This window comes from Brachybacterium phenoliresistens (genome assembly GCF_039530785.1).
GTDB lineage: Bacteria > Actinomycetota > Actinomycetes > Actinomycetales > Dermabacteraceae > Brachybacterium > Brachybacterium phenoliresistens.
Map to the genome: position 1 here is coordinate 1 of NZ_BAAAOW010000014.1, position 56167 is coordinate 56167.

General features: G+C 72.6%; 53 protein-coding genes (1 of these 53 cut by a window edge). 29 read left to right on the forward strand and 24 right to left on the reverse strand.

Annotation, left to right across the window (positions count from 1 at the left end; genetic code table 11):
• The 7 genes from ABD234_RS18330 to ABD234_RS18360 all read right to left on the reverse strand — a co-directional run.
• Positions 1-343, reverse strand: a 343-nt coding sequence (locus ABD234_RS18330) for a hypothetical protein (protein ID WP_344359323.1), incomplete at its 3' end; no start/stop codon positions are given.
• Positions 344-636: 293 nt separating this feature from the next.
• Entirely contained in the window at positions 637-1479 is an 843-nt protein-coding gene (locus tag ABD234_RS18335) for a YwaF family protein (protein WP_344359326.1), read from the reverse strand.
• A 175-nt stretch (positions 1480-1654) separates the two neighbouring features.
• Positions 1655-3787, reverse strand: coding sequence for a PTS fructose transporter subunit IIABC (locus tag ABD234_RS18340; RefSeq protein ID WP_344359330.1), 2133 nt, complete (start codon positions 3785-3787; stop codon positions 1655-1657).
• A 23-nt stretch (positions 3788-3810) separates the two neighbouring features.
• Entirely contained in the window at positions 3811-4782 is a 972-nt protein-coding gene (locus tag ABD234_RS18345; RefSeq protein WP_344359333.1) for a 1-phosphofructokinase family hexose kinase, read from the reverse strand.
• Positions 4779-5540, reverse strand: coding sequence for a DeoR/GlpR family DNA-binding transcription regulator (locus ABD234_RS18350; RefSeq protein ID WP_344359336.1), 762 nt, complete (start codon positions 5538-5540; stop codon positions 4779-4781). The genes ABD234_RS18345 and ABD234_RS18350 overlap by 4 nt, the downstream gene beginning before the upstream one ends.
• A 205-nt stretch (positions 5541-5745) precedes the next feature.
• Complete coding sequence (locus ABD234_RS18355; RefSeq protein ID WP_198025336.1) at positions 5746-5910, reverse strand: hypothetical protein; 165 nt, start codon at positions 5908-5910, stop codon at positions 5746-5748.
• Positions 5911-5985: 75 nt separating this feature from the next.
• On the reverse strand, positions 5986-7548 hold the full coding sequence (locus ABD234_RS18360; protein WP_344359339.1) for a glycoside hydrolase family 10-like protein: 1563 nt from the start codon (positions 7546-7548) through the stop codon (positions 5986-5988).
• Between the two features lie 79 nt (positions 7549-7627).
• Here ABD234_RS18360 and ABD234_RS18365 point away from each other — a divergent pair, with 79 nt between their 5' ends.
• Positions 7628-8278, forward strand: a complete 651-nt coding sequence (locus ABD234_RS18365) for an NAD(P)H-binding protein (RefSeq protein WP_344359342.1) — start codon at positions 7628-7630, stop codon at positions 8276-8278.
• Between the two features lie 13 nt (positions 8279-8291).
• Here ABD234_RS18365 and ABD234_RS18370 read toward each other — a convergent pair whose 3' ends face one another.
• The 3 genes from ABD234_RS18370 to ABD234_RS18380 all read right to left on the reverse strand — a co-directional run bounded on the left by ABD234_RS18370 (position 8292) and on the right by ABD234_RS18380 (position 12088).
• Positions 8292-9260, reverse strand: coding sequence for a DUF808 domain-containing protein (locus ABD234_RS18370; protein WP_344359345.1), 969 nt, complete (start codon positions 9258-9260; stop codon positions 8292-8294).
• A gap of 87 nt (positions 9261-9347) precedes the next feature.
• On the reverse strand, positions 9348-9623 hold the full coding sequence (locus ABD234_RS18375) for an acylphosphatase (protein WP_038370784.1): 276 nt from the start codon (positions 9621-9623) through the stop codon (positions 9348-9350).
• Positions 9620-12088 (reverse strand): phosphoketolase family protein, encoded by a 2469-nt coding sequence (locus ABD234_RS18380; RefSeq protein ID WP_344359348.1) that lies wholly within the window; start codon positions 12086-12088, stop codon positions 9620-9622. The genes ABD234_RS18375 and ABD234_RS18380 overlap by 4 nt, the downstream gene beginning before the upstream one ends.
• Positions 12089-12418: 330 nt before the next feature.
• On the opposite strand from ABD234_RS18380, the gene ABD234_RS18385 reads away from it, so the two are divergent.
• From ABD234_RS18385 to ABD234_RS18420, 8 genes are all read left to right on the forward strand, one after another.
• Complete coding sequence (locus ABD234_RS18385; RefSeq protein WP_344359351.1) at positions 12419-13645, forward strand: MFS transporter; 1227 nt, start codon at positions 12419-12421, stop codon at positions 13643-13645.
• A gap of 29 nt (positions 13646-13674) precedes the next feature.
• Positions 13675-14553: a polyphosphate kinase 2 family protein gene (locus ABD234_RS18390; RefSeq protein WP_344359354.1), complete on the forward strand. Its 879-nt coding sequence runs from the start codon at positions 13675-13677 to the stop codon at positions 14551-14553.
• Positions 14554-14621: 68 nt separating this feature from the next.
• Entirely contained in the window at positions 14622-15119 is a 498-nt protein-coding gene (gene tpx / locus ABD234_RS18395) for a thiol peroxidase (protein ID WP_344359357.1), read from the forward strand.
• Between the two features lie 59 nt (positions 15120-15178).
• Positions 15179-15547: a DUF488 domain-containing protein gene (locus ABD234_RS18400; protein ID WP_344359361.1), complete on the forward strand. Its 369-nt coding sequence runs from the start codon at positions 15179-15181 to the stop codon at positions 15545-15547.
• Positions 15544-16362: a sulfite exporter TauE/SafE family protein gene (locus ABD234_RS18405; RefSeq protein WP_344359364.1), complete on the forward strand. Its 819-nt coding sequence runs from the start codon at positions 15544-15546 to the stop codon at positions 16360-16362. Before ABD234_RS18400 ends, ABD234_RS18405 begins: the two co-directional genes overlap by 4 nt.
• Positions 16363-16495: 133 nt before the next feature.
• Entirely contained in the window at positions 16496-17632 is a 1137-nt protein-coding gene (locus ABD234_RS18410) for an ROK family transcriptional regulator (protein WP_344359367.1), read from the forward strand.
• The gene (locus tag ABD234_RS18415) at positions 17629-18528 is read left to right on the forward strand and encodes a sugar phosphate isomerase/epimerase family protein (protein ID WP_344359369.1); all 900 of its coding nucleotides are present in this window, start codon (positions 17629-17631) and stop codon (positions 18526-18528) included. Before ABD234_RS18410 ends, ABD234_RS18415 begins: the two co-directional genes overlap by 4 nt.
• Before the next feature lie 50 nt (positions 18529-18578).
• The gene (locus tag ABD234_RS18420) at positions 18579-19640 is read left to right on the forward strand and encodes a Gfo/Idh/MocA family protein (RefSeq protein ID WP_344359371.1); all 1062 of its coding nucleotides are present in this window, start codon (positions 18579-18581) and stop codon (positions 19638-19640) included.
• Here the strand turns inward: ABD234_RS18420 and ABD234_RS18425 are convergent.
• Both ABD234_RS18425 and ABD234_RS18430 read right to left on the reverse strand, forming a co-directional pair.
• Positions 19598-20476 carry an alpha/beta fold hydrolase gene (locus tag ABD234_RS18425; protein WP_344359373.1) on the reverse strand — a complete coding sequence of 293 codons (879 nt, stop codon included), beginning with the start codon at positions 20474-20476 and terminating at the stop codon, positions 19598-19600. The two genes, ABD234_RS18420 and ABD234_RS18425, sit on opposite strands and share 43 nt — an antisense overlap.
• A 135-nt stretch (positions 20477-20611) precedes the next feature.
• A complete protein-coding gene (locus ABD234_RS18430; RefSeq protein ID WP_344359376.1) occupies positions 20612-22840 on the reverse strand; it encodes an NADP-dependent isocitrate dehydrogenase in 2229 nt (742 codons plus the stop codon).
• 197 nt (positions 22841-23037) lie between these two features.
• On the opposite strand from ABD234_RS18430, the gene hisD reads away from it, so the two are divergent.
• Complete coding sequence (gene hisD, locus ABD234_RS18435) at positions 23038-24363, forward strand: histidinol dehydrogenase (RefSeq protein WP_344359379.1); 1326 nt, start codon at positions 23038-23040, stop codon at positions 24361-24363.
• A gap of 161 nt (positions 24364-24524) precedes the next feature.
• On the opposite strand, the gene ABD234_RS18440 is transcribed toward hisD, so the two are convergent.
• Complete coding sequence (locus tag ABD234_RS18440; RefSeq protein ID WP_344359381.1) at positions 24525-24956, reverse strand: DUF3054 domain-containing protein; 432 nt, start codon at positions 24954-24956, stop codon at positions 24525-24527.
• Positions 24957-25098: 142 nt separating this feature from the next.
• On the opposite strand from ABD234_RS18440, the gene ABD234_RS18445 reads away from it, so the two are divergent.
• The 7 genes from ABD234_RS18445 to ABD234_RS18475 all read left to right on the forward strand — a co-directional run bounded on the left by ABD234_RS18445 (position 25099) and on the right by ABD234_RS18475 (position 29919).
• On the forward strand, positions 25099-26241 hold the full coding sequence (locus ABD234_RS18445; protein ID WP_038370798.1) for a histidinol-phosphate transaminase: 1143 nt from the start codon (positions 25099-25101) through the stop codon (positions 26239-26241).
• The gene (gene hisB, locus ABD234_RS18450; RefSeq protein ID WP_038370800.1) at positions 26238-26843 is read left to right on the forward strand and encodes an imidazoleglycerol-phosphate dehydratase HisB; all 606 of its coding nucleotides are present in this window, start codon (positions 26238-26240) and stop codon (positions 26841-26843) included. The genes ABD234_RS18445 and hisB overlap by 4 nt, the downstream gene beginning before the upstream one ends.
• Complete coding sequence (locus ABD234_RS18455) at positions 26840-27472, forward strand: hypothetical protein (RefSeq protein ID WP_232226187.1); 633 nt, start codon at positions 26840-26842, stop codon at positions 27470-27472. Before hisB ends, ABD234_RS18455 begins: the two co-directional genes overlap by 4 nt.
• Entirely contained in the window at positions 27469-28131 is a 663-nt protein-coding gene (gene hisH, locus ABD234_RS18460) for an imidazole glycerol phosphate synthase subunit HisH (RefSeq protein ID WP_038370802.1), read from the forward strand. The genes ABD234_RS18455 and hisH overlap by 4 nt, the downstream gene beginning before the upstream one ends.
• Positions 28128-28283 (forward strand): hypothetical protein, encoded by a 156-nt coding sequence (locus tag ABD234_RS18465; RefSeq protein ID WP_198025337.1) that lies wholly within the window; start codon positions 28128-28130, stop codon positions 28281-28283. Before hisH ends, ABD234_RS18465 begins: the two co-directional genes overlap by 4 nt.
• A gap of 74 nt (positions 28284-28357) precedes the next feature.
• The gene (gene priA / locus ABD234_RS18470; protein ID WP_038371075.1) at positions 28358-29092 is read left to right on the forward strand and encodes a bifunctional 1-(5-phosphoribosyl)-5-((5-phosphoribosylamino)methylideneamino)imidazole-4-carboxamide isomerase/phosphoribosylanthranilate isomerase PriA; all 735 of its coding nucleotides are present in this window, start codon (positions 28358-28360) and stop codon (positions 29090-29092) included.
• Positions 29089-29919: an SseB family protein gene (locus ABD234_RS18475; RefSeq protein ID WP_344359386.1), complete on the forward strand. Its 831-nt coding sequence runs from the start codon at positions 29089-29091 to the stop codon at positions 29917-29919. Before priA ends, ABD234_RS18475 begins: the two co-directional genes overlap by 4 nt.
• A gap of 71 nt (positions 29920-29990) precedes the next feature.
• Here the strand turns inward: ABD234_RS18475 and ABD234_RS18480 are convergent, their stop codons facing one another.
• Positions 29991-30365, reverse strand: a complete 375-nt coding sequence (locus ABD234_RS18480) for a DUF1844 domain-containing protein (RefSeq protein ID WP_344359388.1) — start codon at positions 30363-30365, stop codon at positions 29991-29993.
• A 37-nt stretch (positions 30366-30402) separates the two neighbouring features.
• Positions 30403-31203, reverse strand: a complete 801-nt coding sequence (locus tag ABD234_RS18485) for a DUF4352 domain-containing protein (protein ID WP_344359390.1) — start codon at positions 31201-31203, stop codon at positions 30403-30405.
• Positions 31204-31551: 348 nt separating this feature from the next.
• Between ABD234_RS18485 and infC the strand changes: the two genes are divergently transcribed.
• The 5 genes from infC to ABD234_RS18510 are packed head-to-tail and all read left to right on the forward strand — an operon-like array spanning position 31552 to position 35803.
• Entirely contained in the window at positions 31552-32151 is a 600-nt protein-coding gene (gene infC, locus ABD234_RS18490; protein WP_344359392.1) for a translation initiation factor IF-3, read from the forward strand.
• A gap of 24 nt (positions 32152-32175) precedes the next feature.
• Positions 32176-32370, forward strand: coding sequence for a 50S ribosomal protein L35 (gene rpmI, locus ABD234_RS18495; protein WP_038370807.1), 195 nt, complete (start codon positions 32176-32178; stop codon positions 32368-32370).
• A 58-nt stretch (positions 32371-32428) separates the two neighbouring features.
• Positions 32429-32809: a 50S ribosomal protein L20 gene (gene rplT / locus ABD234_RS18500; protein WP_038370808.1), complete on the forward strand. Its 381-nt coding sequence runs from the start codon at positions 32429-32431 to the stop codon at positions 32807-32809.
• Positions 32810-32828: 19 nt separating this feature from the next.
• Complete coding sequence (locus tag ABD234_RS18505; protein WP_344359396.1) at positions 32829-33695, forward strand: TrmH family RNA methyltransferase; 867 nt, start codon at positions 32829-32831, stop codon at positions 33693-33695.
• The gene (locus tag ABD234_RS18510; protein WP_344359399.1) at positions 33692-35803 is read left to right on the forward strand and encodes a bifunctional copper resistance protein CopD/cytochrome c oxidase assembly protein; all 2112 of its coding nucleotides are present in this window, start codon (positions 33692-33694) and stop codon (positions 35801-35803) included. Before ABD234_RS18505 ends, ABD234_RS18510 begins: the two co-directional genes overlap by 4 nt.
• Positions 35804-35833: 30 nt before the next feature.
• On the opposite strand, the gene ABD234_RS18515 is transcribed toward ABD234_RS18510, so the two are convergent.
• The 3 genes from ABD234_RS18515 to ABD234_RS18525 are packed head-to-tail and all read right to left on the reverse strand — an operon-like array spanning position 35834 to position 38108.
• Positions 35834-36376: a hypothetical protein gene (locus tag ABD234_RS18515; RefSeq protein WP_344359402.1), complete on the reverse strand. Its 543-nt coding sequence runs from the start codon at positions 36374-36376 to the stop codon at positions 35834-35836.
• Positions 36373-36996 carry an MBL fold metallo-hydrolase gene (locus tag ABD234_RS18520; protein ID WP_344359405.1) on the reverse strand — a complete coding sequence of 208 codons (624 nt, stop codon included), beginning with the start codon at positions 36994-36996 and terminating at the stop codon, positions 36373-36375. The genes ABD234_RS18515 and ABD234_RS18520 overlap by 4 nt, the downstream gene beginning before the upstream one ends.
• Positions 36993-38108, reverse strand: a complete 1116-nt coding sequence (locus ABD234_RS18525) for an S-(hydroxymethyl)mycothiol dehydrogenase (protein WP_038370813.1) — start codon at positions 38106-38108, stop codon at positions 36993-36995. Before ABD234_RS18525 ends, ABD234_RS18520 begins: the two co-directional genes overlap by 4 nt.
• A 187-nt stretch (positions 38109-38295) precedes the next feature.
• Between ABD234_RS18525 and pheS the strand changes: the two genes are divergently transcribed.
• Positions 38296-39414, forward strand: a complete 1119-nt coding sequence (gene pheS / locus ABD234_RS18530) for a phenylalanine--tRNA ligase subunit alpha (RefSeq protein WP_344359410.1) — start codon at positions 38296-38298, stop codon at positions 39412-39414.
• A 1-nt stretch (position 39415) separates the two neighbouring features.
• Complete coding sequence (gene pheT / locus ABD234_RS18535; protein WP_344359413.1) at positions 39416-42001, forward strand: phenylalanine--tRNA ligase subunit beta; 2586 nt, start codon at positions 39416-39418, stop codon at positions 41999-42001.
• Between the two features lie 318 nt (positions 42002-42319).
• On the opposite strand, the gene ABD234_RS18540 is transcribed toward pheT, so the two are convergent.
• From ABD234_RS18540 to ABD234_RS18565, 6 genes are all read right to left on the reverse strand, one after another.
• Positions 42320-44581: an endo-beta-N-acetylglucosaminidase gene (locus ABD234_RS18540; protein WP_344359416.1), complete on the reverse strand. Its 2262-nt coding sequence runs from the start codon at positions 44579-44581 to the stop codon at positions 42320-42322.
• 234 nt (positions 44582-44815) lie between these two features.
• Positions 44816-46570, reverse strand: a complete 1755-nt coding sequence (locus ABD234_RS18545) for an ABC transporter substrate-binding protein (RefSeq protein WP_344359418.1) — start codon at positions 46568-46570, stop codon at positions 44816-44818.
• A gap of 4 nt (positions 46571-46574) precedes the next feature.
• Positions 46575-47720, reverse strand: a complete 1146-nt coding sequence (locus tag ABD234_RS18550) for an ABC transporter ATP-binding protein (protein ID WP_344359421.1) — start codon at positions 47718-47720, stop codon at positions 46575-46577.
• On the reverse strand, positions 47717-48835 hold the full coding sequence (locus tag ABD234_RS18555; protein WP_344359424.1) for an ABC transporter ATP-binding protein: 1119 nt from the start codon (positions 48833-48835) through the stop codon (positions 47717-47719). The genes ABD234_RS18550 and ABD234_RS18555 overlap by 4 nt, the downstream gene beginning before the upstream one ends.
• Complete coding sequence (locus ABD234_RS18560) at positions 48832-49761, reverse strand: ABC transporter permease (protein WP_038370817.1); 930 nt, start codon at positions 49759-49761, stop codon at positions 48832-48834. The genes ABD234_RS18555 and ABD234_RS18560 overlap by 4 nt, the downstream gene beginning before the upstream one ends.
• Position 49762: 1 nt before the next feature.
• Positions 49763-50887 carry an ABC transporter permease gene (locus ABD234_RS18565; protein WP_344359429.1) on the reverse strand — a complete coding sequence of 375 codons (1125 nt, stop codon included), beginning with the start codon at positions 50885-50887 and terminating at the stop codon, positions 49763-49765.
• Positions 50888-51248: 361 nt separating this feature from the next.
• Between ABD234_RS18565 and ABD234_RS18570 the strand changes: the two genes are divergently transcribed.
• From ABD234_RS18570 to ABD234_RS18590, 5 genes are all read left to right on the forward strand, one after another.
• Positions 51249-52133, forward strand: a complete 885-nt coding sequence (locus tag ABD234_RS18570) for an EndoS/ChiA family endoglycosidase (protein WP_051486503.1) — start codon at positions 51249-51251, stop codon at positions 52131-52133.
• Positions 52134-52199: 66 nt separating this feature from the next.
• Positions 52200-53333 carry an N-acetyl-gamma-glutamyl-phosphate reductase gene (gene argC / locus ABD234_RS18575; protein WP_344359433.1) on the forward strand — a complete coding sequence of 378 codons (1134 nt, stop codon included), beginning with the start codon at positions 52200-52202 and terminating at the stop codon, positions 53331-53333.
• Positions 53334-53384: 51 nt separating this feature from the next.
• The gene (argJ, locus tag ABD234_RS18580; protein ID WP_344359436.1) at positions 53385-54554 is read left to right on the forward strand and encodes a bifunctional glutamate N-acetyltransferase/amino-acid acetyltransferase ArgJ; all 1170 of its coding nucleotides are present in this window, start codon (positions 53385-53387) and stop codon (positions 54552-54554) included.
• A complete protein-coding gene (gene argB / locus ABD234_RS18585) occupies positions 54551-55513 on the forward strand; it encodes an acetylglutamate kinase (RefSeq protein WP_425546810.1) in 963 nt (320 codons plus the stop codon). The genes argJ and argB overlap by 4 nt, the downstream gene beginning before the upstream one ends.
• Positions 55506-56167: the 5' portion of an acetylornithine transaminase gene (locus ABD234_RS18590; RefSeq protein ID WP_425546811.1), read on the forward strand. It continues 628 nt past the right edge of the window; the window shows 662 of its 1290 coding nt (coding positions 1-662); its start codon is at positions 55506-55508; its stop codon lies beyond the right edge, outside the window. Before argB ends, ABD234_RS18590 begins: the two co-directional genes overlap by 8 nt.

Here is a 56167-nt window from a genome sequence, read left to right on the forward strand (position 1 = left end):
GCTGATCGGGAGTCGCCAGGGGCATCACGTGATCCGGGATGTGGTCGATGATGTCGATCTGATCGGCACGATGACCGCCAAGCACCTGATGGACCACTACCAGGACCACCAGGGCGTGCTCTGCGGTCAGGACTGCCGCCACTTCGGCCGACCCATCCCTCCAGACGACGACGATCCCGACGACCCGCCCACTCCCGAAGGTCAAGACCCCGGCGGCGGCGATGACCCCGCAGGCGGCGGAGGTCCCGGAGGCAGGGACCCCGGGGGTAGCGACCCCGGCGGCAAGGACCCCGGCGGCAAGGAGGTCGGGGGTATGGATCCCGGCGGCGGGGGTGGAGGACACGGCGAGTCCGGGCGTGGGGCTGGAGGGCATGACGGTGGCGCCGGCGTGCGCCCCGGAGGCGACAACCTTCTCGCGCGCCCTGGGAGCAACGGTGCCCCTGAGGTCCCGAGGAATGATGCCGACTCCGGCCGCCCCGATCACGCTTCCTCCCGCGGGTCGCGGGCGGTCGTCGACCCGACCGACCCGTGGGGCACACAGCAGCGCCGCAAGCCGACGCACGGTCCCGGCCCGACGGGCGGGACAGCGTTCCCCTTCGGCTCCGACGGACCCCCACCCTTCTGACGGCGGTCCGGTCAGTGCGGCGCCGGGGCCTCGGTGGCGGGGCGATCGGCGCGCACGGTCCGGGCGGTGACACGGGCGGGCAGGCGTCGCAGCAGGCCACGAGCGCCCACAGGGCGATCCAGGCCGCGGCGCGAGAGGCGCACCCACGGCCACGTCATGAGCGCCCAGACGGAGGCGACCAGCACCAGCTCCCACAGCACGTAGACCGGCCAGCCGCCCAGCACGTCCAGCAGCGACGGCCCCTCGGGGGCGCGGCTGAGATAGCCGTAGTTGGTGCCGAGAGCGGCGTTCGCACTCATAGCGATCGCGGCCCAGGCGACCGCCGCGGAGAAGGAGGCGGCATAGCCGCGCCACGTGGGCCGGTACCCGAGGCCCCACACGAGGATCACCGCCACGAGCAGCGCCGAGCCGTGCGCGAACCAGTACTCGAGGAACTCGAGCACGCGGACATGGCGATACACCAGGTCCGGGGTCAGGATCGACTGGCTGTTCAGCGTCAGGCCCCAGAAGTAGCAGATCGCGATCGCCCAGTCCGGGCGGCAGATCAAGGCGATCGCCGTGAGGTACCGCAGCGCGTCCGAGTAGTGCAGCGGCAGCGACTGCTGGACATCCCAGTGCGCCGGCACCAGTCCCCAGAGCGTCCAGGAGGCCGAGATGACCAGCAGCAGCCATCCCGCCGCGCGCGTCACGCGCGTCTCCGTGCCGGTTCCGCGATACCGGCGTGCCAGCGGCACCAGCACGATGCCTGCCAGCACGATCACCGCCACCGCCGCGAGGTGCTGGGCCCCGTAGGCGGGCATGCTGCCCAGGGACGTGCCGGGGTCGGCGAACGTGCTGGGGTCGGCGAGAAGCATGGTTCCTCCTGGATGTGTCCCCCCGGGCCCGTCGCGCGCCCGATCCTGCATCAGCGATTCTGGCAGGGCCGAGGGCGCCGCAGGGCCGAAGGACGCAGATCGGCCGCGCCCTGCACGATGCAGGACACGGCCGATCGATGGGTCCCGGGGGCGCGGGCCGCGCCGGGCGTCATGCTCAGGCGGCGACGGCGGCCTTCCGGGACAGGACCTCCTTGGCGACGGTCACCAGGGCCGCGGCCACGAGCGTTCCCGCGATGATGGCGGCGATGAAGCCCCACAGCGGCGAGATCGCGAAGGCGACGAAGATGCCGCCGTGCGGTGCCTGGGAACCGACGCCGAAGGCCATGACCAGCGCGCCGGTGACGGCGCCGCCCACCATGCACGAGGGGATGACGCGCAGCGGATCGGCCGCGCCGAAGGGGATCGCGCCCTCGGAGATGAACGCCGCGCCCAGCAGCCAGGCGGTGGCGCCGTTCTCCCGCTCGACCGGGGTGTACAGCTTCTTGCGCACCACGGTGGACAGCGCCATCGCCAGCGGCGGGACCATGCCCGCGGCCATCACGGCGGCCATGATCTGGAAGCTGGCCTCGGTGCCCTGCGACAGGCCCGCGGTCGCGAAGAGGTACGCGGCCTTGTTGACGGGACCGCCCAGGTCGAAGCACATCATGAGCCCGAGGATGATCCCCAGCAGGATCGCGGAGGTGCCGGACATGCCCGTCAGCCCGTCCTGCAGCCAGGTCATCAGCGCGGCGAGCGGCCGGCCCAGGAAGAGCAGCATGAGACCGCCGACGACGAGGGTGGTCAGCAGCGGGATGATCACCACGGGCATCAGGCCCGCCAGCCACCGCGGCGGCTTCAGGGTCGTGAACCACAGGGCGACCAGTCCCGCGAGCAGGCCCGTGATGAGGCCGCCGAGGAATCCGGCGCCCACCAGCACGGAGATCGCTCCGCCGATGAAGCCGGGCGCGATGCCGGGCCGACCGGCGAGCCCGAAGGCGATGTAGCCCGAGAGGGCCGCGACGAGGAAGCCCATGCCGGTGCTGCCGAGGGCGAAGAACACCGCGCCGAGGTACAGCGCGAGGCCGGAGCGCTCGGTGAGCAGCATGCCCGTGGTGCTCTCGTACTCGACCTGTCCCGGCAGGGAGGTCAGCGAGCTGCCCACGGCGACGTCGTTCGCGACGAAGGCGACGTCGAACCCGCCGATGAGGAAGCCCAGCGCCATCAGCAGACCACCGGCCGCGACGAACGGGATCATGTAGGACACGCCGGTCATGACGGCGGCCTGGATGCGCCGCGGCCAGGACTGCGACTGCGCGTCGCTCCCGGAGCCGGAGGACTTCGCCTCCCCGCCCGCGGGCACCCGCTTCGCGCCGGGGTCCGAGACGGCCGCGACGGCCTCGTCGATCATCTGGGGGCCGTGGGAGATGGCGCGCTTGACGGGATGCTCGACCAGCGGCAGGCCGGCGAAGCGCTCCCGACCGGAGATGTTCACGTCCGCGGCGACGATCAGCGCGTCGGCGCGGGCGATCTGCTCGTCGGTGAAGGGGGTGATCCCGCCGGAGCCCTGCGTCTCCACGTGCAGCTCGACGCCCTTGTCCTTCGCGGCGTTCTCGAGCGACTCCGCGGCCATGTAGGTGTGGGCGATGCCGGTGGGGCACGAGGTGATGGCCAGCAGCACGGGGCCGCCGGCGGAGTCCGCGTCGCCGGTCGCAGCCGTCGCCGCCCCGGTCGGCGCCGCATCGGACGTCGCCGCCCCGGCCGGCGCCGCCCCGCTGGTCGTCGCAGCGGCGGCCCCGCCATCGGCCGATGCCACGGCGGCCGAGGCCTCCGCAGCGGCCTGCGCGGCCGGCTCGGGGGCCGGCTCGAGGACGCCCATGACCAGCTCGGAGACCTGCTCCGGTGCGGTGGCCCCGCGCAGCTGGGCGAGGAACTCGGGGCGGATCAGGGCCCGCGAGAGCTGCGCCAGCAGCTGCAGGTGCTGGTTGTCGGTGCCTGCGGGAGCGGCGATGCCGATGATGAGATCGGCGGGGCCGTCGGCGGAGCCGAAGTCGACCGGCTCGGTCAGGCGCAGGAAGCCCAGGGCGGCCTCGTGGACCGCCTCGGTGCGGCAGTGGGGGATCGCGAAGCCGCCCGGCATGCCGGTGGCGAAGGACTCCTCGCGCTGGAGGAGACCGGCCTCGAGGCCGTCACGGTCGGCGCGGCCGGTGGCCGCGATGACATCGGCCATCAGGCCGATCACGGCGAGCTTGTCGCCGGGGGGATCGACCTCGAGACGGACGAGGTCCGGGGTCATGAGCTGGCTCGACATGGTGGCTCCTTCGGGGGTGTGCTTCACAGTCGGACGACGCGGTCCGCGGCGATGCTGACCTGGTCGGGACGGGGGATGGTGGTGCCGGGCAGCGTGACGGCGGCGCTGCCGTAGGCGAGGGCGCGGGCCAGGCGGTCGCCGGGCTCCTCGCCGAGGGCGAGACCGATGAGGTAGCCGGCGCTCGCGGAGTCGCCGGCGCCGACGGTGGAGACGACCTCGACCGTCGCCGAGGGGGAGTACCAGACCCCGCCGTCGGTGGCGAGGACCCCGCCGGCGCCGCCGAGGGTCACGAGCACGGCCCCCACGCCCTGGTCGTGCAGGGCGAGGGCGGCCTCGCGCACCGGGGCGAGGTCGCCGGCCTCGGCGCGCCGCTCGAGCTCGTCGCCGGGTGCGCCGACGATCTGGCCGAGCTCCTCCGCGTTGGGCTTGAGGAAGTCCGGGGCGATGGCGGGCAGGGCGTCCGCGATCGCCCCGAGCGGTGCGTCGGAGGTGTCGACGCCGACGTGGACGTCCTGCTCGTGGAGCAGGTCCACCAGACGCACGTACTCGTCGGCGGGCAGTCCGGGGGCGAGCGAGCCGGAGAGCATGACCATGTCCTCCGGGCCGACGGCCTCGGCGAGGACCTCCTCGAGGCTGAGGGCCTCGTCGGGGGAGAGGTGCGCCCCCGGCTCGTTGATCTTCGTGGTGACGAGGCCGGAGCCGCCCTCGTCCGCGGACAGCACGGTGAGGTTGGTGCGGACGCGGCCGACGATCGGGCTGGCCCGATGGGGCAGGCCCTCCGCCTCGAGCAGGGCGAGCAGGGGGTCGTCGGGGCCGGCCGGGAGGATCGCGAGGACCTCGAGGCCGGCGCGCTGGACGCCGAGCGCGACGTTGATGCCCTTGCCGCCGGGCTGCGTGCGGTCGGTGCGGATGCGGTGCACGCCTCCCGGCGTGAGCGGGGCGCCCAGATCGACGGTGCGATCGAGCGAGGGGTTGGCGGTGAGCGTGATGATCATGCGCGGACGACCTCGATCCCTTCCTCGGTGAGCTGACGCATCGCGTCATCGGACAGGCCGGTGTCGGTCACGAGGGTGTCGACGTCGGCTGCGGTGGCGAAGGTGACCAGGGTCCGGGCCCCCGCCTTGGAGGAGTCCGCGACGACGATGCGCAGGCCCGCGGCCGCCACCATCGCGGCCTTGACGGCCGCCTCATCGGGATCCGGGGTGGTGAAGCCGTCCGGGCCCAGGCCGTTGCAGCCGAGCACGACGACGTCGGGGTGCAGCACGCCGAGGGCGGCGACGGTGGTCGCGCCGACGGCGGCCTGCGTGGTCCCGCGCAGCCGGCCGGGCAGGATCTGCACCTCGAGGCCGGGGTGGGTGAGGGCGCCCTGCGCGATCGCGGGGGCGTTGGTGATCACGGGACCGCGGCGTCCGGCGAGGTGGGGGAGCAGCTCGGCGGTGGTGGTGCCGGCGTCCAGCAGGATCGAGGCGTCGGCGTCGCGGGGGAGCAGGGCGGCCGCCGCGGCGGCGATGCGCCGCTTGACGTCGGTGTTGGTGGCGCGCCGCGTCTCGAGGTCCGGCTCGGCGACGGCGGTGCGGCGCGGCACGGCCCCGCCGTGGACGCGCAGGATCAGGCCCTCGGCGGAGAGATGGTCCAGGTCGCGGCGGATCGTCTCGGTGGTGACGTCGAAGTGCTCCGCGAGCTCGGCCACGGCGACGCGTCCCGTGCGCTCGAGAGCCTCGAGGATCTGCCGCTGCCGTTCCTGGGCGTACATCCGGACCACCTGCTTCGTCGAAGGGGTGCGGTGGGCGCCTCTCCGGCGCGCTCCCGCGATTCCCACAGACTACCGCACGTTCCCACAGAGAACAACAGTCAATCTGTGTGGGTTCGTGTGGGAAAGCAACGGGCCGATCCGGCAGGAGGACGTCCTGCGGGATCGGCCCGAGAGGTCGCGAGCGGTCGCGAGATGTCGCGAGAGGTCAGTCCTCGTCGTCGTCCTTCGTCTCGCCCTTCTCGTCACGGGTCTTGTTGACCGTCCGGGCGGCGATCTCCTCGGCCCGGTCCTCGTCCCGGCCGCGGTCCAGCTCGCTGTCCTTCACGTGCTCGTACTGGCGCTTGCGCTTGTCGCTCCAGGCCTCGCTCATGGCTCCTCCGATGATCGGGAACGGTGTGCCTGCCCATCGTGCCCCCGCCCGCCCGGACGCGTCGAGGGCCCGGCCTCAGGATGCCGGCGTCGCGCGGCGCTGCACCGACAGGATGCTCTGGCGCCGGGTGCGGTCCAGGGCGGTGACGGCGTACCAGTCCGCGGGGCTGCCGCCGGGGACCTCGTGCACCTGGGTGCCGCCGGTGGCGCGGACCGTTCCCAGCAGGTACCGCCCATCGGCCCGCTGGCTGTTCAGACCGCGTCCCTCCGGGAAGCGCCACAGGGCGAAGCTCGTCGCGGCCTGCCCCGAGAAGCGCAGCCGCACCCCGGTGGCCGTGGCGGTCGCCGCATGCAGCTGGGGGCGCGGCGGCGCGGCCCCCGGAACCAGGGGGCTGACCGGCACGATCGCCGGATGCGCGTAGCGCTCGGCGACCATGCGGTCCACCGAGCCCGTCGTGTCCGTGCGCAGGCTCGAGAGGCTGAAATGCACGGCCCCGCCGACCCGGGGCAGCGTGCGGCACAGCGCGACATGGCGGGAGAGCTCCGCCGGATCGGTGAACGTCCCCGCGGCCGCCTTGTAGGCCGCCTCGCCGATCCACAGGCTCACATCCGTCCCCGCGGCCACCTCGTCCCACCATCGGACCAGGGTGTCGTAGTCCGCCGCCGGGTGCCCCACCTGCCAGTACACCTGGGGGATCAGCCCGTCGACCCACCGCTCGCGCACCCATCGCCGGGAATCGGCGCTGATCGCCGAGAAGGACTCGGTCCCGGACGTGTCCGATCCCGCCGGGTCGCTCGCACGGTTGCGCCAGATCCCGAAGGGGCTGATCGTGAAGCGCACCCACGGCTTGATCGCGTGCACCCGATGCCCGAACTCCTGCACGAGCAGATCGACGTTCTCGCGCCGCCAGTCGGCGAGGGACTGCCCCGGGGCGGCGTGCGCGGCGTAGGTGTCCGCGTCGGGGACCTCCTGCCCGGCCACCGGGTACGGGTAGAAGTAGTCGTCGAAATGGGCTCCGTCCACGTCATAGCGCTCGACCGCATCGAGCATCGCCTCCAGGGCGAAGGCGCGCACCTCGGGCAGCCCCGGGTCGTAGTACAGCTTCCCGCCGTAGGGCCATACCCAGTCCGGGTTCCGGCGGGCGGGATGATCCGGGACGAGCCCCGCGGGATCCTCGGACATCGCCACCCGGTACGGGTTGAACCAGGCGTGGAACTCGAGATCCCGGGCATGGGCCTCCTGGATCTGGAAGGCGAGCGGGTCATAGCCCGGGTCCCGGCCCTGGGTGCCCGTGAGGTATCGCGACCAGGGCTCGTGCGGGGAGGGCCAGAAGGCATCGGCCGTCGGGCGCACCTGCGAGAAGACGGCGTTCAGGCCCTGCTCCACGGCGAGGTCCAGGGCGGCGCGGTACTCGTCCTGCTGGGCCTGCGCGCTCAGCCCCGGCGAGGAGGGCCAGTCGATGTTCGCCACCGACGCGATCCACACCCCGCGCATCTCGCGGGCGGGAACGGCCCCGGAGCCCCCGGGTTCGGCGAGGGCGCGGCCGGGGCGGGCCGATGCCGCCGCCCCGGCCGCAGCCAGCGCCGCGGTCGTCACCGCGCCCCGTCGGAGGAACGTGCGGCGGTCTGCGGGATCCATGGGGAGAACCTCGCACACCCGGCCGCCTGTGGCAAGCGTCACTCTGCGGCGTCCGGGCCGGGGGTGACACAGTGGAGGCATGAAGATCACGCTCATCGGAGGACATGGCAAGGTCGCGCTGCTCGCGGAGCCGCTGCTGACGCAGGCGGGGCACGAGGTGCGCGCGGTGATCCGCAACCCCGAGCACGGGGCGGAGGTCGAGGCCACCGGAGCGCAGGCGGTCGTGGCGGATGCGCAGACCCTCGACGCCGACGGCTGGGACGCGCTCCTGGCGGGCTCCGACGCGGTCGTGTGGTCGGCCGGGGCCGGGGGCGGCAGCCCCGAGCGGACCTACGCCATCGACCGCGACGCGGCGATCGCCTCGATGGACGCGGCCGCCCGGGTCGGCGCCCGCCGCTACATCATGGTCAGCTACTTCGGCGCCGGTCCCGACCACGGGGTCCCCGAGGACCACTCCTTCTTCCCGTACGCCGATGCCAAGGCGGCGGCGGACGCCCACCTGCGCGGCACCGACCTGGACTGGACGATCCTGGGGCCCTCGGGACTGACCCTCGAGGAGCCGACCGGACGCATCGACACGGCCGCCGCGAGCTCCGGCACCGTCTCGCGGGCGAACGTCGCCCAGGTGATCGCAGCGACGATCGAGCGCCCCGGGCTGGCCGGGCGCACGATCCCGTTCAACGACGGCGAGCAGGAGATCGGCGCGGCGCTGGACGCCCTCGCGGGCTGAGCCCCGCGCCGCGTCAGCGGGCCGCGGGCGCGGAGTCCGCCTTCGCGGGCTCGTCGTGCTTCTTCCCGAAGGGGAGGTAGTGCACCACGACGGCGACGAGGGCGCCCCAGATGAGCCCCAGCACCAGGCTGGCGAAGGTGTTCGCGCACCAGGCGAGGATCCCGCCGACGCCGCGGACCTCGGCGAGGACCTCCTCGAGATGGTGAACCCAGCCGTAGGGCTGGGCCGCGCCCAGCTCGTGCACGCCCACCAGGATGATGTGGCCGCCCACCCACAGCATGGCGACCATGCCGACGTAGCTGATCACCGTCATGACGTGGGGCATGGCCTTGACCAGGCCCTCGCCCACGCGGCGGGAGGTCGCCGAGCCCTTCTGCACCATCGACAGGCCCACGTCGTCCATCTTCACGAGCAGGCCGACCGCGCCGTAGACCAGGATGGTCAGGCCGATGCCCACGACGACGAGGATCGCGGCGCGCATCCAGAACGACTCGGCGGCGACCTCGTTCAGCGAGATCACCATGATCTCCGCCGAGAGGATGAGGTCGGTGCGCACCGCTCCCTTGACGATGCCGTCCTCGGCGTCGCCGCCCCGGGTGGCGGCCGGGGCCTTCTCGTGGTGGGAGCGGCTGACCAGCTCCCAGATCTTCTCGGCGCCCTCGAAGCACAGATAGGTCCCGCCGAGCATGAGCAGGGGTGTCAGCGCCCACGGGGCGATCCAGGACAGCAGCAGCGCGACGGGCAGGATGATCGCGAGCTTGTTGATGATCGAGCCCTTGGCGATGCGCCAGATGATCGGCAGCTCGCGCTTGGGGGAGAGGCCGCGCACGTACTGCGGGGTCACCGCGGCGTCGTCGACGACAACTCCTGCCGCCTTCGCGCTCGCCTTCGCGCTCGCGGCGGCGACGTCGTCCGCCCCGGCCGCAGCCAGCCGCGCGAGCGCGGCGATGTCATCGAGCAGTGCTGCCAGGCCTCCGGCCATCGTGATGCCTCTCGTTCCGGTCGTCGGGGCGGTCTCGGGCCACCCCGGTGCCAGGGCACAGAGTAGTCGGTGAGGGGCCCCGCGCGCTCAGCCGGCGATGCGGACGCCCTGCGCGCCGCGGGGCGCGGCGGAGCGTACCTCCACCTGCTCCACCCGGGCCGTGGGCGGGCCGTGCTCGAGCCAGGCCAGCATCTCCTGGACGGCCTCGGACGAGCCCTCGAGATCGGCCTCGACCGTGCCGTCCAGCAGGTTGCGCACCGTGCCGGCCAGCCCCAGCCGTTCCGCCTGCGAGACCGCCGCCCAGCGGAACCCCACGCCCTGGACGAGGCCGTGGACGCGGGCCACCCGACGGATCGCGCTCATACGTTGTCCCCGCCGGTCTCGTCGGCGCCGCCCGCGGCGGCATCGGCGTTCTCGTCCCAGGTCCATCCCGAGATCTCCGGCAGGTCCTCGCCGTGGGTGTAGGCGTGGGCGCGCGCCCGGATGCGGGCATCGGCCATCCGCTGGCGCAGCCCGGCGGCCCGGCTGCCCAGCTGCGGGACCCGGTCGATCACGTCCATCACGAGATGGAAGCGGTCGGCGTCGTTGCGCATGAGCATGTCGAAGGGCGTCGTGGTCGTGCCCTCCTCGGTGTAGCCGCGCACGTGGATGCGGCCGCCGCGGTCATGGCGGTAGGCCAGGCGGTGGATCAGCCAGGGATAGCCGTGGTAGGCGAAGACCACCGGGACATCGGTCCCGAAGATGCCGTCGAAGTCCCGCAGCGAGAGCCCGTGGGGATGCTCGGCGTCCTCCTGCAGGCGCATCAGATCCACCACGTTGACCACGCGCACCGCGAGGTCGGGCAGCTCCTCGCGCAGGATCTTCGCGGCCGCGAGGGTCTCGACGGTGGGGATGTCCCCCGCACAGGCGAGCACGACGTCGGGGTCGGAGCCGGGGGTCTCGGTCCCGGCCCACTCCCAGATCCCCAGCCCGCGGGTGCAGTGGGTGATCGCCTCGTCGATGCCCAGCCACGACGGACCGGGCTGCTTGCCCGCGACCACGACGTTGACGTACTGGCGCGAGCGCAGGCAGTGGTCCATCGTCGACAGCAGCGTGTTGGTGTCCGGCGGCAGGTACACCCGCACGATCTCCGCCTTCTTGTTGACCATGTGGTCGATGAAGCCCGGGTCCTGATGCGAGAAGCCGTTGTGGTCCTGACGCCACACATGCGAGCTGAGCAGGTAGTTCAGCGAGGCGATGGGGCGGCGCCAGCCGATCTCGTTGGTCACCTTCAGCCACTTCGCGTGCTGGTTGACCATCGAGTCGACGATGTGGATGAAGGCCTCGTAGGAGCTGAACAGGCCGTGGCGCCCGGTGAGCAGGTAGCCCTCGAGCCAGCCCTGGCACTGGTGCTCGCTGAGCACCTCCATCACGCGGCCGCGGCGGCCCAGATGCTCCTCGCGGTCATGCGGCTCCAGCTGGGCGGCCCACTGCTTGTCCGTCTCCTCGTACACCGCCTGCAGGCGGTTCGAGGCGGTCTCGTCCGGCCCGAAGATGCGGAAGGTCTCCGGGTTGCGGGCGATCACATCGCGCAGCCAGGTGCCCAGCACCCGCGTCGGCTCGGCCTGCACCGCGCCGGGGGAGGGCACGTCGATGCCGTAGTCGCGGAAGTCGGGCAGGCGCAGCGCCTGTAGCAGCTCCCCGCCGTTGGTCGCCGGGTTCGCGGACATGCGCAGCCGGCCCTCGGGAGCCGTCCCCGCGATCTCCTCGCGCAGGGCCCCGTCCTCGTCGAACAGCTCCTCGGGCCGGTACGAGCGCAGCCAGGCGTCGAGGTCGGCGAGATGCTCGGGAGTGTCGCGGGCGCTCGCCAGCGGCACCTGGTGGGAGCGCCAGCTGCCCTCGGTGCGCTTCCCGTCGATCTCCTCCGGGCCGGTCCAGCCCTTGGGGGTGCGCAGCACGATCATCGGCCACGCCGGGCGCTCGCTCTCGCGGCCGGCCCGGGCGTCCTCGGCCGCCTGCCGCTTGATCGCGGCGATGATGTCCAGCGCCTCGTCGAGGACCGCGGCGAAGCGCCGATGGATCTCGAGCGGGTCCTCGTCGTCGAAGCCGCCGGTGAAGAACAGGGGCGTGTGGCCGTAGCCGCGCATCAGCTCCGCGAGCTCCGGCTCCGGGATGCGGGCGAGCAGAGTGGGGTTGGCGATCTTGTAGCCGTTCAGGTGCAGGATCGGCAGCACCACCCCGTCCGTCTGCGGGTTGGTGAACTTGTTCGAGTGCCAGGCCGTCGCCAGCGGGCCCGTCTCCGCCTCGCCGTCCCCGACCACCGTCAGCGCGATCTCGTCGGGACGGTCGAGCATGGCGCCGTAGGCGTGGGACAGGGAGTACCCCAGCTCCCCGCCCTCGTGGATGGAGCCGGGGGTCTCCGGCGCGACGTGGGAGGGGATGCCGCCGGGGAACGAGAACTGCGTGCACAGCCGCCGCAGCCCCTCCAGGTCCCGCGAGACGGCCGGGTAGATCTCGGAGTAGGTGCCTTCGAGGTAGGTGGCGGCCACCAGCCCGGGGCCGCCATGTCCGGGGCCGGTGATGTACATGGCCTTCAGCCCGCGCTGCCGGATCGCCCGGTTCGCGTGGGCGTACAGGAAGGTCAGCCCCGGCGTGGTGCCCCAGTGGCCCAGCAGGCGCGGCTTCACGTGCTCGGGGCGCAGCGGCTCGCGCAGCAACGGGTTGTCCATGAGGTAGATCTGCCCGACCGACAGGTAGTTCGCGGCGCGCCACCAGGCGTGCATGCGCCGCAGCTCGTCCTCCTGCGGTGCAGCGGCGGGGGCATCGGGCCAGGTCCAGGTCGTGCTCACAGGGTCCTCCTCGAGGAGATGCGGAGATCGGTTCCGGTGGAAGTGCTCCAGCACCTCGACCGTAGGCCACGCCGACCCCTCAGCGGAAGGACCGAGGTCCCGCCGGCCGTCCCCGGCCGCCGGTGAGAGCGGCCACCGGGAGATGACGGCGGTCGGCGCGGCGTCCTACAGTGGTGATGCCCGGTCAGGCCGGTGCGGACCGCCTCCCGGCGACGAGGACGGCGGCGCATCCGTGAGCGCGGGCCGACGCAGCGCGGTGTCCCGATCGCGCACCGAAAGGACCGTCCTCCCATGCAGTCGTCGACCCGTTCGACAGGATCCGTGCGCCCGATGCGCGCGGACGCCCCCGCCGTGCCCGCCCCCGCCGTGCCCGAGGCCTCCTCGCCTCCCCTCCGCTCCCGCGGCGCGCAGATCGCCGCGGTGCTCTCGCTGGCCCTGGGCATCTTCATCCTCATCACGATCGAGGAGCTGCCCATCGGCGTGCTCACGATCATGTCCGCCGATCTCGGCGTGACCCCGGGCATCACGGGGCTCGCCGTCACGCTGCCCGGCGTGGTCGCCGCGCTCGTGGCCCTGGCCACGCCCGTGGTCATCGGCCTCATGGACCGGCGCCTGGTCCTCGTGATGGCCCTGGCCAGCGTGGTGCTCTCCTGCGTGCTCAGCGTGCTCGCCCCGAACATCCAGGTGCTGCTGGCCTCCCGCGTGTTCACCGGGATCGCGATCGGCATGTACTGGTCCGTGCTCCCCGTGGTCGCGACCCGCCAGGTCGCCCCGCAGCACCGCACCCGCGCCCTGACCCTGGCCATGTCCGGGACCGGCGCCGCGCTCGTGCTCGGGGTGCCCTTCACCGCATGGCTCGGCAGCGCCGTGGGCTGGCGCGCCTCCTTCGCCGTGGTCGCGGTCCTCGCCGTGGTGATGCTCGTGACGATCGCGCTGGTGGTCCGCCCGGTCCGCTCGGACGAGGCGATCCGCCCCGCCGACATGGCCCGTGCACTGCGCCATCGCGGGGTGCGCTACGCCGCCGCCATGACCGGCATCATCGTCACCGCCCAGTTCATCACCTACAGCTACGTCAGCCCGCTGCTGCAGGAGCGGGCCCACGTCTCCGCCGGGAGCATCGGGGCCATGCTGCTGGCCTTCGGCGTCGCCGGCCTGATCGGCAACTTCGCCGTCGCCCCGCTGCTGCGGCGCCACCCGGCGCTCGCCGTGCTCACCATCGCCCTCGGCATCGCCGGCTCCCTGGGCGTGCTGGCCCTGGCCGTGCACGGGCCCCTCGGGGCCGCGCTGGTGATGCCGCTGTGGGGCGCGTTCGCCGGCGCCGCGAGCGTGTCGATCCAGTCCTTCGTCAGCCGGGCCGCGGCCGAGGTCGAGGAGCCCGGCACCGCGATCAACAGCGCCATGTTCAACGTGGCGATCGCCGCCGGCGCCGCCATCGGCGGGCGCATCGTGGACTCCCTGGGGCTGGGGGCGACGGTGGCGACCACCGTCGTGCTCGCCCTCCTCGGCGCCGCGATCTGCGTGCGCTACCTGGTGCGCCACGCCCGATCCGAGGCCTGAGAGGTCGCCAGGCGCGCTACTCTGCGGCCATGGCGAGCACCGAGACCGCATCCGAGGACCACGGCACCCCGACCGCGCACCGCATCGCCCCCGGCTGGGACGGCGACCTGGCGGAGCTGGACCCGCACGGCACCCCCGGCTACACGGGCGACAAGCAGGACGGGAAGGCGCGCCTGGCCGCGCTGGACGACGAGCTCGACGAGCTCCAGGAGCGCCTGTACGCCCAGCACCACGGCCAGGACGAGGGCCGCAGCGTGCTGCTCATCGTCCAGGGCATGGACACCTCCGGCAAGGGCGGGATCATGCGCCACGTCGTCGGCGCGGTGGACCCCCAGGGCGTGGACATCACCGCCTTCAAGGCCCCCACCGACGAGGAGCGCGCCCACGACTTCCTGTGGCGGATCCGGCCCCGCGCCCCGCGTCCCGGGATGATCGGCGTCTTCGACCGCTCGCACTACGAGGACGTGCTCATCCACCGCGTGCACGGCTGGGCCGACGAGGCGGAGATCGCCCGGCGGTACCGGGCGATCATCGACTTCGAGCAGGAGCTCGCCGACGCCGGCACCGTCGTGGTCAAGGCGATGCTGCACATCTCCCACGCCGAGCAGGGGGAGCGGCTGCTGGAGCGGCTCGAGCGGCCGGACAAGCACTGGAAGTTCAACCCCGGCGACGTCGACGAGCGCGAGCACTGGACGGCCTACCAGGAGGCGTACACCGCCGCCCTGCGCGCCACCTCCACCCCGCAGGCGCCGTGGACCGTGGTCCCGGCCGACCGCAAGTGGTACGCCCGCATCGCCGTCCAGCAGCTGCTGCTGGAGGCCCTGCGCGGCATCGACCCGCAGTGGCCGGCCGCCGACTTCGACGTCGCCGAGCAGACCGCGCGGCTGCGCGCGACCATGGAGCCCTGAGCGGGGACCGCGCGCCTGCGCAGCGGACGAGATTGTGGCCGGGGGCCTGCCGGGTCCAGGATGGGGGCATGGCTTCCATCACGTTCCAGCAGAATCCCGTCTCCACCGTCGGCGAGCTCCCCGCGCAGGGAACCGCCGCCCCCGACGCCGAGCTCGTGGGCGCCGACCTCTCTCCCGTGACGATCTCCGGCCTGCGCGGCTCCCGGGTGGTCCTGAACATCTTCCCGTCCCTGGACACCGGCACCTGCGCCCTGTCCGTGCGCACCTTCAACGAGCGCGCCGCCGGGCTGGAGGGCACCACCGTGCTGTGCGTCTCCAAGGACCTCCCCTTTGCCCAGGCCCGCTTCTGCGGCGCCGAGGGCATCGAGAACGTCACCGTGGCCTCCGCCTTCCGCTCCGACTTCGGCGAGGCCTACGGCGTGACCATGACCGACGGCCCGCTGGCCGGCCTGCTCTCCCGCGCCGTCGTGGTCCTGGACGCCGAGGGCACGATCCTGTACACCCAGCAGGTCCCCGAGATCGCCGACGAGCCCGACTACGACGCCGCCCTCGCCGCCCTCTCCTGAGGATGCGGCCTCCCGCACCGTCCCCGCACCCGGGCGATCCGGTCCTCCGGATCGTCCGGGTGCGCGACGTGCTGGACACCTCCGCCGAGCCGGCGGAGCTGCGCGTGCTCGTGGACCGGCTGTGGCCGCGCGGCGTGCGCAAGGACCGCCTTCCGGGGATCGCCTGGGACACGGACGCCTGCCCCTCGGACGCGCTGCGCCGCGCCCTGCACGGCGGGGACCTGTCCCGTGAGGAGTTCGCCGCGCGCTATCGCGCCGAGCTCGCGCGCTCCGGGGCGGCCGATGCGCTCCTGGCCCGCGCCGCCGGCTCCGGCGCCCGCACCGTGAGCCTCCTGACCGACGTGCGCGCGGCGGAGTCCTCCCATGCCGCGGTCCTCGCCGCGGTGCTGGAGGAGGCGCTCGCCGAGCCCCGCGGGGCCGCCGGGTGAACGACCCGCTCTCCCTGGCCGTGCTGCTGGTGATGGGCACGCTGGCCGGGATGATCAACGCCGCCGTGGGCTCCGGCTCCCTGCTCACCCTGCCCGTCCTGCTGGCCCTCGGCGTCCCGCCGGGGACGGCCGTGCGCACCAACACGATCGGCATCCTCTTCTCGACCATCGGCGCGGTCTACGGCTACCGGCGGGAGATCCGGGCCGAGGGCCGCGCGCTCAGGGGCCCGGTCGTGGTCACGGCGCTGTGCGCCGCCGCCGGGTCGGTGCTGCTGCTCGCCTCGCCCGCCGCGGCCCTCGAGGCCGTGGTGCCGGTGCTCATCGTGGTCGCTCTCGTGCTCGTGGTCGGCCAGCCGCGGCTGACCCGATGGCTGGCCGCGCGCCGGGCCCGCCGGGAGGCCGCCGGTCGCGGGGCCGATGCCGACGCCTCCCGGCGCGCCGGTCCGTACACGCGCGCGGCGCTCATCGCGCCGCTGGGGGCCGCGGCGGTCTACGGCGGGTACTTCACCGCCGCCCAGGGGATCCTCTACATGGGCATCCTCGCCGTGGGCACCGGGCGCAGCCTCGCCCGGATCAACCCGGTCAAGAACCTCCTCGCCCTGGTCGTCAACGCGACCGCCGCGCTGGTCTACCTCATCGCGCACCTCGTCCTCGGGGCGCCGATCGTCTGGATCGGGACGGCGGCGATCGCCGTCGGCGCGCTGGTCGGGGGATACCTGGGCTCCCACGTCGCCCGGAAGCTCCCGGACGGCGTGCTGCGCGGGACGATCGTTGTGGTCGCCGTCGGCGCGCTGGCGCGGCAGCTGCTCGGCTGATCCCCGCCGGATCCGCGGGCGATCGCCCGGCCCGGGCCCTTGACGCGCGGCGCGCGGCTCCGTAGATTCCTATTCCGTAACCGGGTTTCGAATCCATCGGCCCGCGGAGCGAGGCGATGAGGCGGGTGAGCGCATGGCGGTGTCCGATCCGACGCACGCCGCCGTCCGCCATGCCACCACCCGCGACTGCTTCCTCGCCCTGCGCGAGGCCGACGGCCCCCTGACCGTCGCCGAGATCGCCGCGGGAACGGGCCTGTCCCGGCCCACCGTCGACAGCGTCCTGCGGGACCTCGCCGCGACGGGGCTCGTGGTCACCGCGCCGCCCGGCGCGGGAGGGCAGCCCGGACGGCCCGCCCGGCGCATCGCGCTGGACCCCGGCAGCGCGAGCGTGGCCGCCCTGGACATCGGATCGCGCACGGTGCGCTGCGTGCGCGCCGACGCCGCCGGGACGGTCCTGTCGCGCAGCGCGGTGCCGGTCGCCGGCGGCGGCATCGCCGACGCCGTGCTCGCGGCGGTGCGGGAGACGGGCGGGGCCCCGCGCTCCCTCGGCGTCTCCGTGCCGGGCATCATCGGCCCCGACGGTCGCATCGCCCACAGCCTCGTGGTGCCGGAGCTGAGCGGCCACGACCTCGCCGGGACCCTGCACGACCGCCTCGGCTGCGAGGTCGTGGTGGAGAACGACATCAAGCTCGCCGCCTACGCCGAGCGGCACCTGGGCGCCTCCGCGCAGGACATCGTCTTCGTGCAGATCGGCCACCGCATCTCGGTGGCCGTCATCGTCGGCGGCGAGATCCTGCAGGGCAGCCATCGCCTGGCCGGGGAGCTCGGGGCCCAGCGCGGCATGCGCTGGACGCCGAGCTCCCAGCGCGGGCGCCTCGTCTGGTCCACCGGCGACGAGGCCCGGCCCCTGCTCGAGCGCGCCGCCGCCGGGGACGCCGCGGCCCGCGCGGAGCTCGAGGAGTTCTGCGCGCAGATCGCCCCGCGCCTGGCCGGGCTGCTGCTGGCCGTCGACCCCGAGGTCGTCGTCATCGGCGGAGGGGTCTCCCGCGCGGGGGAGACCCTGCTCGCCCCGCTCCGCCGCGCCCTGCACCACCAGCTGATGACCCCGCAGCATCCCGAGGTCGTCGCCGCCCGGCGCCCGGGCGACGGCTCGCTGCTGGGAGCGCTGGGCCGGGCCTTCGAGCACGGCTCCGCAGCGCTCATCGGCGTCCCCGGCGTCCCGCCGCCCTGGCACCGCCTGAACCCCGCCCTCCGAGAGGACCATCCATGACCACCGACCTCCGCTTCGGCTTCAGCTCCTACAGCTTCTGGCCCAAGCTCGCCTCCGGCGAGATGACCCTGCTCGACGTGATCGCCTGGGTCGCCGACAGCGAGGGCGAGCACCTCGAGCTCGCCGTCCTCGGCGACGACCCGGACAGCCCCATCCCGAACATCGAATCGGACCCGGCCTACGTCCGCGAGGTGCGCGAGGCGGCCGCGGCCGCCGGCGTCGTCCTGTCGACGATGGCGATCGGCGCCGACCTCTCCTCCTCCGATGCCGAGGAGCTCGCCGCGCAGGTCGCGCGCGTGCGCCGCTACGTCGACCTGGCCGACGCGCTGGGCATCCGCCAGATGCGCCACGACGTCGTCGCCCACGCCGGCCGGGAGGGCGACGACACGCCCCTGTTCGAGCAGGCCCTGCCCTCCATCGTCTCCGCCAGCAAGGAGATCGCCCGGTACGCGGCGACCAAGGGCATCACCACGAGCCTGGAGAACCACGGCTTCTTCGTGCAGTCCTCCGACCGCATCCGGCGCATCGTCCACGCCGTCGACGAGCCGAACTTCCGCACCACCCTGGACGTCGGCAACTTCGTGTGCGTCGACGAGGACCCCGCGGTGGCCGTCCCGCAGAACCTCCCGTACGCGATGGTCGTCCACCTCAAGGACTTCTACATCCGCCCCGCGGATGCCGACCCCGGCGAGGGCTGGTTCCGCAGCCGCGGCGGCAAGCACCTGCGCGGCGCGGTCGTCGGCAACGGCGACATCGATCTGCGCGCCGTCGCCCGCGCCATCGCGGAGTCCGACTACTCGGGCTTCGTGTCCCTCGAGTTCGAGGGCTGGGAGGACAGCCTGCTGGGCTGCTCCCGCGGCCTCGCCAACGCCAAGCGCCTGCTCGAGAACGCCTGACCCCGGCCATCGGCCGGATCCATCCCTGGAAGAACTGAGGAAGACACCCCATGACCAAGCTCCGCATCGGCGTGATCGGCGCCGGCAGCATCGCGCAGATCCACCTGGAGTCCTACCGCGGCAACCCCGACGCCGAGATCGTCGCCGTCGCCGACATCAACCACGAGCGCGCCCGCTCGGTCGCGGACAGCTTCGGCGCCCCCGACGCCTACGGAGATCCCCACGAGATGCTCGCGGACCCGAGCATCGACGCGGTGAGCGTGTGCACCTGGAACAACTCGCACGCCACCTGGGCGATCGCGGCGATCGAGGCCGGCAAGCACGTGCTGGTGGAGAAGCCCATCGCCCGCACCCTCGCCGAGGCCCTCGAGATCCAGCGGATCGCCGAGGCCCACGACGTCGTGGTGCAGGTCGGCTTCGTGCGCCGCCACGCCCCGAACTGCCAGGTGCTCAAGTCCTTCATCGACGCCGGGGACCTGGGCGAGATCTACTACGCCAAGGCCAGCTGCATCCGCCGCAACGGCAACCCCGGCGGCTGGTTCGCCGACAAGGAGATCGCCGGCGGCGGCCCGCTGCTGGACATCGGCGTGCACGTGCTGGACCTCGCCTGGTACCTCATGGGCAGCCCGAAGGCCGTCGCCGTGAGCGGCACCGTCGCCCACCGGCTGGGCAACCGGGCGCACATCACGACCATGCCCCGGTACCAGGTCGCGGACTACGACCCGACGAAGAACAGCGTCGAGGACATGGCCAGCGCCATGATCCGCTTCGAGAACGGCGCCACGCTGATGCTCGACTGCTCGTACTCGCTGCACGCCACGAAGGACTCGATCGCGGTGTCCGTGCACGGGGACAAGGGCGGCGCGGACCTCGAGCCCTCCCTCCAGATCGCGACGGAGATGCACGACTCGGTCGTCAACATCACCCCGCAGATCTCCTCGGGGACCTTCGAGTTCGGCCCCGGGTTCGCCCGCGAGATCCAGAACTTCGTCGACACCTGCCAGGGCCGCGCCGAGTCCGTCGCCCCGGCCTGGCACGGCGTCGAGGTCGTGCGGCTGCTCGAGGCGATCTACCGCTCGGCCGAGGAGGGACGCGAGATCTCGCTGGTCTGAGCCGCGCCCGGCGCCCCCGGCCAGGGACCGTCCAGGAAGGGGAGCACCTCGTCCAGGACATCCCGGGCCGGGGAGAGGGTGCTCGCGTGGGTGCGGCCCGGCAGCGGGACGAAGCGCCCGTGCGGCATGAGGCCTGCGGCATGGCGGGACTGCGTGAGACGGGGCACGTCCCGCTCGCCGGTCATCCACAGCGCCGGGACCGCGCAGGCCGACAGCCGCTCCTCGGCGACGCCGGGCGTGGCATCGGTCGCGGTGAACAGGGCCGCCATGGCCTGCGGGTCCGCCCGGAGGAAGGCGGTGCGGGTGGACTGCGCGGTGCGTCCGGGAGCGTCGGCGCCCAGGCCCTGACGGGTGCAGAAGGCGTCCATGCCCTCCTCACGGAGGGTGTCGACGGTGCCGGGGAAGAACAGGGAGTCCACCGCGCCGCGCTGATCGGCCGCGGAGCCGCCCAGGCACACCAGGCGCGCCACGCGCCCGGGATGCTCGAGGGCCAGGGTGAGGGCCAGGCGCGCGCCCAGGGAATAGCCGATGACCCCCACCGGCTCCTGCGCGCCGAGGCGGTCCAGGACCGCGAGGACATCGGCCGCGAGGACCTGCTGGGTGTAGGCCCGAGGATCGTGGGGCTTCCCGGAGCGCCCGTGGCCGCGCAGGTCCAGCCGCACCACGCGGTGCCCGGCGGCGAGCGGCTCCAGGTAGCCCAGGCCCCGCCAGATCGCGCGGGAGAGCACCGAGCCGTGCAGCAGGACCAGCGTGCGCGGGGCCGCGGCGGCATCGGCCGGCTCGGTCACGTCGTAGGCGATCGGCACGGCGTCGACCGGGGACGGGACGATGGGCATGAGGCTCCTCGGGGCGGGCGCGGGCAGGACGGGCAGGGGAACGGACGGCCAGGGGAACGGACGGGGCCGAGGCGCCGGGATCTCAGGATCCCGGCGCCTCGGCCCCGTGCTGCGGCCCTCCGCGGGCCGCGCGCGTCACAGCGCGGAGCTGATCTTCTCGACCAGGGCGTTCAGGGTCTGCGAGGGACGCATGACCTCGGCGGCCCTGGCGGGGTCGGGGCGGTAGTAGCCGCCGATGTCCGCGGGCTTGCCCTGCACCGCGAGCAGCTCGGAGGCGATGGCCTCCTCGGCGGCGGTGAAGTCCTCGGCGATCGAGGCGAACGCCGTGGCGAGCTCCGCGTCCTCGGACTGGGCCGCCAGCTCCTGCGCCCAGTACAGGGCCAGGTAGAAGTGGCTGCCGCGGTTGTCGATCGTCCCCAGCTTGCGCTGCGGGGACTTGCCGTTGTTCAGCAGCGACTCCGTCGCCCGGTCCAGCGCATCGGCGATCACGGCGGCGCGCGGGTTCCCGGCGGTGCGCGAGAGGTGGCGCAGGGACTCGGCCAGCGCGAGGAACTCGCCCAGGCTGTCCCAGCGCAGGTAGTCCTCCTCGACGAGCTGCTGGACGTGCTTGGGGGCGGAGCCGCCCGCGCCCGTCTCGAACAGGCCGCCGCCGTTCATCAGCGGGACCACCGAGAGCATCTTGGCGCTCGTGCCCAGCTCCATGATCGGGAACAGGTCGGTGAGGTAGTCGCGCAGCACGTTGCCGGTCACCGAGATGGTGTCCTCGCCGCGGCGCACCCGCTCCAGGGTGTGCTTCGTCGCCTCGACGGGGGAGAGGATCCGCAGGTCCAGGCCCTCGGTGTCCTCCTCGGCGAGGTAGGCCTCGACCTTGGCGATGAGGTTGCGGTCGTGGGCGCGGGACTCGTCCAGCCAGAACACGGCCGGCATGCCGGACTCGCGCGAGCGGCGCACCGCCAGCTGCACCCAGTCGCGGATCGGGGCGTCCTTGGCCTGGCAGGCGCGGAAGATGTCCCCGGCGGCGACGTCGTGGGACATGAGCACCGCGCCGGAGGCGTCGCGGACCTCGACGCGGCCCTCGGCCGCGATCTCGAAGGTCTTGTCGTGGCTGCCGTACTCCTCGGCCTTCTGCGCCATCAGGCCGACGTTGGGGACGGTGCCCATCGTCGTGGGGTCGAAGGCCCCGTTCTTCTGGCAGTCCTCGATGGTCGCCTGGTAGACGCCCGCGTAGGAGGAGTCGGGGATCACGGCGAGGGTGTCCTGCTCGGCGTCGTCCGCGTTCCACATGTGGCCCGAGGTGCGGATCATCGCGGGCATCGAGGCGTCGACGATGACGTCCGAGGGGACGTGCAGGTTCGTGATGCCCTTGTGGGAGTTGACCATCGCCAGCGCCGGGCCGGCCGCCAGGTCCGTCTCGATCGCGGCGGAGATGCCCGCACGCAGCGTCTCCTCGAGGTCCTGCGCGCCGGAGAGGATCCCGCCGAGGCCGTTGTTGGGGGACAGGCCGGCCTGCGCGAGGACGTCCCCGTACTGCGTGAACAGCGTCGGGAAGAAGGCGCGCACCGCATGCCCGAACAGGATCGGGTCGGAGACCTTCATCATGGTCGCCTTCAGGTGCAGGGAGAACAGCACGCCCTGCTCCTTGGCCGCGGCGATCTGCTCGGCCAGGAAGGCGTCCAGCGCGGCGGCCCGCATGACGGTGGAGTCCACGACCTCGCCCGCGAGCACCGGCACGGAGGGCTTGAGCACGGTCTCGGCGCCGTCGGCGGCGACGTGGACGATGGACAGCGCGCCCTCGTCCTCGATGACCACGGACTGCTCGTTCGAGCGGAAGTCGTCCTGGCCCATGGTCGCGACGGAGGTCTTCGAGTCCGCGCTCCAGGCGCCCATGCGGTGGGGGTGGGAGCGGGCGAAGTTCTTCACCGCGGCGGGGGCGCGGCGGTCGGAGTTGCCCTCGCGCAGCACCGGGTTCACGGCCGAGCCCTTGACCGCGTCGTAGCGGGCGCGGATGTCCTTCTCCTGCTCGGTCTCGGGGGACTCCGGGTAGTCCGGCAGGTCGATGCCCTGGGCCTGCAGCTCGGCGACGGCCGCCTTCAGCTGCGGCACGGAGGCGGAGATGTTGGGCAGCTTGATGATGTTGGCCTCGGGCGTCTTGGCCAGCTCGCCGAGCTCGGAGAGGGCGTCGGGCTCGCGCTGGTCCTCCGGCAGCAGGTCGGAGAAGGCCGCCACGATGCGGCCGGCCAGGGAGATGTCCCGGGTCTCGATGTCGATCCCGGCGGTCGCGGCGAAGGCCTCGAGGATCGGCAGGAAGGAGACGGTCGCCAGCATCGGCGCCTCGTCGGTGTGGGTGTAGATGATGCGCGACATGGTCGGGGGTGCTCCCTCGGGTCGGGGACGAAGAACTCTCTTGAGGTCAAGACTATCGAAGCTCCGCAGGGCCTGCCGGGCCGCGGCGCCCGCCCCACCATGGTGGCACCGCCCGGGGGCCCGCGTCGCGCCGCGCGGGATTCCGGCCGGCGGAGCGTCCCCGGGGCCGCGCGCGCGGACGCTCTAGACTCGGAGCCATGACCTATCTCGCCGTCACCGACCTGCGCGGGCAGACCCTCACCCCTTCCGAGCTGGCCGCGGCCCTGCCGCGCGCCGAGGTGGACGTCGAGTCCGCCGTCGCCGCCGTGCGGCCCCTGGTCGAGGACGTCGCCCATCGCGGTGCCGCGGCGGTGCTGGAGGCCTCCGAGCGCTTCGACGGCGTGCGGCCGGCCCACCTCCGCGTCCCGCAGGCCGAGCTGGACCGGGCCCTCGCGGAGCTGGACCCGGCGATCCGCGCCGCGCTCGAGGACGCCATCTCCCGCGTCCGCGCGGTGTCCCAGGGCGATGTGCGCTCCGAGGAGCGGGTCCAGGTCGTCCCCGGCGGCATCGTCACCCAGCGCTGGGTGCCGGTGCGGCGGGTGGGGCTGTACGCCCCCGGCGGCCGCGCCGTCCTGCCCAGCAGCGTCGTGATGAACGTCGTCCCGGCCCAGGTCGCCGGCGTCGAGCAGATCGTCCTCGCGTCCCCGCCGCAGAAGGAGTTCGGCGGCCTCCCGCACCCCACGGTCCTGGCGGCCTGCGCGCTGCTGGGGGTCACCGAGGTGATCGCCGCGGGCGGCGCCCAGGCCATCGCCGTGCTCGCCCACGGCGCGCCCGACCTCGGCGACGGCACCGTCCTGGATCCCGTCGACCTCATCACCGGCCCCGGCAACATGTACGTCGTCGCCGCCAAGCGCCTGGTCTCCTCCCGGGTGGGCATCGATGCCGAGGCCGGCCCCACCGAGATCGCGATCCTCGCCGACTCCTCGGCCGATGCCCGCTTCGTCGCCGCCGATCTCATCTCCCAGGCCGAGCACGACCCGCTGGCCGCGAGCATCCTCGTCACGGACGACGCCCCGCTCGTCGCACGGGTCGAGGAGCAGCTCGCGCTGCAGGTGCCCGATGCCCTGCACGCCGAGCGGATCGCCGAGGCCCTGCGCGGCCGCCAGAGCGGCGCGATCCTCGTCGAGGACATGGACCGCGGCCTCGAGGTCGTCAACAGCTACGGCGCCGAGCACCTGGAGATCCAGACCCGCGAGGCCGCGGCCGTCGCCGCGCGGGTCCGCAACGCCGGGGCGGTGTTCGTCGGCGACCACAGCCCCGTGAGCCTCGGGGACTACGCCGCCGGCTCCAACCACGTGCTGCCCACCGGCGGCACCTCCCGCAGCACGGGCGGGCTGGGCGTGCAGACGTTCCTGCGCGGCATCCACGTCGTCGAGTACGACCGCACGGCGCTCGAGGGCGCCCGCGCCACCGCGACCACGCTCGCCGTCGCCGAGGGCCTGCCCTCCCACGGCCGCGCCGTCGACATCCGCTTCGAGGGCTAGCCCGGGGCGGGCGGGCCCGCGCCGGGTCCGCGCACGCCGCACGCGCACGCGCCGCGGAACGCAGTTCCCGGAATTGTCACTCCCTATGCCATCCGGACGCCCCGGATGGCATAGGGAGTGACAATTCCGGGACGGTCGGCGGGGTCGGGCGACCGATGGGGTCAGGAGCGGGGGTCGGCGGGGGAGTCCTCGACGGATTCGGCCGATGCGGCGGAGGAGAGGTCGATGACCTGCAGGCGCTCGCCGCGGGTGAGGAACAGCGCCACCGCGCGCCATCCCAGCATCAGCACGCCCGTGACGATCGCGGTGACGACCACGAAGCTCGTCTCGGTGCCGGCGGAGAACAGGGTGCGGATCGCCATGCAGCAGACCACGGTGATCGCCCAGATGAACACGCCGTGCGGCCACAGCCGGAAGGGCGCGCGCCAGGAGCGGATCGCCAGGTGGCCGATCAGCACGCCCACCAGGAACGGCCAGCCGACCAGGAACATGTTCTGGGCCGACATCTCCTGCCCGTGCTGGAAGAGGCCGATGATCACGAACAGCATCACGGCGAGGACATCGCCGATCAGGGCACCCACGGAGCGGAACATGCGACCCAGGGTAGTGCGGGAGGCTCGGAGCGCCCTGCGCCGACGGCCCCGATCCGGGCCCGCCGCGACGAGCGTCACGCCCGGCCCTCCGGTGCCCGGACGCGCCCGAGGCGCAGGCGCGCACAGGCTCTACCATGGGGCCATGCCCGCACCCAGCCCTGCGCCCACGACCGTCCCGGCACGCCCGGGCATCCCCGTCCCGCGCGAGGACCTGGCCGGCATGCATCCCTACGGCGCGCCGCAGCTCGACGTGCCGCACATGCTCAACGTCAACGAGAACCCCTTCCCGCCCTCGCCGGCGCTCGCCGCCGCCCTGGGCGCGGCGGTGACCGAGGCCGCCGCGGGCCTGAACCGCTATCCCGACCGCGAGTTCACCGCCCTGCGCTCCGACCTCGCCGCCTATGTGGGGGCGGAGGCGCAGGTCCCCACGCCCGAGGTCGACCAGGTGTGGGCCGCGAACGGCTCCAACGAGGTCATGCACCAGCTGATGCTGGCCTTCGGCGGGCCGGGGCGCACGGCGCTCGGCTTCGCGCCCCACTACTCGATGTACCCCGAGTACGCGCGGGACACCTTCACCCGCTGGGTCGCCGCGCCGCGCGGCCCGGCCCCGGACTTCGCCCTCACCGCCGAGCAGGTCACCGACGCGATCGCGCAGCACGACCCGGACGTGGTCGTGCTGACCAGCCCCAACAACCCCACCGGCACGGCGCTGGACCTCGAGCTGGTCCGCGCGGCCGCCGCGGCCCTGGCGCCGCGCCGCGGGCTGCTGGTGGTCGACGAGGCCTACGGCGAGTTCCGCCGCGACGGCGTGCCCAGCGCGCTGACCCTCCTGCCCGAGCTCCCGAACCTGGCCGTCTCCCGCACGATGTCCAAGGCCTTCGCCCTGGCCGGGGCGCGGGTGGGCTACCTGGTGGCCGATGCCGCGATCGTCGATGCGATCCGCATCGTCCGCCTGCCCTACCACCTCTCCGCCGTCACGCAGGCCGTGGCGCGCACCGCGCTCGCCCACGCCGAGGAGCTGCTCTCGCAGGTCAAGGTGCTGCGCGAGGAGCGCGACGCCCTCGCCGAGCACCTGCTCGCCCGGGGCCACGAGGTCGCCCCCTCGGATGCGAACTTCATCCTGTTCCACGTCGGCGGCGACCGCCACGCCGTCTGGCAGACGCTGCTCGATCACGGGGTCCTGATCCGCGAGGTCGGCCCCGAGGGCTGGCTGCGGGTCTCCATCGGCACCCCCGACGACAACGCCGCTTTCCGCACCGCCCTCGAGGAGGCCGACCCCCGATGACCGCTCCCCGCACCGCCCGCATCAGCCGCAGCACCCGCGAATCCTCGGTCGAGGTCTTCCTCGACCTCGACGGCACCGGCGCGGTGGACGTGTCCACCTCCGTGCCGTTCTTCGACCACATGCTCACGGCGCTGGGCACGCACGCCCGCTTCGACCTCACCGTGAAGGCGACCGGCGACACCCACATCGACGTGCACCACACCGTCGAGGACACCGCGATCGTGCTGGGCCAGTGCCTGCGCGAGGCGCTCGGCGACAAGCACGGCATCACCCGCTTCGGCGATGCGATCGTGCCGCTGGACGAGGCGCTCGCCCAGGCGGTCGTGGACGTCTCGGGACGCCCCTACTGCGTGCACACGGGCGAGCCGGAGGGGCAGGAGTACCACCTCATCGGCGGGCACTTCACCGGCGCCCTGACCCGGCACGTGCTGGAGTCCCTGGCCCACCACGCCGCGATCTGCCTGCACGTGCGCGTGCTCGCCGGCCGCGACCCCCACCACATCGTCGAGGCTCAGTTCAAGGCGCTCGCGCGGGCCCTGCGCGCCGCCTGCGAGCCCGATCCCCGGGTCACCGGGGTCCCGTCCACCAAGGGAGCGCTGTGAGCATCACCCCCGAACCGCCGCGCGAGGGCGAGGACCCCCGCGAGGACGACATCGACGCCGAGTTCGCGCGGCTGACCCAGGGCCTGTCCCTGGAGGAGGCCCCGCTCACGGTGGAGGACGTGCTGTCCGCGCCGTCGACCGGGAGCGAGCCCGAATCCGACGATGCGGCCGACGAGGAGCCGGCGATCGCGGTCGTGGCCACCTCCGTGGCCGCCGCCAAGGCGCTCGCCGGGGCGATCCGCCTGGGCCGGGAGGCCCGCACCGACGGCATCGACATCCCGCAGGGCACCCTCGTGTACTCCTCGGAGACCGGAGCCATCGCCGCCGGCCCCCTGCAGGAGGTCTCCGCCCACGACCTCGCGGCCGTGGTCTCCACCGCGCTGCAGCGCCACGGCGTCGTGCTGTTCTGGCGCCGCGGCGACCGGATGACCGCCACCCGCTACCGCGGCGGCGAGCGGGGCGAGGACGTCTCGCCGGCGCTCGTCCTCGGCGCCGTCGACCCGCTGGTCGAGCAGCTGCTCGTCGGCGGTGTCGGCATCGACGAGCTGGGGGAGGGCATCGACCCCTCGCAGGTCTCCCGCGCCCAGGCGCTGCGATGGATCGCCTTCGGCCGGAGGAAGGACTCATGAGCGAGCCCGGACCCCGCATCGTCGTCCTGGACCACGGCAGCGGCAACGTCCGCTCCGTGGTGCGGGCGCTCGAGGCCGCCGGCGCGCAGGTCGCCCTCACGGCCGATGCCGACCAGGCCCTCGCGGCCGACGGCCTGGTCGTCCCCGGCGTCGGCGCCTACGAGGCCACCATCGCCCAGATCCGCGCCGTCGGCGGCGACCGCATCATCGAGCGGCGCCTGGCCGGCGGGCTGCCGGTCCTCGGGATCTGCGTCGGCCTGCAGGTCATGTTCGAGCGCGGCACCGAGCACGGCGTCACCAGCACCGGGCTCGGCCAGTGGCCGGGAGAGGTGACCCGGCTGCAGGCGCCCGTGGTCCCGCACATGGGCTGGAACACCGTCGAGGTCCCGCAGGGCACGCGCCTGTTCGCGGGCCTCGAGGAGGAGCGCTTCTACTTCGTGCACTCCTACGGCGCGCGGCAGTGGACGCTCGAGCCCGTCGGGCCGATGCCCGCGCCCCTGGTGACCTGGGGCGAGCACGGCGGCGACCGTTTCGTGGCGGCCGTCGAGAACGGTCCGCTGTGCGCCACCCAGTTCCACCCGGAGAAGTCCGGGGCGGCGGGCGCCCGGCTGCTGCGCAACTGGCTGGGGACGCTGCGCCCCGCCCCGACGGCCGCATGATCCTCGCCTTCGTCATGCTGTTCACCGGCGGCCTGCTCGCCGGCGGCGCCTGGTCCTTCTTCCGCGGGCGCAAGCCGTGGTGGGCGACCACGCTGCTGTCGCTGCTGGCGCTCGCCTGCATCGGCATCTCCCTGCTGCGGATCCTCAGCTGATCCCGCCCCTGCTCCCGGGCGACCGCCCGACCCTCGTGACCCCCTTCACCCCCCACCGCATCCCGGAGGTGCCCGTGTCCGCTCCCATCCTCGAGCTGCTGCCTGCCGTCGACGTCCAGGACGGCCAGGCCGTGCGCCTGGTCCAGGGCGCGGCCGGCACCGAGACGTCCTACGGCTCGCCGCTGGAGGCGGCGCTGTCCTTCCAGGAGGCCGGCGCCCGCTGGCTGCACCTGGTCGACCTCGACGCCGCCTTCGGCCGCGGCTCGAACGCGAAGATCCTCGCGGAGGTCTGCGCCGCCATGGACCTGCAGGTCGAGCTCTCCGGCGGCATCCGCGACGACGAGTCGCTCGCCGCGGCCCTGGCCACCGGCTGCCGTCGCGTGAACATCGGCACCGCGGCGCTGGAGAACCCGGACTGGACGGCGGAGGTCATCGCCGAGCACGGCGACCGGATCGCGGTGGGCCTGGACGTGCGCGGCACGACCCTCGCCGCCCGCGGCTGGACCCGGGACGGCGGGGACCTCTGGGAGGTGCTGGACCGCCTGGACGAGGCCGGCTGCGCCCGCTACGTCGTCACGGACGTCACCAAGGACGGCACCCTCCAGGGACCGAACCTCGGGCTGCTGCGCGAGGTGTGCTCCCGCACCGACGCGGCGGTCATCGCCTCCGGCGGCGTCTCGACCCTCGAGGACCTCGCGGCCCTGCGCGAGCTCGTGCCCGCCGGCGTCGAAGGAGCCATCGTCGGCAAGGCGCTGTACGCGAAGGCGTTCACCCTGCCCGAGGCGCTCGAGGTCGCCGGACTCCCGTGACGGCGCCGCGGCCCGAGCAGCGACCGGAGGGGGACCTGCCCGCGGCGCAGCGCGCGCTGCCCGCCCACTTCCGGGAGAAGTCCCCGTTCACGGACACCGCAGGCACCCCGTGGGCGGGGCGCGACTACAGCGTCAGCCCCTTCCCCGACGACGACGGCTCCACCCCGGCGGCGGTGGCGGAGGCGCTGGCCGCGCACCGCGCCGGGCGCGACCCCCATCGCACCGCCCTGGTCGCGGCGATCTCCGCCGAGCGCCTGCTGGTGCCGATCATGGCCATCGCCGGGGAGACCGGCACCACCGCCCACGGGCTGACCGGGGACAACGGCGCCGACATGGCGATGGTCTCGATCACCGCCCCGGACGGCTCCACGATCCTGCCGGTGTTCACCGGCGTCGCGGAGCTCGCCGCATGGCGGCGCGACGCCCGCCCCGTGCCGGTGCCCGCGGCGCAGGCGGCGCAGGCGGCCGTGCAGGAGGGATGCACCGCCCTGGTGCTGGACCCCTCCCGGCCGGGACCGGACGGGACCCCGATCCTGCTGCCCCGCTCGGTGCTGTGGGCCCTCGCCCAGGGGCGCGGCTGGATCCCGCCCTTCGAGGACCCGGAGGTCGCCGCCGAGCTCGCGGCGATCGCCGACGACGCCGAGGGGGTGCTCGCGCTCACCGCGCTGCCGGGGGAGCGCACCGAGGTCAAGCTGCAGGTCCGTCTGGTGGCGGGCCTGGATCAGCAGGGAGTGCAGGCCGTCGTCGCCGATCTGAGCCGGCGCCTGGGGCTCTCGCAGCTGGTCGCCGAGCGGATCAGCTCCCTCACGCTCGCCCTGGTGGGCTGAGCGGGCCCGGCGCCCCGGGCCGCTGCGCCTCCGGCCCGCCGCGTCGTCCGGGCCCCGCGGCCGGGGCGGGCTCAGCTGACGCGCCCGGTCCACTTCTCGCCGGGGCCCTGGCCGGGCTCGTCCGGGAAGGGAAGCGCCTCGGCGAAGGCGAGCTGCAGGGTGCGCAGGCCGTCGCGCAGCGAGCGCGCATGATCTCCGCCGATCTCCGGGGAGGCCGCCGTGACCAGGCCGGCCAGGGCGGTGATGAGCTTGCGGGCCTCGGCGAGGTCCTGGTACTGGCCCGTCTCCTCGTCCTCGGCGAGGCCGATCTTCACGGCGGCGGCGCTCATCAGGTGCACGGTCGCGGTCGTGATGATCTCCACCGCGGAGACCTCGGCGATGTCGCGCGCCTCCTCGCCCCCGTCGATCAGGCTCGGGTCTGCGGCATCGGGCGTGGGATCGGTCATGCGGTCCTCCTGGGGATCGGGCGCCCGGGCGGTCGGCTCACAGGGGGAGCTCGCCCGAGCCGCCCGCGGGGTAGCGGCTGAAGTCGACGGCGGCATGGTCGATGACGGTGCCGACCGGCACATCGTAGACGGCATGGAAGACCTCGGTGCCTCCGGGCTCGACCATCCCGTACGGCGCGCTGTCCGCCAGATGCACCACGGACGCCTCGCGGTCCGGCGCATGGACGGTGCCCCCCTCGTCGACGAGGGTCACGGAATCTCCGAGGTTCACCGACTGCGCCGAGCCGTTGGTCACCGAGATGGTGAGGACGGCGTACTCGCCGTCGGCGTCCCGGCGGTCCCCGGCATCGCCCACCGAGGGGATCCCCGGCTCGTAGGAGACCAGCTCCACCTCCAGGTCGCCGAGGACGAGGGGCCCCGGTGCGGCGGCGTCCCCGGTCCCCGGGTCCGCGGCCGGCGCGGTGGCGGCCGGATCGGGCAGGGAGCGCAGCGCGAGATAGCCCCCGCCGAGCGCGACGGCCAGCAGCAGCGCGGCGATCGCGCCGACGGCCAGGAGCAGGGGCCGGGGCCGCAGCGGCGAGGGGGAGCCGGCGGCGGCCTCCTCCTCGCGCAGCCGCCGGCGGTTCCAGTCCGCGGGCCGCGGCGGCGGGGTGGGGAAGGAGTCCGGGACGGGGCGCATGACGGCCTCGCGCGGGCGGGTGGTGGTGGGCTCCGCACCCGCCGGCAGGGGGGCCTCGGACGGGGAGGCGGCCGGATCGGGCGACGAGGCAGGATCGGCGGGTGCGCCGTCCGGGGTGCCGTAGTCGTAGGAGCGGTCCCCGGATGCAGCGTCCTTCACCTGGTCAACCTTCGCTCGAGAGGCACGGGCCGGCCCCGGCGGCGTCTCTCGGGGGAGGCGGCCGTGAGGCGCGATGCACATCACCTGGACGGCACGTGCATCGCTGGTAGGATAGTCGATCGGAACATGTCGTTCCCGTCGAAGTGGAGTCCCTCCCACCTCGCGGCACCGCTCCAGGGCGGCCGTCGCCGGGTCAGTATCGCAGCCGGATCCTCGGATCCGGCGGGCGCGTCCGCGCGTCCGGTGTGCTCGGGGCCTCCGCTGCTGCAAGCGGGGGCCTTCGTCATGTCCGATACACCGAGGTGAGGAGCCACCATCAGCGAACAGCGAATCAACGGACAGATCAGGGTGCCGAAGGTCCTTCTGGTCGGCCCGGCCGGCGAGCAGGTCGGCATCGTCCGCGTCGAGGACGCCCTGCGTCTTGCCACGGAAGCAGATCTGGACCTGGTCGAGGTCGCACCTGGGGCGAATCCGCCCGTCTGCCGTCTCATGGACTACGGCAAGTACAAGTACGAAGCCAACATGAAGGCGCGCGAGGCCCGGAAGAATCAGGCCAACACGGTCCAGAAGGAAATCCGGATGGGCCTGAAGATCGATAAGCACGACTACGAGACCAAGCGTCGCAACGTCGAGAAGTTCCTCTCGGGCGGCGACAAGGTCAAGGTCATCATCCGCTTCCGCGGCCGTGAGCAGTCGCGCCCCGAGATGGGCATCAAGCTGCTGGGCCGCATGGCGGAGGACGTCGCCGAGTACGGCTTCGTCGAGGCGCACCCGCGCCAGGACGGTCGGTCCATGGTGATGGTCCTGGGCCCCCACAAGAAGAAGGCCCAGGCGATGGCCGAGGCGCGCAAGCGCAAGTCCGACGCCGAGAAGGCAGCCAGCACCGAGCAGGCGCCCCAGGACACGGAGAGCACCGGCGGCACCCCCGCCGAGCCCGTCGAGTCCTGACAGACACTGAAGGAGATACGGCACATGCCGAAGAACAAGACCCATTCGGGCACCAAGAAGCGCGTCCGCGTGACGGGCTCCGGCAAGCTCATGCGGGAGAAGGCCAACGCGCGCCACCTGCTCGAGCACAAGTCTTCGAACCGCAAGCGCCGCCTGGGCAGCGACACCACCGTCGCCAAGGCCGATGTCAAGCGCATGAAGAAGCTGCTGGGCCGCTGAGCCCCCGTGCGGGATCGCTCCCGCACCCCAGAACTCGTCACCATCGAAGGAGAATCACGTGGCACGCGTGAAGCGGGCGGTCAACGCCCATAAGAAGCGTCGAGAGATCCTCGAGCAGGCCAGCGGCTACCGCGGTCAGCGCTCTCGCCTGTACCGCAAGGCGAAGGAGCAGGTCCTCCACTCGCAGACGTACAACTACCGCGACCGCAAGAAGCGCAAGGGCAACTTCCGCCAGCTCTGGATCCAGCGCATCAACGCCGCGTCGCGCGCGAACGGCATGACCTACAACCGACTCATCCAGGGCCTCGGCCTCGCGGGTGTCGAGGTCGACCGCCGCATGCTCGCCGAGCTCGCCGTCAACGACGCGCCGGCCTTCGCCGCGCTCGTCGAGGTCGCCAAGAACGCCCTCCCCAAGGACGTCAACGCTCCTGCCGCCTGATCGCGCGGACGTCGACTCCATGAGCACCACGGAACGCCCGGACGACCGGACGATCTCCTCGCCCCGATCCGATCGGGTGCGGCGGATCGCCGGGCTGTCCGGGCGTTCCGCGCGTCGCCGCCACGGCCTGTTCCGCGTCGAGGGCCCGCAGTCCGTGCGCTCCCTGGTGGAGCATCGGCCCGATGCGGTGGAGGAGCTGTTCCTCACCGCCGAGGCGGCGTCCGACCACGGCGAGATCGTCGACCTCGCCGGGGCCGCCGGCATCGCGGTGCGTCCCATCGCCCCCGAGGCGCTGCGCGCCATGGTCCGCGACCAGGACGCCTCCGGTGCTCTCGTCAGCCCGCAGGGCGTGGTCGCGACCGCCCGCACCGCCGCCGTCGATCTCGCGCTCGAGGACGCCCTCGCCGCCCTGCCCGCCGCCGGGGAGCCCGCGACCGTCCTCGTCCTGCACGAGCTGCGCGATCCCGGCAACGTCGGCACCCTGATCCGCACGGCCGATGCCGCCGGCGCGGACCTCGTCCTGCTCACCGGCGCCAGCGCCGACGTGCTGGCCCCCAAGGTCGTGCGCTCGAGCGCCGGCAGCCTCTTCCATCTGCCCGTGGCCGGCGGCGCCGACGCCGAGCTGCTGTACCCCGCCCTCCGCGCGGCAGGCGTGGCCATCGCCGCCACCAGCGGCTACGCGCAGGACGACCTCTTCGCCGCCGAGATCCCCGCCCGCATCGCGTGGGTCATGGGCAACGAGGCCCACGGCCTGCCCGCCGCGGTGCTCGCCGATGCGGACCTCGCCGTGCGCATCCCGCTGGCCGGCGCCGCCGAGTCCCTGAACGTCGCGACCGCCGCGACGGTGTGCCTGTTCGAGACCCTGCGCCGCCGGGGCCGGGAGTGAGCGCCCTGCTGCGACGCGGCGCCGCCCTGGCCATCCCCGCCGCGCTGGTCCTCGCGATCCTCACCGCCCTGCTGGGCCTGCTCGTCACGGGCGCCGCCTCCGGCGACCGGCTCGTCCCCGCCTCGCCCCTGGTCACCTGGGGCATCCCCATCGTGCGCGCCCTCCACCACCTGGGTCTGCTGCTCGCCGTCGGCGCCGGCGGGACGGCCGTGCTGCTGATGCCCGGCCCCTCGCGCAGCCGGGTCCTCGACCTCGCCCCGCCCCCGGGCGGCACCGCGGCCGACGGCACCGCGGCCGGCGGCACCACGGCCGGCGGAGTCGGGCGCGGAGCGGTGCTGCGGCTGGGCGCGGCGGGGGCGGCGCTGTGGGCCGCGGCCTCGCTGGTCCTCGTCCCGCTGGGCGCGCTCGAGGCCACCGGCGCCGGCACCGACCGCGACCTGTGGCAGCTGGCCCTGAGCATGGACCTGGGGCGCATCCAGCTCGCCGTGGCGATCGCCGCGGCCCTCGCGGCGCTGCTCATGGGCCTGGCCCGCTCGACGGTCGCCGGGTGCTGGGGCCTGGCCTTCGCCGGCATCGGCGCCGCCCTGCTCGGGCTGGCCGGCCACGCCGGTGCGAGCCTGGACCACACCAACGCCGTCAACGCCATGGCCGTGCACATCGTGGCCGTCTCCGTCTGGGCCGGCGGGCTGCTGGTGATCGGGCTGCTGCAGGGCTCCCTCTCCGCGGCGGACCGCGTCTCAGTGGTGCGGCGGTTCTCCCCGTGGGCCCTGGCCGCCGTCCTCGCCCTGGCCTTCAGCGGCGTGCTCAGCGCCTCCCTGCGCCTGGACTCCCCGGCCCAGCTGCTCACCGAGGGCTACGGCCGCCTGGTGCTGCTCAAGGCCGTGCTGCTGAGCGTGCTCGCCGTGCTGGGCGCCCTCCAGCGCCGGCACCTGGGCGATGCGGTCCGCTTCCGGCACCTCGCCGCGACCGAGGGCGCCCTGCTCGCCGTCGTCATCGGGACCTCGATCGCCCTGGGCCGCACCGCCCCGCCGGTGCCGCAGGAGATCCCCGCCGACGGTGCGCTGCGCGTGCTGTCCCTGGTCGGCTTCGAGCCTCCCGCCCGCCCCTTCTCGATCCTCACGCTGCTGACCGGCTTCGAGCCCGACTGGACGGCGCTCGCGCTGGCCGGACTGCTCGGCGGGCTCTACCTGGCGGGCGTCCTCCGGCTGCGGCGGCGCGGCGACGCCTGGTCGCTCGCCCGCACCGTGCCCTTCCTGCTGGGCTGCCTCGCCTTCGCCTGGGTGATGAGCGGCGGGCCGGGCGCCTACGGCCGCTTCCGCTTCGACGCGCACATGGTCCAGCACATGGCGATGATGATGATCGTGCCGCCGCTGTGGGTCCTGGGCGGGCCGGTCACCCTGCTCTCCCGCGCGGTGGCCCCGCGCACCGACGGCTCCCGCGGCGTGCGCGAATGGGTGCTGGCGGCGCTGCACTCCGGCTACGCCCGGGTGCTCTCCACCCCGCCGCTGGCCGGGGCGATCTTCGCCGGGTCCCTGGTGCTGTTCTACTTCACGCCCCTGTTCGAGCTGGCGATGCGCACCCATGTCGGCCATGTCGTGATGACCGTGCACTTCCTCGCCTCGGGCTACCTGTTCGCCTGGGTGCTGATCGGCGTGGACCCCGCCACCCGCCCCGTGAACCCGATGCTGAAGCTCATGACGCTCCTGGTGACGCTGAGCTTCCACGCCTTCTTCGGCGTGGCCGTGGTCTCGGCCACCTGGCTGATCGCCCAGGGCTGGTACACGGACCTCGGCATGTACTCGGTGCCGCAGCTGACCGAGATCCAGAAGCGCGGCGGCTCGATCATGTGGGGGATCTCCGAGGTCCCGACCCTCGCCTACGCGATCATCCTCGCGATGACCTGGGTCCGCTCCGATGCGCGGCGCGCCCGCCAGTGGGACCGCAAGGCCGACCGCGACGGCGGCGCGGAGCTCGAGGCCTACAACGCCTACCTCCAGAGCCTGCGCGGCGAGGCTCCCGCCCCGCCGAGCGATGCGGGCCCGGGAGCCGGTGCGAGCGCGCAGGACGGTGCCGGCGCCGGGCCCGAGGCGGATGCCCGCCGGAGCTGAACCTCGCCGGAGGCGCGCCGCCGGGGCGGTTCAGGAGGCGTCGAGCACGCGGGTCGCCGCGAGACGGTCGTGCAGGCCCAGCCCGGGGGAGAGGACCACGGACCCGATCATCGCCCCGAGCAGCGGGTAGGTGAGGACCGCGGCCGCCAGGGTGGCCGGGGCCCGGGTGTCGAAGTCCCCCCATGCGGCGCCGAGGGCGACGGTGTGCCCCAGCTGCCACGGGATCGCGATCTTCACCGTGCTGCGCAGCAGGGCCCGGCGGAACGAGATCCCGCCCGGTCCCGGCGGCTCGCCGGGGACGCGGGCCGCGACCTGCAGGGATTCGCGGCGCTTGCCCCAGGTGGCGGCGTGCGGCCCGGATTCGGCGCGGGCCGCCCAGCACGCCGCGAGGACGGGAGGGAGGGCGCTGGCGGCGGTGACCACGGGGCGCAGCACGGCGGGATCGGTGATCCTGCGGGAGACGACCACGCCGAGCGGCACCATCGCCGCAGCGATCCCCAGGTAGCCCAGGCAGTCCCGGGCGTACGCCCGCCCGCGCCGGATCCCCAGCGCGGACGGGCGCAGGCGGGTCATGACAGCCAGTCCCCGCGGGCGCGCTCGAGCTCCGCGCCGATGGTCGTGGACGGGCCGTGCCCGGTGTGGACCACCGTCTCCGGCGGCAGGGTGAACAGGCGATCCCGGATCGAGGCCTCGATCGTCTCCCGCGAGGAGAAGGAGCGTCCCGTCGCGCCGGGCCCGCCCTCGAAGAGGGTGTCGCCGGTCAGCACGAGGCCCAGCTCCGGCACGTGGTAGCAGGTCGAGCCCGGGGAATGGCCCGGGGTGGCGATCGCGACCATGTCCACTCCCGCGATGGTGAACTCGTCGCCGTCGGCGACGTCGTCGTCCAAGGGGAGATCGCCGTGGGTGAGCTTCCACAGCTCCGCATCGTCCGGGTTCAGGAGCATCGGCGCCTCGAGGGCCTGGGAGAGCTCCGGCGCCATCCGCACGTGGTCGTCGTGGGCGTGCGTGAGCAGGATGCCGACGCACTCGCGATCGCCGACGAGTTCGCGGACGGCGGCCACGGAGTGCGGGGCGTCGAAGACCACGCACTGCTCGTCGTCGCCGAGCACCCAGATGTTGTTGTCGACCTCGAAGGTCTCCCCGTCCAGCGAGAAGGTCCCCGAGCTCACGGCGTGGTCGATGCGCGCGCTCATGCGGGGGCCACCGCCGATCCGTTCTTCACGACCGTGCGCAGCACGTCGCCGTGGTGCAGGCAGTTCAGGGCCTCCTCGACGCCGGCGAGGTCCGTGGTGCCGGTGACGAAGCGGTCCAGCGGCAGGCGGCCGCCCAGGTACAGGTCGGTGAGGTAGGGGAAGTCCCGCTCGGGGAGGCAGTCGCCGTACCAGGAGGACTTCAGGGCGCCGCCGCGGCCGAACACGTCCAGCATCGGCAGCGTCAGCTCGACGCCGGGGCGGGGCACGCCCACCAGCACGACGCGACCGGCGAGGTCGCGGGCGTAGAAGGCGGTCTCGTAGGTGGCGGGGATGCCGACGGCGTCGATCACCACATCGGCCCCGAAGCCGCCGGTGAGGGCCTGCACCTTCTCGACGATCTCGTCGCGGGAGAGGCCAGCGGTGTTGATCGTGTGGGTGGCGCCGAGGTCCTTCGCGGCCTGCAGCTTCTCCTCGACGATGTCGAGGCCGATGACGGTGGTCGCCCCGGCGAGCACCGCGCCGGCGATCGCGGCGCTGCCCACGCCGCCCAGGCCGATCACGGCCACGGACTCGCCGCGCTGGACGGCGCCGGTGTTCAGCGCCGCGCCGAGGCCCGCCATGACGCCGCAGCCCAGCAGGCCGGCGACCTCGGCCGGGGCGTCGGGGGAGACCTTCGTGCACTGGCCCTCGTGGACGATGGTGCGCTCGATGAAGGCGCCGATGCCCAGCGCCGGCGACAGCTCGGTGCCGTCGGCGAGGGTCATCGGCTGCGAGGCGTTGTGGGTGGCGAAGCAGTACTGGGGGACGCCCTTGCGGCAGGCCCGGCACTCGCCGCAGACGGCGCGCCAGTTCAGCACCACGTAGTCGCCGACCTCCACGTGGGTGACGGCGTCGCCGACCACGGCGACCCGGCCGGCGGCCTCGTGGCCCAGCAGGAAGGGGAACTCGTCGGAGATGCCGCCGTCGCGATAGGCGAGGTCGGTGTGGCAGACGCCGCACGCGTCGATGTCGACGATGACGTCGTGGGCGCCGGGATCGGGGACGACGACGTCCACGAGCTCGGCGGGCTGCTTCTCCGCACGGGCGATGACGCCCTTGACGGTCCAGGACATGGGGTGCTCCAGACTCCTCCGAGGAGGGGTAGACGGTGTCCCCACCAGGCTAAGCGGTCCCGGCGGCCCAGGCGATCCGTTCCCGCGGCGCGAGGCCCCCGGCCCAGCTCCTAGAATGGTCGGCGGTGCGGGCGCGCCCCGCGGCGCCCCTCCCCGCACGCCAGCCCACCGGACGAAAGCGATCCCCGTGTCCGAGACACCCTCGAACCCCGACCTCCCGGTCATCGACGAGCCGACCATCGGCGCGGCCGTCGACGCCGCCCTCGCCGCGATCGCCGCGGCAGGCACGACCGCCGCCCTGAAGCAGGTGCGCATCGACCACGTGGGCGATGCCAGCGTGCTGTCCACGGCGAACCGTGCGATCAAGGACCTCCCGAAGGACCGCAAGGCGGCCGCCGGCAAGCTGGTGGGCCAGGGCAAGGGCCGCGTGCAGCAGGCCCTCGCCGCCCGCCAGGCCGAGCTCGCCGCCGCCGAGGAGGAGGCCGCGCTGGCCGAGGAGACCGTGGACGTGACGGTCCCCACGGACCGCCGGCCCCGCGGCGCGCGGCATCCCCTGCGCACCCTCGAGGACCGCATCGCCGACTTCTTCGTCGGCATCGGCTGGGAGATCGCCGAGGGCCCCGAGATCGAGGCGGAGTGGTTCAACTTCGACGCCCTGAACTTCGACGCGGACCATCCGGCCCGCCAGATGCAGGACACCTTCTACATCGCCGGCCCCGACGGCGGCGAGGACTCCGGCCTGGTGCTGCGCACCCACACCTCCCCGGTCCAGGCTCGCGCCATGCTCGAGCGCGGCGCCCCGCTGTACATCGCCTGCCCCGGCACGGTGTTCCGCACCGACGAGCTGGACGCCACCCACACGCCCGTGTTCCACCAGGTCGAGGGCCTGGCCATCGACAAGGGCCTGACCATGGCGAACCTCGTGGGCACCCTGGACGCCCTGGCCGCCCACCTGTTCGGCGGCGCGCCCATCACCCGGCTGCGCCCCAGCTACTTCCCCTTCACCGAGCCCAGCGCGGAGATGGACTTCCGCTGCTTCTCCTGCGACGCCCGCGAGGGCCTGGACCACGACGCGGACCCGGCCTGCCGGGTGTGCGGCGGCACCGGGTGGATCGAGATGGGCGGCTGCGGGATGGTCAACCCGGCCGTGCTGCGCGCCTGCGGCATCGACCCCGAGGAGCACCAGGGCTTCGCCTTCGGGCTCGGGATCGAACGGATCCTCATGCTGCGCAACGGCGTGAAGGACATGCACGACATGGTGGAGGGCGACGTGCGCTTCCCCCAGCACTACGGGACGGAGATCTGACATGCCCCGCATTCCTCTCACCTGGCTCGCCGACCACGTCGCCCTGCGCGACGGGGCCGATGCCGAATCGGTCGCGGCCGACCTCGTCTCCGTCGGCCTCGAGGAGGAGGCGATCCACGGGGCGCAGGTCACCGGCCCGCTCGTGGTCGGCCGCGTCCTCGCCCTGGTCAAGGAGCCCCAGAAGAACGGGAAGACCATCAACTGGGTGCGCGTGGACGTCGGCCCGGAGCACAACGAGGCCCTCGACTCCCCGAAGGACCCGCAGCCGGGAGACGAGGTCCCCAGCCGCGGCATCATCTGCGGCGCCCACAACTTCGTCGAGGGCGACCTCGTGGTCGTCTCGCTGCCCGGCACCGTGCTGCCCGGGCCGTTCCCGATCGCGGCCCGGAAGACGTACGGCCACGTCTCCGACGGCATGATCTGCTCGGGCGAGGAGCTGGGCCTGGGCCCGGATCCCGACGGCGAGGACGGCATCATCGTGCTGGGCCGCGGCCACGCCCGCGGGCTGGACGCCCAGCCCGGGGACGATGCGATCTCCCTGCTCGGACTGGGGGAGGAGGTCGTCGAGATCACCGTCACCCCCGACCGCGGCTACGCCTTCTCGATGCGGGGCGTCGCCCGCGAGTACTCCCACGCCACCGGGGGCGCCTTCACCGACCCGGCCGCCTCGATCACGGTGCCGGAGGCCTCCGGTCCCGGCGTCGAGGTGCTGCTCGAGGACGAGGCGCCCATCCACGGCCGCCCCGGCTGCTCGCGCTTCGTCGCCCAGACCGTCACGGGCATCGACCCGCAGGCGCCGTCGCCCCGCTGGATGCAGCAGCGCCTCACCCTGGCCGGCATGCGGCCGATCTCCCTGGTCGTGGACGTCACCAACTACGTGATGCTGGACCTGGGCCAGCCGATGCACGCCTACGACGCCGCGCAGCTGGTGGCGCCGATCCGGGTGCGCCGCGCGCATCCGGGCGAGAAGCTCGAGACCCTCGACGACAAGCCCCGCGCCCTGCACGGCGAGGATCTCGTGATCGCCGACGGCGGCGGCACCGGCGATCGTGCGATCGGCATCGCCGGCGTGATGGGCGGCGCCTCCACGGAGGTCTCCGCCGCCACCACCGACGTGGTCCTCGAGGCCGCGACCTTCGACCAGGTCAGCGTCGCCCGCTCGGCGCGCCGGCACCGCCTGCCCAGCGAGTCCTCCAAGCGCTTCGAGCGCGGCGTGGACCCGCAGCTGCCGGCGCTCGCCGTGCGCCGCGCCGCCGAGCTGCTGGCCGAGCACGGCGGCGGCACGATCGCCTCCGAGCGCACCGACGTCGGGACCGTCCCGCCCCGCGCGGCGATCTCGCTCCCCGTCGACGCCGCCGAGCGCCTGGTCGGCGTCGCCTACACGCCCCAGCAGGTCGTCGAGAGCCTCGAGAAGATCGGCGCCCGGGTCGAGGGGGAGGCCGCCGCCGGCTCCGTGCTCACGGTCACCCCGCCCAGCTGGCGCCCCGATCTGCGCTTCCGCGAGGACCTCGTGGAGGAGATCGCGCGTCTGGTCGGCTACGAGGGCATCCCCTCGATCCTCCCGCAGGCTCCGGGAGGGCGCGGCCTCACCCGCGCCCAGCGCGGGCGCCGGTCCGCCGCGCTCGCCCTCGCCGAGTGGGGGCTGACGGAGGTCACCTCCTATCCCTTCGTGCCCGAGGGGATCTTCGACGCCCTCGGCTACCCGCAGGACGACGAGCGCCGCACCGCGGTGCGGCTGCTGAACCCCCTCGCGGAGGACGAGCCGCTGCTGCGCACGGCGCTGCTGCAGACGCTGCTGCCCACCGCGAAGCGGAACCTCGGCCGCGGCCAGGAGGCCGTCGCCATCCAGGAGATCGGCACCGTCTCGCGGGCCTCCGGGGCCGCGGTCCCGATCCCGAGCGCCGCCGCCCGTCCGCGCGAGGACGAGCTGCGCGCGATCGATGCGGCGATGCCCCCGCAGCGCCGCCACCTGGCGGCCGTGCTCGGCGGGGCCAGCGGCCCCGGCTCGTGGTGGGGCTCGGCGGAGGACTGGGGCTGGGCCGATGCGATCGAGGCGGCCCGCCGCGTCGCCGCCGCCGTCGGGGCCCGCCTCGAGGTGCGCCAGGACCAGCTGGCCCCGTTCCACCCGGGCCGCTGCGCACAGCTGCTCGCGGAGGACGGCACCCTCATCGGCCATGCCGGAGAGCTGCACCCGCGGGTCGTGAAGGCCTACAGCCTGCCCGCGCGCTCCGGTGCGCTGGAGCTGGACCTCGACGCGCTGATCGCCTCCGCGCCGGCCGTCGTCCGCGCCGAGCCCGTCTCGACCTACCCGCCGGCCAAGGAGGACTTCGCCTTCGTGGTGGACGCCTCGGTGCCCGCGAGCGCGGTCGAGGCCGCGATGGTGGTCGGCATCGGCGACCTGCTCGAGTCGATCCACCTGTTCGACGTGTACACCGGCGACCAGGTCGGCGAGGGGCGGAAGTCCGTCGCCTTCTCGGTGCGGCTGCGCTCGGAGACCGGGACGCTCACTGCGGAGGAGATCGGGGCCGCGCGCACCCGCTGCATCGAGGCGGTCTCCGCCGCCGTCGGAGGCGAGCTGCGGGCCTGAGCAGGCCAGCCGCGGGACGGGAGCTCGCCGAGTCCCGTCCCGCGGGACATCCGCGCAGCGGCCTCGACGAGGGATGCTGTCGCGGGCTCAGCCTCGACGTGGCGCGCCGTGCCTCCACGATCGAGGGACCGTCCGGCTCCCCGATGGCGTAGCGGAGCGAGGGCTGACCGCCCTGTACATGCACGGACGGTGACAGGGCAGGTCGGTGCCTCCATGGACGCGCTCGCGGAGATCGCCTGGCGCCCTTCGCAGCCTCCTCCGGGGCAGCGGCTCGAGCCGCTGCGCCCGCCGCCCTGGAGGGCGGCGGGCAGGCCCGGCTCAGGCCACCGGCATCATGACGGCGGCCGGCTCCGACGTCCGTCCGTTGGGAGCGGTCGCCCGCAGCAGCAGCTCCACCGACGTCTCGCCCTCCTGCACGGGGACTTTCTGCAGGTAGCAGCGGTCTGCGGTGATCCGCCCGAGCCAGACCAGCTGCGCGGCATCCTCGGTGCTGCCGCGGCGCAGGACGTCGTAGTACGCGACCGAGCTCTCGATGTCCCAGATCAGGCGTGCCTCGGCCGATGCTCCGTCGGGGCGGAGCCGGCTGTCCTCGAGGACGAGGCCGGTCGGTGCTTCGGGGGTCTGCTCCTGGAGGTGGTTCGCGGACACGGCGAGCTCCCCGATGCGAAGGTCGACATCGGTCCCGGCCGGCGCTGTGACTGCGAGGGAGACACCGACGATCGTGCGCCCCTCCTCGCCGCCGAGGCCGATGACAGCCTGCTGCCAGTCCGAGCCCGTGCGTGTGGTCCGCCATCCCGCCGCCCACGAGCTCGTCGGCTCCCAGCCGCCTCGGCCCCAGCCGCGGCCGCCGCTGCCGTAGCCCCAGGTCGGGCCGAAGTCGTCATTCTGCGGGAGGTCGTCGAGGTCGTGCCATGTCGTCGTGCCCGGATCGTCCTCGAAGACGAGGCCCAGGGACAGGTGCGCGACCGAGCGGGAGGTGTAGGTGAGACTCGCCCAGGACTCCGCGGGGAGTTCGAGCTCGGTGCGGTACAGGCGGATCTCGACGCCGTCGTCGTCCTGGGGAGTGCCCGTGATCGAGAGGCTCGCACCGCCGTCGAACGCGGCGCTCAGGTCGTAGTCGACGTCGAGCGGACCGGTCACGGGCTCGCCCGTGGTGAGGTTCCGCGTCCAGAAATGCCAGGTCGGCAGGAGGTCCTGGATTCCCAGGTTGTACCAGGGCTCCGCCGAGCTGCGTCGCCCGGCGAGGGAGAACTGATCCGAGGCACCGGTGTTGAAGCGGGTGAGGAACGGCAGCTCGGCGACGGCGGAGCGGGCGTGGACGTAGTCCGCCATCCCATAGAGGCCGATCGGGCCGTCGGCCGGGAGCGCCGGGTTCTGGTGCGGACCGGACCAGAAGCGGCGCTCGCCGCGGTAGACGGCGTGGCGGACCTCTTCGAAGTCGGGCAGCTCGCCGCCGTGGGCGTCCTTCAGCTCCGCGTGGACGCGGCGGGTCGTCTCTGCGGTGAGGCTGAACAGCGCGGTGCTGCCCAGCGGCTGGCGGGAACCGTGGGGCGGGATCGCCTCGGCGAGCGGGGACCGGGTCGTGTCCACGCCGATCTCTCCCCGGAACCCCTCGAGCTCGATCCCGAAGAAGACCTGCCCGTAGGGGTCGATGTCGGTGACGGCGAGGGTGTCCCTCGTCGTGTCCAGGTAGTCGGACCAGCTGTAGTCCAGGAACCAGCTGTCGGCCGCATCGGGGGTGGTGAGGTAGTCCGCCTGCTCCTGCGAGATCGATTGCCAGTCGGCGTAGCTGCGCCCATCGGGATTCGGGCCGTAGATCTGGAGGTGGATCTCGAAGCCGCTCATGCGGGCGCGCTCGTGCATCGACTGGAACATGGCGAGCAGGAGAGGCTTGTCCGCCGAGTCGACGACGCCTTCCTCCATGTCGAACATATATCCGTCGAAGCCGAAGTACGCGGCGAGATCGACGAGGCGGTCCCCGACCGGGAAGGAGCCGTCCGGGTCCTGCCGAAGCATCGCGTCCCGGGAGAAGTTGGTCGGCCCGGAGTTGAACATGAAGGCGAGGCAGCGCCCGCCGTTGCGGTGGACGACGTCCGTCAGGGCCGCGTTGGGGACGGCCGTGAACACCTGCCAGTAGGAGACGAGGTCGCGATACTGGTGGAAGCGGGGGACCTGCACGTCGCGCGCGTTCCCTGCACGGAAGTCGTGGGCGTACGTGAACCCGTCCGCTCCGTGCTCCACGAAGCTGTAGAACTCGGAGAAGTCAGCCACCTGAGGACGGGCGTCGAGCTCCGGCTGAGCTGCCAGGAGGGACGGGTCGGTGACGCGACGAGCGCGCGGCACGAACGAGCGGTGATGGGCGAGATCCGCGTTGCGGTAGTCGAAGGCAAGGAACTCGTCGAGATCGGTACGGCTGTCGAGGTAGAAGGCGAAGGAGCCTTCGCCGTCCTCGCGGGGCCATTCGCGGAAGAGGGGAGCGATGGAGTCAGGGTCGCCGCCGGCGGCCCGGGAAGCAGGGGTCGGCATCGGGGATCCCGGGAGGTAGGGGACAGCGCCGACGGTGGCCGCCACGGCGCTCATGCGCAGGACGGTCCGTCGGGTGAGGGGGTGGCGTGAAGGTCGAGGGGAACCGGGACGGTGGGATGACATCGGGAGCCTCCTTGCTCGCGCGATCGAGGTGCTTAACCGCTGTAGTTCAGCGTAGGCGTCGCTGTCCTCGCTGTCCACGGAGAGCTGGAGGGGCCGTTGTCTTCCGCGGCCCCTCCAGCCTTCATCGGAACGAGACCCCGAGAAGCATGGTGCGCTGTCTGCTCGTCAGGCCTTGGACGGAGTGAAATCCGTGACCGTTCTGATGAGGTTGTTGTAGCCGTCCACGCGCGGGAAGTAGTCGATATCTGAGGCCTCTTTCAGTCCGGACCACTTCTTCGTGGTGAACATCCCCCCGGCGCCGTTGGACTGCACCGGGATATAGGGCGCCTCATCGGCTACCGCCTGCTGCAGGATCTGGCAGTTCTCCGTGATCTTCTCGACCTGGTCCGGAGGTGTCGTGGTGATCGCCATGATCGCATCGTTCGCCGCGTCAGGCATCTTCCACCGGCCGTAGTTGCCGTCCGCCGTCTCGTCGCCGATCTCATAGATCTTGGTGTGCATGTACATGGTGAAGGCCTGGAATGCTCCGCCCGCGGCGTTGGTCGTCCACAGCGAGAGCTCGTAGTCGCCCTTGGCCTGCGCGGGTCCGAACACATCCGGGGGGAGCGGCGTGAAGGCGACTTTGAGTCCGAGGTTCTTCGACCACTGGTCCACGACGATCGGCATCGTGGTCATCTCCGCCGGATTGTCGTTCTGGATGTGGAGCTTGAGAGGATGCTCCGTGCCGTCCTTCTCGAGGTTTCCGGCCTCGTTCACCGTCCAGCCGGCGTCCGCGAGCTCCTTCTTGGCGGCCTCGAGGTCAGGCATCATCGAATCCTTGAACTCGTCCTTCAGCATCGAGGCGTAGATGCCGGTGTCGAGCCCGGTGATCGACGGGACCGTGTAGGCGATGCCCGCGGCCTCGGCGACGATGTTCATGTCAGCGGCGGCGCGCAGGGCGCGACGGACCGCGACGTCCTGCGTGGGTCCCTTGTGCGTGGCCATGATGATGCCGCGGGTCGAGCCGTCCGGGTAGTAGTAGTACCCGTTGTGGTCTTCCATCGTGACGAAGTTGGTCACGACGCCGGGCGCCCCGCCCTGGGACCAGTCGACGTCTCCCTTGGTGATCTGGGACTCGATGTTGCCGGCTGTGCCGGACGGTACGAGGTGGACCTCGGTGAGCTCCGGGGCGATCTCGCCCCAGTAGTCGTCGCGGATCTCGATCTCGATCTGCTGCCCGGCGAACTTCTTCAGCCGGCCGGGACCGGTGCCGACGGGGTCGCGGTCCTGGTAGTTCTGGCGGTCGAGATCCTTGTAGATGTGCTCGGGGTAGATCGGGAAGTACAGCGACAGCGGAAGGTCCTCGGTGTACTGCGGCTCGTTGTAGGTGACCACGACGGTCTTCTCGTCGGGTGTCTCGATCGCCTTCGCGAGCCAGGGGAGATTGCCGTTCTCGTCGGGCGTGGTCCCAGGCTCCTCGAAGATGAACCCATAGGTGAAGGCGACGTCCTTCGAGGTGAACTTCTCTCCGTCGTTCCAGGTCACGTCGTCTCGCAGGACGTAGGTCGCGACCTTGCCGCCCTCGGTGTACTCGACGCTCTCGGCGAGGTTCGGCACGAGCTTGGAGCCGTCCGTCGAGGAGATGCGGAAAAGGGTCTCCCAGAACAGGGCGTTCCCGGGCGCGGAGTCGCCGCCGCCGAAGACGTTGAAGTTCTCGGGGAAGACGTTCGACGTCGCGACGGTCGCGCCGATGCGGAGGATGCCGTCGTTGTCGATCGTCCCCTCCGTGGCGCGTGCGCCGGAGCCGCCTGCGGGATCCGAGGTCGTCCCTGTGTCGGATTCTCCGCCGCAGGCGGCGAGAGCAGATGCGGTGAGCGCCGCAGCGCCGAGGCCGAGAATCGAGCGTCGATCGAACGAGGTGCGCGTCATGCGCTGTGTCATGGAACTACTCCTTCTTCGCAGAGTTCGTGGGGGTCCGAGATCGGTCAGACGACGCGCGTTCGTAGTCGGCGTCGTCCTCCGCCTGCCAGCAATGCACCGTGTGGGAATCCCGGATGCTGCGGAACAGGGGGAGGTCTTCAGAGGTGCACTTCGGCATGGCCACGGGGCACCTGTCCGCGAATCGGCAGCCCCGGATGTCCGACGTGTTGTCGACCGGTCTCGAATCTGCGATCGGCTCGTGCGTCGGCTTCCCGGAGCCCTTGTACCGGGCGGGATCGGGAGCGGCGCTCAGCAGCAGCTTCGTGTACGGATGCACCGGCGCGGAGATGATCGACTCAGTGCTGCCCGCTTCGATGATCTTTCCGCCATACATCACGTTGATGCGGTCGGAGAGGTATCGCGCGCTCGCGATGTCATGCGTGATGTACAGGACCGCGACCTTCTCGGACTCCCGCAGGTCGCTGAGCAGGTTGAGCACATCGAGGCGGATCGAGGCGTCGAGCATGGAGGTCGGTTCGTCCGCGAGCAGCACCTTCGGGTTCACTGCGAGAGCACGGGCGATGGCAACGCGCTGACGCTGTCCGCCGGACAGATCTGTCGGATAGCGGTCGAGATATCGAGAAGTGGGGGTCATGTTGGCTCGCTCGAGGAGCTCTGCGGCGCGCGCCCGGATTCCTGCCCGTCCCAGCCGAGGGAAGTGGATCTTCACGACGCGCGAGATGATGGTTCGGATCTTCTTGAGCCCATTGAGAGACGCGAAGGGATCTTGGTAGATGAGCTGCACGTTGCGGTAGTACGCCCGCTCGGCGCGTCCTCCACGGACTCGGATGGGTGTTCCGTCGTACAGCAGCTCCCCGCTCGTTGGCCGGTAGATGAGTGCGAACAGCCGAGCGATCGTGGTCTTTCCGGAACCGGACTCGCCCACGAGCGCGCTGATCTGCCCGGGGTAGAGGGCGAGGTCGACGCCGTCGAGAGCGCGGATCGTCACGGCCCGACCATGGCTGTCGGTGCCGTGGAAGTGCACGTGCACGTCACGAGCTTCCAGGACGGGCACTTCGTCGTCGTCGGGCCTTCCGAGGCTGCGTCGCGAACAATCCTCCTGCCCGCGAGCAAGCTCGGGGACGGGACTGCGGTGTGCGGGCGAAGTCATGCGCTCTCCCCTCCCTCCGGTGCGTGGTCGCCCGAAGCGGCGGCCTGCTGACGCGCACGTTCGGCCTCGTCGAGCTCGCCGTTCGTGATGAAGCATGCGCTGCGCCCTTGGGGGATCTCGCGCAGCTCCGGGGGCCGCTCATGGCAGACGGGCATGGCGAGCTCGCAGCGTGGGGCGAATGCGCAGCCCGACGGAAGGTCGAGCAGGTCCGGCGGGGATCCGGGGATGCCCGAGAGACGCCGGACCGGTTCCGACAGCGGGGGGAACGCGCGGCGCAGCGCCCGCGTGTACGGATGCTTCGCGTCGTGATGGAGTCGCGCTGCCGTCCCCACCTCGACGATCTTCCCCCCGTACATGATCGCGATCCGGTCGGAGATCTCGAGCAGCAGGGAGAGGTCGTGGGTCACGAAGACGACGGCGAAGCCGAGACGCTCCTGGGCGGCGAGCACCTGGTCCAGGATCTGGCGCTGCATGACGACGTCGACGGCCGTGGTGGGTTCATCCATGAGCACCAGGTCCGGGTCGCAGGCGAGCGATAGGGCGATGAGGGCTCGCTGCTGCATGCCGCCCGAGAGCTGGAACGGGAAGGCGGTCAGCCGGTCGCGGCTGATGCCGACCATGGTCAGCAGGTCACCGGCCTGCGCCAGGGCCTCCTTCTCACCCAGGCGGGGGTCGTGGGTCCGGATGACGTCGGTGAACTGCTCTCCGAGGCGGATCACCGGGTTCAGGCTCGCCATGGCGGACTGCATGACCACGGAGACCTTCGTCCAGCGGTAGGGCGCGAGCTCCTCCTCGTCGAGGACTGCGAGGTCGACGGGAGGCTCGTCGCCCCCGGGGTGGTACCAGATCGAGCCCGCGCTCGTGGCGGCGGGCATGCGCTGCAGTCGTCCGAGGGCGTTGAGCAAGGTGGACTTCCCGCTCGCCGACTCGCCGGCGACCCCGAGGATCTCGCCGCGCTTGAGCGTCAGGTCGATCTCATCGCAGGCACGGATGTTCCCTGCCTCGGTCACGTAGTCGACGGACAGGCCGCGGACGTCCAGAAGGATGGGCGATCTGTCGAGCCGGTCGAGGATCTGGGCCTCGGTCTCCTTGTTCTGGGGGACGGTGAGGGTCATCGCACAGCCACCTCCTGGGGGGCCTGCGCAGCGGTCCGGCGTGCCTTGTCACGCAGGAAGATGCGCATGAGCTTCATCCGCTTGCTGGAGAGCGTGGGGTTGGTGATCTCGTCGAGACCGAAGTTGACCATCGTGGTCGCGAAGCCGATGAGGCACAGCGCGAGGCCCGGTGGGACGAACCACCACCAGAGGCCGCGGAAGAGCGCGTTCTGGGTCATCGCCCAGTTGATCATGAGGCCCCAGGACGGCTCCGAGGGGTTGCCGATGCCGAGGAAGGCGAGAGCGGCCTGCTGGTTGACTCCTGCGGCGATGAGGCCGAGGAACAGCGGGGAGATCACTCCGAGCAGGTGGGGCATGACCTCGACGAGGATGATGCGGGCACGGGATTCGCCGACGGTGCGCAGGGCGGTCGTGAAGTCCCGGCCGCGCAGGCTCATGGTCTGAGCGCGGATCTGGCGCGCGCCGCCGGACCATTCGATCCCGCCGATGACGATCGAGACGAGCAGCCAGTTCGCGTTCTGGAACGCGGCGGCGACGATGAACAGCAGCGCGAATGTCGGGAAGTTTCCGAATACCAGGATCGCGCCGTTGAGGATCTTGTCCGCCAGGCCGCCGGAGAACCCGGCCCATGCGCCGATCACGATGGTCAGAACCGTGCCGATGATCGCGGACGCGAATCCGACCAGCATCGAGGTCCGGGTGCCGTGGAGCATCCAGGACAGGACGTCCTGTCCCTGGCTGGTGGTGCCCAGCCAGTGCGTGGAGTCGGGAGGGCCACCGGTGAGGTGCTGGTAGTCGACGTCCTGGGGTGACATCGCCAGGACGGTGCTGCTGAACCAGGGCCCGAAGATCGCGACGAGGGTGAAGACCGCGATGATGGCGAGGCCGATCTGCACCTTGCCGATGAGGAGAAAGCGCTTCAGCATGTCAGTTCGCCTCCCGGGTGCGCGGATCGAGCAGGACGTAGACGGAATCCGCGATGAAGTTGAAGAGAAGGGAGGCGAAGATGACCATGAGCATGACGCCCTGCATGATGGGGTAGTCGCGGGCGGCTTGCGCGCCGGTCAGGAGCGAGCCGATGCCCGGGTAGATGAACACGGTCTCGGCGAGGATGACTGCGGTGAGCGCTCCGCCCATGCTCTGCGCGAGCCCGGTGAAGTTGGGCAGCAGGGCATTGCGAGCGGCGTAGCGGTTGCGGATGCGGTTCTGTGCCAGGCCCTTGGCGCGGGCGAGCTGGACGTAGTCCTCATTGACGGTCGTGATCATCATGTTGCGCATCGAGAAGAGCCAGCGCGCAAAGCCGACGATGATCAGGGTGAAGAAGGGCAGCGCCCCGTGGTGCAGGACGGAGAGCAGGAACGACGGGCTCAGCAGATCGATGTCCAGGGAGTTGTCGTAGGCGCCTTGGTTCGGGAACCAGCCATGGGTGTAGGCGAAGTACCAGACGATCAGCAGGCCGAGCCAGAAAGCCGGGATCGAGCTGAAGAACATCGAGACCGGAGTGACGATCGCATCGAGCCGGCGTCCGGGCTTCCAGCCGAGCCGCGCGCCGAGGTAGGTCCCGACGATCCAGCCGAGGATCGTCGAGAAGATGGCCAGATAGAGAGTCCAGGGCAGGGCCTTTCCGATCATCTCCGTGACGGTGATCGGGTAGTACTGCGCGGACACTCCGAGGTCACCCTTGAAGAGCTGCGAGATGTAATCCCAGAACTGCAGGGCGAGAGGGCGGTCGGGATCGCCATAGCGGGCCTTGATGAGGCGGGTCTGGTAGCCCGAGGGCGGTGCACCGGTCCGGTTGGTGATCTCACGGATCATCTGTGTCGCCGGATCTCCCGGCATGAATCGCGGAAGAATGAAGTTCAACAGCACGCTGGCAATGGCCACGACGGCGTAGAGCGCGAGGCGCTGACCGAGGAACGAGAGACCTGCGAGTCGCCCGGTCCACGTCCGGCGGGGACGGCGCATTTCGTCGGATCTCGTGTCGGACGGTGCGTCGGCGCCGGGCGGAGGACCCGCGGGCGCCGGAGCATCCGGAACGGCAGAACCGGTCATGATCACCACCTTGTGAAAAGGACGCTCCGCGACTCCGGCGCAGTCGTCGTGACTGGTTGTCCTGCGTCACTATAGCGCTTAAGCTCAGGCGCATCGTGCGCCGCTGCCGAGGTCGACCTTCCGGGCGGCCGGGCGCGGGTGTGCGTGCCTCCCTCTGACCTGGAGGGACGGTGGAAGCGCCGGGCTCGAGCCCGGAAGTGAACGGAGGACACCGATGTCAGCATCCGCATCTCGCCGCACATTCATCACCGGAGCGGGAGCCGTCGCGGCCGCGACCCTCGGCGCGGGCTCGGCCGCGGCTGCTCCGCCTGAGCACTCGCAGGGCACCGGGGCGGGGGAGGGGGTCACAGGGCGCGGAAGCATGCCCGACCATGCGCAGCGTCCGGCCCCGGCCTCCGGGAAGGTGCTGCCGGAGCTCGCCCCGCCGCTCGAGTTCGCCTACTTCCGTACGTGGCACGATCGGGCCGTGGACCCTGCGCGCCCCAACAGCTTCGCGGACGTTCCGCCGGAGATCGATGTGGTCTTCGTCTTCCCTGACTACACCCCTGACGACAGTCCTTTCTGGGCCACGCTGCGTGACGAGTACGTCCCTCACCTGCATGCGCAGGGCACCCGGGTCGTGCGGACGGTCGATATCGGCGCGATCCTGGACCCCGCCGTCCCGGCGACGCCGGAGGGATTCCGAGCCCACGCGGAGCATCTCGTGGCGACGCTCGTCGATGCCTGCGGGCTCGACGGGTTGGACGTCGACATGGAGCGCACGCTGAGCGAGGCCGAGACGGCCCGCGCGAGCGGCGTGTTCCGCGAGCTCGCGCGGCTGATCGGGCCGCTCAGCGGGACGGGCAAGCTGTTCATCTACGACACGAACCGCGACGGCTCCGTGCCGCTGTTCCGGCAGGCGGCCGACTGCTTCGATTTCGTGCTCGTCCAGTCCTATGGGCGGTCGCTCTCCTCTCTGCAGGGCACCTGGGACAGCTTCGCGGGGCAGATCGACCCAGCCCAGTACCTCATCGGGTTCTCCTTCTACGAGGAGCGCTCGACGAACCTCTGGGGTGATGCCGAGGAGCCGTTCGAGACCTCGCGCGCCGCCGCGTACGCGGACTGGCAGCCGGCCGGGGAGACGAAGGGGGGAATCTTCTCGTATGCCGTGGATCGGGACGGAGTCGCCGAGGGTGACGACGAGATCCGACGCACGGACTACAGCTGGTCGATCCGGCTCAAGGAGCGGATGCTGGCGGGGAGCTGAGCGCATCCGACCGCCGGACGACCTACGGGTTGGCTGATCATGCACTGAGCTGTATATAGTTGCTCCATGGATGCTCAGCCCCTCGTCGGTGACTCGTCGCGCCCCCTCTCCGCCTCCGGAGGAGGGGGCGCGCGTCCCCGCGTCGCGATCGTCGGCGCCTCCGGCTACGCCGGGGGAGAGACGCTGCGCCTGCTCGCGGACCACCCGGCCCTCGAGGTCGCGACCCTGGCCGCCCACTCGAGCGCCGGGAAGCGGCTGTCCGAGGTCGCACCGCACATCGACCTGGGCCGCGACCCGGAGCTGGTCCCGTCGGACGTGGAGAACCTGCGCGGGCACGACGTCGTCGTCCTGGCCCTGCCGCACGGGCAGTCCGGCGCCCTGGCCGCGCAGCTGCGCGCGGAGGATCCGGACGTCCTCGTCGTGGACCTCGGGGCGGACCATCGGCTCGAGAGCGCCGAGGACTGGGCGGAGTACTACCGCAGCGAGCACTCGGGCACCTGGACCTACGGCATGCCCGAGCTCCCGCTGCACGACGGCCCGGGCGGCGCCGCGCGCCAGCGGGACCTGCTGCGCACCGCCCGCGAGATCGCCGTCCCCGGCTGCAACGCCACCGCCGTCTCCCTGGCCCTGGTCCCGCTGGTGCGGGCGGGACTGGTGGACCCCTCGGCCCTGGCGGCCGTCCTGCCCGTGGGGTACTCCGGGGCGGGACGCTCGGCCAAGCAGCACCTGCTGCTCTCCGAGGCCGCCGGCGGCGCCGTGCCCTACGGCGTCGGCGGCACGCACCGGCACATCCCCGAGATCCTCCAGAACGTGCGTCGCGCCTCCGGCGTGGCGGACGCCCGGCTCACGTTCACGCCGGTCCTGGTCCCGATGAGCCGCGGCATCCTCGCCGTGGCCACGGCCCCTGCCCTCGAGGGCATCGGGCAGGACGAGGTGCTGGCCGCGCTGCACGCCGACTACGCCGACGAGCACTTCATCACCGTGCTGCCCGCGGGCTCGTTCCCCTCGACCCAGCAGGTCACCGGGGCGAACACCGTGCGCATCGGCGCCACGGTCGACCGCCGCAGCGGCGTGGTGACCGTGATCAGCGCGATCGACAACCTCGTCAAGGGCACCGCGGGCGCCGCGGTCCAGTCCCTGAACCTCGCCCTGGGCCTGCCCGAGGGCACCGGACTGACCCGCGCCGCCCTGGCTCCCTGAGCCCGGCCCCCGAACCCGCCGTCTCCCGCCCCGTCCCCTCGGAGGATCTCCATGTCCATCACCGCCCCCCAGGGCTTCCGCGCCGTCGGCGTCGCCGCCGGCATCAAGGCCGCCCCGAAGCTCGATCTCGCCCTCGTCGTCAACGACGGCCCGCTGGACGTGGCCGCCGGCGTCTTCACCACCAACCGCGTGCAGGCCGCGCCGGTGGTCTGGTCCCGCCAGGCCGTGGCCGACGGCCGCGCCCGCGCGGTGATCCTCAACTCCGGCGGGGCCAACGCCTGCACCGGCCCCGAGGGCTTCGCCGACTCCCACCGCACGGCCGAGCACGTCGCCGAGCTGCTCGAGGTCTCCGCCCAGGACGTCCTGGTCGCCTCGACGGGCCTGATCGGGGAGCGCCTGCCGATGGACGCGCTGCTCGAGGGCGCGCGCACGGCCGCGGGGGCGCTCGCCGCCGGTCCTGCGGCCGATGATTCCGCCGCCCGCGCGATCATGACCACCGACACCGTCCCGAAGCAGGCCTCCGCCACCACCGCCTCCGGCGTCGTGGTCGGCGGGATCGCCAAGGGCGCGGGCATGCTCGCCCCGCAGCTGGCGACCATGCTCGTGGTGCTGACCACCGACGCGGTGATCAGCGCGGAGGCCGCCGATGCCGCCCTGCGCGAGGCCACCCGCACCACCTTCGACCGGGTGGACTCCGATGCCTGCATGTCCACCAACGACACGGTGCTGCTGCTGGCCTCCGGGGCGAGCGGCATCGAGCCCGGCGCCGAGGAGCTCGCCGACGCCGTCCGCGCCGTCTCCGCGGATCTCGCCCGCCAGCTCGTGGCCGATGCCGAGGGCGCCAGCCACGACGTGCACGTCGTGGTGACCTCCGCGACCTCGGAGGCCGCGGCGCTCGCCGTCGCCCGCGAGATCGCCCGCTCCAACCTCGTCAAGGCCGCGATCTTCGGCAACGACCCCAACTGGGGGCGCATCGTCGCCGCCGCCGGCTGCGTCCCCGAGGACGTCGCCCCCTTCGACCCGGCCGCTCTCGCCGTGAGCGTGAACGGCGTGCAGGTCAGCCTGGGCGGGGGCGTCGGCGAGCCCCGCGAGAGCGTGGACATGACCCCGCGCGAGTGCCTCATCGAGGTCGACCTCGGCGCGGGCGATGCCACCGCGGACATCTGGACCAACGACCTCACCCACGACTACGTCGAAGAGAACAGCGCCTACTCCTCATGAGCACCGACGCCCCCACGCCGCCGATGGCCGGCAAGAACCCCCTGGCCCAGCTCGACGACGCCCGCACGCAGGCGCGCGAGAAGTCCGAGGTCCTCATCGAGGCCCTGCCCTGGATGCAGCGCTTCCGCGACCGCATCGTGGTGGTGAAGTACGGCGGCAACGCCATGATCGACGACGAGCTGCGCCGCGCCTTCGCCGCGGACATGGTCTTCATGCGCTCGGCCGGAATCCATGTGGTCGTCGTCCACGGCGGCGGCCCGCAGATCACCGGCATGCTCGAGCGGGTCGGCAAGAACAGCGAGTTCCGCGGAGGGCTGCGGGTGACCGACGCCGAGACGATGGACATCGTCCGGATGGTCCTCGTGGGGCAGGTGGGGCGCGAGCTGGTGGGTCTGATCAACCAGCACGGCCCCTACGCCATCGGCATGTCCGGCGAGGACGCCCGGCTGTTCTCCGCGGTCCGCCGCGGCACCGTGGTCGACGGCGAGGACGTCGACCTCGGCCATGTGGGCGCCGTGACCGATGTGCGCCCCGGCTCCATCCGGGACCTGCTGGACGCCGGCCGCATCCCGGTGATCTCCTCGATCGCCCCGGAGATCGGCGCCGACGGCGTCCCCACCGGCGAGGTCCTGAACATCAACGCCGATCTCGCCGCGGCCGCGATCGCGCAGGGCCTGGACGCGGAGAAGCTCGTCGTCCTCACCGACGTCGAGGGGCTGTACGCGCAGTGGCCCGACCGGTCCTCGCTGATCCACGAGATCGCGGCGGCGGAGCTGCGGGACATGCTGCCCTCGCTCACCGCCGGGATGATCCCCAAGGCCGAGGCGCTGCTGTCCGCGGTGGACGCGGGCGTGCGCACGGCCGCCATGATCGACGGCCGCATCGAGCACGCCGTGCTGCTGGAGGTCTTCACCACCGAAGGCGTGGGAACGATGGTCAGGAGGGACGACTATGTCTGAGCAGAGCACCGCCCCCGAGCAGGGCGCCCCGTCCGCGCAGGGCGCCCCGTCCGAGCCGGGCGCCGCGACCTCCGGCACGGGCATCGCCGACCGCTACCGCGAGGCGATGATCCCCGTCTTCGGCACGCCCCAGCGGGTGCTGGTGCGCGGCGAGGGCGTGCACGTCTGGGACGACGAGGGCCGTCAGTACCTCGACCTGCTCGGCGGGATCGCCGTGAACGCGCTGGGCCACGGCCATCCCGCCCTGGTCTCCGCGATCACCAAGCAGGCCGAGACCCTCGCCCACGTCTCCAACGTCTTCGCCTCCGCCCCGCAGGTCGAGCTCGCCGAGAAGCTCCTGCGCCTGGCCGATGCCCCGGACGGCTCGGGCGTGTTCTTCGCGAACTCGGGCGCCGAGGCCAACGAGGCCGCGTTCAAGATCGCGCGCCGCACCGGGCGGCCGCGGATCATCGCTCTCGAGAACGCCTTCCACGGCCGCACCCTGGGCGCTCTCGCGCTGACCCACAAGGAGGCCTACCGGGCACCCTTCGCGCCGCTGCCGGGCGGGGTCGAATGGCTCCCGGCCGGGGACGTCGAGGCGCTGCGCGCCGCCCTCGCCCCCGGCGACGTCGCCGCGGTCTTCGCCGAGCCCATCCAGGGTGAGGCCGGGGTCCG

Coding starts and splice junctions, on each gene's coding strand:
- ABD234_RS18335 (WP_344359326.1), bottom strand. CDS start 1,479: ATGCTTCTCGCCGACCCCAGCACGTTCGCCGACCCCGGCACGTCCCTG.
- ABD234_RS18340 (WP_344359330.1), bottom strand. CDS start 3,787: ATGTCGAGCCAGCTCATGACCCCGGACCTCGTCCGTCTCGAGGTCGAT.
- ABD234_RS18345 (WP_344359333.1), bottom strand. CDS start 4,782: ATGATCATCACGCTCACCGCCAACCCCTCGCTCGATCGCACCGTCGAT.
- ABD234_RS18350 (WP_344359336.1), bottom strand. CDS start 5,540: ATGTACGCCCAGGAACGGCAGCGGCAGATCCTCGAGGCTCTCGAGCGC.
- ABD234_RS18355 (WP_198025336.1), bottom strand. CDS start 5,910: ATGAGCGAGGCCTGGAGCGACAAGCGCAAGCGCCAGTACGAGCACGTG.
- ABD234_RS18360 (WP_344359339.1), bottom strand. CDS start 7,548: ATGGATCCCGCAGACCGCCGCACGTTCCTCCGACGGGGCGCGGTGACG.
- ABD234_RS18365 (WP_344359342.1), top strand. CDS start 7,628: ATGAAGATCACGCTCATCGGAGGACATGGCAAGGTCGCGCTGCTCGCG.
- ABD234_RS18370 (WP_344359345.1), bottom strand. CDS start 9,260: ATGGCCGGAGGCCTGGCAGCACTGCTCGATGACATCGCCGCGCTCGCG.
- ABD234_RS18375 (WP_038370784.1), bottom strand. CDS start 9,623: ATGAGCGCGATCCGTCGGGTGGCCCGCGTCCACGGCCTCGTCCAGGGC.
- ABD234_RS18385 (WP_344359351.1), top strand. CDS start 12,419: ATGCGCGCGGACGCCCCCGCCGTGCCCGCCCCCGCCGTGCCCGAGGCC.
- ABD234_RS18390 (WP_344359354.1), top strand. CDS start 13,675: ATGGCGAGCACCGAGACCGCATCCGAGGACCACGGCACCCCGACCGCG.
- tpx (WP_344359357.1), top strand. CDS start 14,622: ATGGCTTCCATCACGTTCCAGCAGAATCCCGTCTCCACCGTCGGCGAG.
- ABD234_RS18410 (WP_344359367.1), top strand. CDS start 16,496: ATGGCGGTGTCCGATCCGACGCACGCCGCCGTCCGCCATGCCACCACC.
- ABD234_RS18415 (WP_344359369.1), top strand. CDS start 17,629: ATGACCACCGACCTCCGCTTCGGCTTCAGCTCCTACAGCTTCTGGCCC.
- ABD234_RS18420 (WP_344359371.1), top strand. CDS start 18,579: ATGACCAAGCTCCGCATCGGCGTGATCGGCGCCGGCAGCATCGCGCAG.
- ABD234_RS18425 (WP_344359373.1), bottom strand. CDS start 20,476: ATGCCCATCGTCCCGTCCCCGGTCGACGCCGTGCCGATCGCCTACGAC.
- ABD234_RS18430 (WP_344359376.1), bottom strand. CDS start 22,840: ATGTCGCGCATCATCTACACCCACACCGACGAGGCGCCGATGCTGGCG.
- hisD (WP_344359379.1), top strand. CDS start 23,038: ATGACCTATCTCGCCGTCACCGACCTGCGCGGGCAGACCCTCACCCCT.
- ABD234_RS18440 (WP_344359381.1), bottom strand. CDS start 24,956: ATGTTCCGCTCCGTGGGTGCCCTGATCGGCGATGTCCTCGCCGTGATG.
- ABD234_RS18445 (WP_038370798.1), top strand. CDS start 25,099: ATGCCCGCACCCAGCCCTGCGCCCACGACCGTCCCGGCACGCCCGGGC.
- hisB (WP_038370800.1), top strand. CDS start 26,238: ATGACCGCTCCCCGCACCGCCCGCATCAGCCGCAGCACCCGCGAATCC.
- hisH (WP_038370802.1), top strand. CDS start 27,469: ATGAGCGAGCCCGGACCCCGCATCGTCGTCCTGGACCACGGCAGCGGC.
- ABD234_RS18465 (WP_198025337.1), top strand. CDS start 28,128: ATGATCCTCGCCTTCGTCATGCTGTTCACCGGCGGCCTGCTCGCCGGC.
- ABD234_RS18480 (WP_344359388.1), bottom strand. CDS start 30,365: ATGACCGATCCCACGCCCGATGCCGCAGACCCGAGCCTGATCGACGGG.
- rpmI (WP_038370807.1), top strand. CDS start 32,176: ATGCCGAAGAACAAGACCCATTCGGGCACCAAGAAGCGCGTCCGCGTG.
- ABD234_RS18505 (WP_344359396.1), top strand. CDS start 32,829: ATGAGCACCACGGAACGCCCGGACGACCGGACGATCTCCTCGCCCCGA.
- ABD234_RS18515 (WP_344359402.1), bottom strand. CDS start 36,376: ATGACCCGCCTGCGCCCGTCCGCGCTGGGGATCCGGCGCGGGCGGGCG.
- ABD234_RS18520 (WP_344359405.1), bottom strand. CDS start 36,996: ATGAGCGCGCGCATCGACCACGCCGTGAGCTCGGGGACCTTCTCGCTG.
- ABD234_RS18525 (WP_038370813.1), bottom strand. CDS start 38,108: ATGTCCTGGACCGTCAAGGGCGTCATCGCCCGTGCGGAGAAGCAGCCC.
- pheT (WP_344359413.1), top strand. CDS start 39,416: ATGCCCCGCATTCCTCTCACCTGGCTCGCCGACCACGTCGCCCTGCGC.
- ABD234_RS18540 (WP_344359416.1), bottom strand. CDS start 44,581: ATGAGCGCCGTGGCGGCCACCGTCGGCGCTGTCCCCTACCTCCCGGGA.
- ABD234_RS18545 (WP_344359418.1), bottom strand. CDS start 46,570: ATGACACAGCGCATGACGCGCACCTCGTTCGATCGACGCTCGATTCTC.
- ABD234_RS18550 (WP_344359421.1), bottom strand. CDS start 47,720: ATGACTTCGCCCGCACACCGCAGTCCCGTCCCCGAGCTTGCTCGCGGG.
- ABD234_RS18555 (WP_344359424.1), bottom strand. CDS start 48,835: ATGACCCTCACCGTCCCCCAGAACAAGGAGACCGAGGCCCAGATCCTC.
- ABD234_RS18560 (WP_038370817.1), bottom strand. CDS start 49,761: ATGCTGAAGCGCTTTCTCCTCATCGGCAAGGTGCAGATCGGCCTCGCC.
- ABD234_RS18565 (WP_344359429.1), bottom strand. CDS start 50,887: ATGACCGGTTCTGCCGTTCCGGATGCTCCGGCGCCCGCGGGTCCTCCG.
- ABD234_RS18570 (WP_051486503.1), top strand. CDS start 51,249: ATGCCCGACCATGCGCAGCGTCCGGCCCCGGCCTCCGGGAAGGTGCTG.
- argC (WP_344359433.1), top strand. CDS start 52,200: ATGGATGCTCAGCCCCTCGTCGGTGACTCGTCGCGCCCCCTCTCCGCC.
- argJ (WP_344359436.1), top strand. CDS start 53,385: ATGTCCATCACCGCCCCCCAGGGCTTCCGCGCCGTCGGCGTCGCCGCC.
- argB (WP_425546810.1), top strand. CDS start 54,551: ATGAGCACCGACGCCCCCACGCCGCCGATGGCCGGCAAGAACCCCCTG.